Origin of the sequence: Algoriella xinjiangensis (genome assembly GCF_900115015.1) — a bacterium.
Classification (GTDB): domain Bacteria; phylum Bacteroidota; class Bacteroidia; order Flavobacteriales; family Weeksellaceae; genus Empedobacter; species Empedobacter xinjiangensis.
In genome coordinates this window covers 1-43,357 of the sequence record NZ_FOUZ01000017.1, presented here as the reverse complement: position 1 = coordinate 43,357, position 43,357 = coordinate 1, and the positions used below count along the sequence as shown (strand labels likewise).

Annotated in this window: 41 protein-coding genes and 2 pseudogenes; 22 read left to right on the top strand and 21 right to left on the bottom strand. The window is 30.8% G+C overall.

The features are described 5' to 3' along the window. Positions 1–107: 107 nt before the first annotated feature. Positions 108–845, bottom strand: coding sequence for a hypothetical protein (locus BM072_RS14315; protein ID WP_092910067.1), 738 nt, complete (start codon positions 843–845; stop codon positions 108–110). Between the two features lie 228 nt (positions 846–1,073). Here BM072_RS14315 and BM072_RS14310 point away from each other — a divergent pair, with 228 nt between their 5' ends. Continuing rightward, positions 1,074–1,772: a DUF1826 domain-containing protein gene (locus BM072_RS14310; protein WP_092910064.1), complete on the top strand. Its 699-nt coding sequence runs from the start codon at positions 1,074–1,076 to the stop codon at positions 1,770–1,772. A 10-nt stretch (positions 1,773–1,782) separates the two neighbouring features. On the opposite strand, the gene BM072_RS14305 is transcribed toward BM072_RS14310, so the two are convergent. From BM072_RS14305 to BM072_RS14290, 4 genes are all read right to left on the bottom strand, one after another. Next, positions 1,783–2,280, bottom strand: coding sequence for a GNAT family N-acetyltransferase (locus BM072_RS14305; protein WP_092910061.1), 498 nt, complete (start codon positions 2,278–2,280; stop codon positions 1,783–1,785). 27 nt (positions 2,281–2,307) lie between these two features. Next, positions 2,308–2,754 carry a DUF1572 family protein gene (locus BM072_RS14300; RefSeq protein ID WP_092910058.1) on the bottom strand — a complete coding sequence of 149 codons (447 nt, stop codon included), beginning with the start codon at positions 2,752–2,754 and terminating at the stop codon, positions 2,308–2,310. 34 nt (positions 2,755–2,788) lie between these two features. After that, positions 2,789–3,343, bottom strand: coding sequence for a hypothetical protein (locus BM072_RS14295; RefSeq protein ID WP_092910056.1), 555 nt, complete (start codon positions 3,341–3,343; stop codon positions 2,789–2,791). An 84-nt stretch (positions 3,344–3,427) separates the two neighbouring features. Then, the gene (locus BM072_RS14290) at positions 3,428–5,005 is read right to left on the bottom strand and encodes a GMC family oxidoreductase N-terminal domain-containing protein (protein ID WP_092910053.1); all 1,578 of its coding nucleotides are present in this window, start codon (positions 5,003–5,005) and stop codon (positions 3,428–3,430) included. A 177-nt stretch (positions 5,006–5,182) separates the two neighbouring features. Between BM072_RS14290 and BM072_RS14285 the strand changes: the two genes are divergently transcribed. The 8 genes and pseudogenes from BM072_RS14285 (at position 5,183) to BM072_RS14250 (ending at position 12,002) form a co-directional block, all read left to right on the top strand. After that, positions 5,183–6,034, top strand: coding sequence for an aldo/keto reductase (locus BM072_RS14285; protein WP_092910050.1), 852 nt, complete (start codon positions 5,183–5,185; stop codon positions 6,032–6,034). 34 nt (positions 6,035–6,068) lie between these two features. Beyond that, positions 6,069–7,052, top strand: a complete 984-nt coding sequence (locus BM072_RS14280; RefSeq protein ID WP_092910046.1) for an aldo/keto reductase — start codon at positions 6,069–6,071, stop codon at positions 7,050–7,052. A gap of 10 nt (positions 7,053–7,062) precedes the next feature. Continuing rightward, a pseudogene (locus BM072_RS14275) lies at positions 7,063–8,202 on the top strand (aldo/keto reductase). A 2-nt stretch (positions 8,203–8,204) separates the two neighbouring features. After that, complete coding sequence (locus tag BM072_RS14270; RefSeq protein ID WP_092910043.1) at positions 8,205–9,251, top strand: alpha/beta hydrolase; 1,047 nt, start codon at positions 8,205–8,207, stop codon at positions 9,249–9,251. 75 nt (positions 9,252–9,326) lie between these two features. Further along, entirely contained in the window at positions 9,327–9,773 is a 447-nt protein-coding gene (locus BM072_RS14265) for a (R)-mandelonitrile lyase (protein WP_245752214.1), read from the top strand. A 97-nt stretch (positions 9,774–9,870) separates the two neighbouring features. Next, positions 9,871–10,479, top strand: coding sequence for a flavodoxin (locus tag BM072_RS14260; protein ID WP_092910040.1), 609 nt, complete (start codon positions 9,871–9,873; stop codon positions 10,477–10,479). A gap of 93 nt (positions 10,480–10,572) precedes the next feature. Continuing rightward, the gene (locus BM072_RS14255; RefSeq protein ID WP_092910070.1) at positions 10,573–11,478 is read left to right on the top strand and encodes a helix-turn-helix domain-containing protein; all 906 of its coding nucleotides are present in this window, start codon (positions 10,573–10,575) and stop codon (positions 11,476–11,478) included. A 101-nt stretch (positions 11,479–11,579) separates the two neighbouring features. Next, complete coding sequence (locus BM072_RS14250; RefSeq protein WP_092910037.1) at positions 11,580–12,002, top strand: VOC family protein; 423 nt, start codon at positions 11,580–11,582, stop codon at positions 12,000–12,002. A gap of 117 nt (positions 12,003–12,119) precedes the next feature. Here the strand turns inward: BM072_RS14250 and BM072_RS14245 are convergent, their stop codons facing one another. The 3 genes from BM072_RS14245 to BM072_RS14235 all read right to left on the bottom strand — a co-directional run bounded on the left by BM072_RS14245 (position 12,120) and on the right by BM072_RS14235 (position 15,821). Further along, positions 12,120–12,770 carry a phosphoribosylanthranilate isomerase gene (locus BM072_RS14245; RefSeq protein WP_092910033.1) on the bottom strand — a complete coding sequence of 217 codons (651 nt, stop codon included), beginning with the start codon at positions 12,768–12,770 and terminating at the stop codon, positions 12,120–12,122. Positions 12,771–12,903: 133 nt separating this feature from the next. After that, the gene (locus tag BM072_RS14240) at positions 12,904–14,580 is read right to left on the bottom strand and encodes a PNGase F N-terminal domain-containing protein (RefSeq protein ID WP_092910030.1); all 1,677 of its coding nucleotides are present in this window, start codon (positions 14,578–14,580) and stop codon (positions 12,904–12,906) included. Positions 14,581–14,654: 74 nt separating this feature from the next. Further along, positions 14,655–15,821, bottom strand: coding sequence for an acyl-CoA dehydrogenase family protein (locus BM072_RS14235; RefSeq protein WP_092910027.1), 1,167 nt, complete (start codon positions 15,819–15,821; stop codon positions 14,655–14,657). Positions 15,822–15,961: 140 nt separating this feature from the next. On the opposite strand from BM072_RS14235, the gene amaB reads away from it, so the two are divergent. The 6 genes from amaB (at position 15,962) to BM072_RS14205 (ending at position 22,014) form a co-directional block, all read left to right on the top strand. Then, positions 15,962–17,491, top strand: a complete 1,530-nt coding sequence (gene amaB, locus BM072_RS14230) for an L-piperidine-6-carboxylate dehydrogenase (protein WP_092910024.1) — start codon at positions 15,962–15,964, stop codon at positions 17,489–17,491. 12 nt (positions 17,492–17,503) lie between these two features. After that, a complete protein-coding gene (gene lat, locus BM072_RS14225) occupies positions 17,504–18,793 on the top strand; it encodes an L-lysine 6-transaminase (protein ID WP_092910021.1) in 1,290 nt (429 codons plus the stop codon). A 59-nt stretch (positions 18,794–18,852) separates the two neighbouring features. Beyond that, positions 18,853–19,632, top strand: a complete 780-nt coding sequence (locus BM072_RS14220; RefSeq protein ID WP_092910018.1) for an HAD family hydrolase — start codon at positions 18,853–18,855, stop codon at positions 19,630–19,632. A 96-nt stretch (positions 19,633–19,728) separates the two neighbouring features. Next, entirely contained in the window at positions 19,729–20,466 is a 738-nt protein-coding gene (locus BM072_RS14215; protein WP_177190325.1) for a GLPGLI family protein, read from the top strand. A gap of 192 nt (positions 20,467–20,658) precedes the next feature. Then, complete coding sequence (locus tag BM072_RS14210) at positions 20,659–21,264, top strand: GLPGLI family protein (protein WP_092910012.1); 606 nt, start codon at positions 20,659–20,661, stop codon at positions 21,262–21,264. Positions 21,265–21,285: 21 nt separating this feature from the next. Beyond that, the gene (locus tag BM072_RS14205) at positions 21,286–22,014 is read left to right on the top strand and encodes a GLPGLI family protein (protein ID WP_092910009.1); all 729 of its coding nucleotides are present in this window, start codon (positions 21,286–21,288) and stop codon (positions 22,012–22,014) included. A 53-nt stretch (positions 22,015–22,067) separates the two neighbouring features. Here BM072_RS14205 and BM072_RS14200 read toward each other — a convergent pair whose 3' ends face one another. The 7 genes from BM072_RS14200 to BM072_RS14170 all read right to left on the bottom strand — a co-directional run bounded on the left by BM072_RS14200 (position 22,068) and on the right by BM072_RS14170 (position 27,939). Continuing rightward, positions 22,068–22,316 carry a DUF6952 family protein gene (locus BM072_RS14200; protein WP_092910006.1) on the bottom strand — a complete coding sequence of 83 codons (249 nt, stop codon included), beginning with the start codon at positions 22,314–22,316 and terminating at the stop codon, positions 22,068–22,070. Continuing rightward, complete coding sequence (locus BM072_RS14195; RefSeq protein ID WP_092910003.1) at positions 22,297–22,614, bottom strand: thioredoxin family protein; 318 nt, start codon at positions 22,612–22,614, stop codon at positions 22,297–22,299. Before BM072_RS14195 ends, BM072_RS14200 begins: the two co-directional genes overlap by 20 nt. A gap of 161 nt (positions 22,615–22,775) precedes the next feature. Beyond that, on the bottom strand, positions 22,776–23,402 hold the full coding sequence (locus BM072_RS14190; RefSeq protein ID WP_092910000.1) for a peroxiredoxin: 627 nt from the start codon (positions 23,400–23,402) through the stop codon (positions 22,776–22,778). A gap of 328 nt (positions 23,403–23,730) precedes the next feature. Continuing rightward, complete coding sequence (locus tag BM072_RS14185) at positions 23,731–24,084, bottom strand: hypothetical protein (RefSeq protein ID WP_092909994.1); 354 nt, start codon at positions 24,082–24,084, stop codon at positions 23,731–23,733. Then, positions 24,065–26,212, bottom strand: a complete 2,148-nt coding sequence (locus tag BM072_RS14180; protein WP_092909989.1) for an endonuclease MutS2 — start codon at positions 26,210–26,212, stop codon at positions 24,065–24,067. Before BM072_RS14180 ends, BM072_RS14185 begins: the two co-directional genes overlap by 20 nt. A 43-nt stretch (positions 26,213–26,255) precedes the next feature. Further along, positions 26,256–26,723 (bottom strand): hypothetical protein, encoded by a 468-nt coding sequence (locus BM072_RS14175; protein ID WP_092909986.1) that lies wholly within the window; start codon positions 26,721–26,723, stop codon positions 26,256–26,258. 145 nt (positions 26,724–26,868) lie between these two features. Continuing rightward, positions 26,869–27,939: a type I restriction endonuclease gene (locus BM072_RS14170; protein ID WP_092909981.1), complete on the bottom strand. Its 1,071-nt coding sequence runs from the start codon at positions 27,937–27,939 to the stop codon at positions 26,869–26,871. A gap of 162 nt (positions 27,940–28,101) precedes the next feature. Here BM072_RS14170 and BM072_RS14165 point away from each other — a divergent pair, with 162 nt between their 5' ends. Further along, a complete protein-coding gene (locus tag BM072_RS14165) occupies positions 28,102–28,770 on the top strand; it encodes a uracil-DNA glycosylase (RefSeq protein ID WP_092909974.1) in 669 nt (222 codons plus the stop codon). A 1-nt stretch (position 28,771) separates the two neighbouring features. On the opposite strand, the gene BM072_RS14160 is transcribed toward BM072_RS14165, so the two are convergent. Then, positions 28,772–29,674, bottom strand: a complete 903-nt coding sequence (locus tag BM072_RS14160; RefSeq protein ID WP_092909969.1) for a hypothetical protein — start codon at positions 29,672–29,674, stop codon at positions 28,772–28,774. A gap of 198 nt (positions 29,675–29,872) precedes the next feature. Here BM072_RS14160 and BM072_RS14155 point away from each other — a divergent pair, with 198 nt between their 5' ends. The 3 genes from BM072_RS14155 to BM072_RS14145 all read left to right on the top strand — a co-directional run bounded on the left by BM072_RS14155 (position 29,873) and on the right by BM072_RS14145 (position 35,454). Continuing rightward, positions 29,873–33,334, top strand: coding sequence for a methylmalonyl-CoA mutase family protein (locus tag BM072_RS14155; protein ID WP_092909964.1), 3,462 nt, complete (start codon positions 29,873–29,875; stop codon positions 33,332–33,334). 129 nt (positions 33,335–33,463) lie between these two features. Further along, on the top strand, positions 33,464–34,405 hold the full coding sequence (locus tag BM072_RS14150; protein WP_092909960.1) for a M20/M25/M40 family metallo-hydrolase: 942 nt from the start codon (positions 33,464–33,466) through the stop codon (positions 34,403–34,405). Between the two features lie 32 nt (positions 34,406–34,437). Next, entirely contained in the window at positions 34,438–35,454 is a 1,017-nt protein-coding gene (locus BM072_RS14145) for a PTS sugar transporter subunit IIC (protein ID WP_092909953.1), read from the top strand. A 126-nt stretch (positions 35,455–35,580) separates the two neighbouring features. Here BM072_RS14145 and BM072_RS14140 read toward each other — a convergent pair whose 3' ends face one another. Further along, entirely contained in the window at positions 35,581–36,666 is a 1,086-nt protein-coding gene (locus BM072_RS14140; protein WP_092909946.1) for a YbjQ family protein, read from the bottom strand. 90 nt (positions 36,667–36,756) lie between these two features. Next, positions 36,757–37,227, bottom strand: a complete 471-nt coding sequence (locus BM072_RS14135; RefSeq protein WP_092909942.1) for an OsmC family protein — start codon at positions 37,225–37,227, stop codon at positions 36,757–36,759. A gap of 320 nt (positions 37,228–37,547) precedes the next feature. On the opposite strand from BM072_RS14135, the gene BM072_RS14130 reads away from it, so the two are divergent. After that, the gene (locus tag BM072_RS14130; protein ID WP_092909937.1) at positions 37,548–38,513 is read left to right on the top strand and encodes a SphA family protein; all 966 of its coding nucleotides are present in this window, start codon (positions 37,548–37,550) and stop codon (positions 38,511–38,513) included. A gap of 67 nt (positions 38,514–38,580) precedes the next feature. On the opposite strand, the gene BM072_RS14125 is transcribed toward BM072_RS14130, so the two are convergent. Beyond that, on the bottom strand, positions 38,581–39,024 hold the full coding sequence (locus BM072_RS14125) for an SRPBCC domain-containing protein (protein ID WP_092909932.1): 444 nt from the start codon (positions 39,022–39,024) through the stop codon (positions 38,581–38,583). Positions 39,025–39,155: 131 nt separating this feature from the next. Between BM072_RS14125 and BM072_RS14120 the strand changes: the two genes are divergently transcribed. Further along, on the top strand, positions 39,156–40,073 hold the full coding sequence (locus BM072_RS14120; protein WP_092909929.1) for a helix-turn-helix domain-containing protein: 918 nt from the start codon (positions 39,156–39,158) through the stop codon (positions 40,071–40,073). A gap of 87 nt (positions 40,074–40,160) precedes the next feature. Continuing rightward, the gene (locus BM072_RS14115) at positions 40,161–41,351 is read left to right on the top strand and encodes an MFS transporter (protein WP_092909926.1); all 1,191 of its coding nucleotides are present in this window, start codon (positions 40,161–40,163) and stop codon (positions 41,349–41,351) included. A gap of 71 nt (positions 41,352–41,422) precedes the next feature. Here the strand turns inward: BM072_RS14115 and BM072_RS14110 are convergent, their stop codons facing one another. Beyond that, a complete protein-coding gene (locus BM072_RS14110; RefSeq protein WP_092909921.1) occupies positions 41,423–43,093 on the bottom strand; it encodes a 3-coathanger stack domain-containing protein in 1,671 nt (556 codons plus the stop codon). A gap of 3 nt (positions 43,094–43,096) precedes the next feature. Continuing rightward, a pseudogene (locus BM072_RS14105) lies at positions 43,097–43,357 on the bottom strand (hypothetical protein); the annotation flags it as partial.

The window sequence follows — 43,357 nt, the reverse complement described above, 5'->3', positions numbered from 1 at the left end:
TTGATAACTCCATAAGAATTAAAAGCTAACTTCGGTTCCGTTCAACAGGCTTTCATCTCATGCCCTCCGGGCTAGACGAAAGCTTAGTTATTAGCAGAAGTTTTTATTTATAAATCGTAAGGACTTATAAAACTACTTTCATTTTTTTCTTTTGGATAATAAAATATTGGAATAATAATTTTTTCCTGTTGTAGTATTGTCATTTCTCTATTTTTAGCATAAACTTTTGATTTTAATTTTAAGATTTCTAATAATTCAATATTTATGCTTTCCGAAGAAAACTCTTTTATTGCTCTTACAAAATTAACACTCAAATCTTTGTTTATTGTCACCTCATATAAAGCAAAATTATTTTGTAGTTCTTTTAAACCATTAAATTTTTTTAAGAATTCAGAATTAATTACATACGAAACGTTATTTTTTGTGTTCATATCTATTTTTTCTGTTTTCATATATTTTAATAATTCAATTTTTCTTTGAATTGAAGCTATATTATTTTCAATTTTTATTGAACCAGAGCAAAAACCAAATTTTAGAATTCCATCTTTGTCTTTTGAAGCAAAGATCAACCAAGTTGTATTTTGAGGAGTGAAAAATGCACAACTTGTCATTTGCTCACTATAAATTTTCATTCTTTTAGTTGAAACACCTTTGTATAAATCTATAATTTCAATTTCTATGTTATGAAGACTTTTATTTTTATCATCAAGCCAAATTTTCTTAATTTTTGCTTTCGCTATAAAGTCTGAAGTCGAAATTCTTTCATTAATATTCATTGGCATACAAGAACAAGCAAAAGATAAATTTGAAAAAAAAATCGAAAAAATAACTAGTAGTGTCTTCATAAAATTTCTGCTAACGTTATTATATGTGCAATATAATAAATTTCATCAAATTAACGAAAAATACTAAAAAGCTCATTTTTAAACGGTTTTAGAACTTTATTGAGTTACGTATTTTGTATTATTATAAAGTATTTATAGTTACATATTATACAAAATACGCATATGTTTAAATAATTTTTAATCCTTATTTTTACACAGAATAAAATTCCGAACGGTTTTCTCAAAAATATGAACAATACATTTTCTAAGCATCAGCAAATAGGTGAGGTTTCTACTTTTATGGAGCTTGTAAATACAAATTTTTATGGAGCAATGAATGCGATTTGTTGGCATAGAAATTTGGATGGAGATTTTAGCGAAATTGTATCTCAACTTCAGTTAAAAGATAATGTTACCGAAGTTTCTGTTGATGATATTTTGGCACTTCATTTATCAGAAAAAGGAGATATTGCAAGAAAAATAATTTTAAATGATTTGCAATTATTAACCGATTTTGGTGCATTACCATCTCTTAATTTGATTAAGAATTATGAACGAGATGACGAATTTGATTTCATTTCTACGGATGTATATTCGTTTCATGTGGATCGTTCGCCAATTAGTACCGATACTTTTTTATGTACTTATTACGGCGCTTCGAGTGATATTATAGCAAATGATGAGGTTGAAAAAAAGATTTTGATTCCAGAAATTCGAGAAAAATTGAAAGAATTACATGACGGAACAGAAGACGAATTTGAGGCTTTTTTGAAAGAATATTATTTTGATTTACACTATCAACCCAAACCAAATAGTAATCCAATTAATTTGGGATTAGGTCATTTGTGGCGATTAGCAGTCGATCATCCAGAGCAAAAAGTTTTGCCTTGTGTTCATCGCGCTCCGATGGAAAATGATGGTGAAGTTCGACTGCTTTTGATTTGTTAATTAATCATTTCTAAAACACTTTTTGATACACAGACAATGTCTCATTATCTTCATGTATTTCGTTTACATACGTCAAACCTAATTTTTTGATAAGTAAAATAGAAGGCGTATTTTCTGGTAATGTAATCGCAAAAACTTTCGTACAAATATTTTCAGTTTCGATTATTTCCATCAATTTTTTACTTGCTTCATACGCAAATCCTTTCTTTTCGAATTCAGGTAAAATGGCAAATCCAATGTCATAATCTTCCAAATAATCCCTTTTAATCAGTGTTACAAGTCCCAAAGGTTGTTGGTTTTCTTTCTGTTTAAAAACTAAATACGTGTAATTAGAATTGTTTACAATTTTTTTGATGTAAGCCGTTGCGTCTTCTTTAGTATTAACCTTTCGATCACCAATATTTTTCAGCCATCCTTCGGTATTCACCAATTGATAGATAAAATCAGTATCTTCCTTCGTCATCGGTTCTATAATTAACCGCTCAGTTTCAAATTTTAAATGATGCATTTTACTATTATTGTAATGTGTTGTTTTTTAGTTGTCTAATAAACGTCGGTGATAATTAATTTGACCCAAATGATAATTTAAATGCAAAGTCAAATGAACTAATAAATATTCGATTGTCGTGGTTTCATCAAACTTCAAAACGGGATAATCCTCTAATAAATCTTCATTTGTAAGGTGATTTAAAGCGTTTTTAATCATGATTTTAGTTTCATTTATCTTCTGAATCAATTCAATTCTTGGAACATTTTTTTGAGAAAACTCTAAATCTCTATCTCGAATATAAGCTGTTTTTTCGATTTCTTTTCCAATAAAAGTGTTCAGATTTCCGATTAAATGCAGCGTTAAATTTCCTGCAGAATTTGTAATATTATTTTCTACAATCCAAAGATTTTCTTCGTTTTTATAAAGTTCAACTTCAGTAATTAATTTGTTTAAATCTCTTTCAAAAAGCGATATCAAGGTAATTGCATTCATACTTTATCGTTTTAATTTAGAAGTAAAATTACACTTATTTTTTTTCAAATAATTCTATATTCTGTTGAATAGATTTTTCGATTTGAATAATATCCATAAGAATCATTTTTAACGTCTGTTTTTGATTTTTTTCAGTTTCATTTATGTTTGCGTATAAAAAAGTCCCCAAAAGTTCACTTTTATTATTCAATAGTTCTTTTAGTTCTTGAATATTAGAAAGTGTCGTTATTTGATTGTAATCTACCAAATCAATTTTAGTACTAGAAACAGATTTCCAAGCATTAATTTTAATTTGTGGAATGTATATACCTTTAGATTTCAGAATTATATCTGAAAGTGTAACGTTTTTATTGCTCGAATAAAACTCTAGCGAATCAATCAAAGCTTTTTGTCGAGGAATAGTTGCTTTAATATCTTCTTTAGAATCCTTTAATTCGCTATTTATAGTAGAAAAAACTTGGTTAATGTAAACTTTATCTTTTCGTTCGGAATTCCAATTATCAATAAAAAGAGCGATTAGAATACCTGCAATTACAGGCACAATTTCTTTAATAAATTGAATGGTATAATCTTTAATTTCTTTTTTCATTAATGTGGTTTTGGTATGATTTCAATAGTTTGAGCAAATTGCTTTTCTCACAAACTAAATTACATTATTGTTTTAAGATAAATACTAAACCTCGAAACTTTTTTCCATCAAAAGATTTTCCATGCAATATTCTGCTAAAGCAGTGATGGTTAAAAACGGATTAACACCCGTACTTGCTGGAATTAAAGATCCATCTATAACAAAAAGATTTTCATGGAGATTCAGTTTTCCGAAAGCGTTTGTGGCTTTTTTTAAAACAATTCCGCCCAAAGGATAATAACAAATGTCGTGTCCAAAACCATTATGAAAAAGCATATGAGAGCGCGTTCCTCCATTGGCGTTATTCATTGTTCGAAGGAAATATTTGGCGTTCTGTTTCATTTTTTCGGTGTTGGATAAATCCCAATTTAGATTCAAATAATTAGTTTCTGGATTGAAGGAAACTTCGCCAGGTTTATCAACTTTATTTATCATTAAATAAAGCGAAGTTGCAACATTCATTCCCATCGGAAGTGGCGCAATTTCAGCAAAAAATGAATGTTTTGGATCTTCCCAATTATCAATTCCACCAACGGGAATAGTTGATTGTTGAAAACCTGTACCACCAGAAAAAGCATTGACCCAATTTCGACCCGTCATAAAGTTACCGTTGTTACCCCAATTTTGTCCAATTTCCTTATCCAAAGGGAGTTTATTTATATGTTGCGAACGTAAAAGTAGCTCTAAACTTCCCATTGTACCAGCTGCTAAAATCAGTTTTTTACAATTAATTTTGAATTGTTTTTGAGGCACACCTTGTGTATCAATTTGGTTAACATTCAGAGTATAAGTATTGTCATTATTTAACACAAAATCTTTGACAACATGAAGATCTAGAATTTCTAGATCTCCTGTTGCTAAAGCCTTTTTGAGATAGGTTTTATCTAAACTTTTTTTACCAAAATTGTTTCCATAAATAACTTCGCCAGCAAGAGCCGATCTCGGAACTTTTTCCTCATATTCTTGCTCCATATAGTCGAAATCATAGACATTGGGAACGCGCATAGTTTTGAAACCAGCTTGATGAGCTTGTTCTTCGCCCACTTTATTGAATTTATAGAAAGAGCAAGTCTTTAGAAATTCCTCTCGTGGCGTGTTTACTTCCAATTCTTTTTGAGCCAAAGGAAAATATTTAGTATAAAAAATATCAGCATCCAACTGAGGAAATATTTCTTTAAAATAATCTTTTTTAGGCAAAACCGCCATTCCACCATTCACCAAAGAACCGCCACCAACACCACGACCGACCCAAATTTTGATGTGCTCAAAATCTAACCGATCCAAAGCTCCGGTATAAGGTTTTACAGGAAAAATATTCATAAAAGGAGCGATGGTCTGTTTTTTTAACCAAGCTGCACTTTTTCCGGGATTAATCATTGGAGAAAATTTTTCACCAGATTTCTCCCAATTTAATCCCATTTCTAAAAGACAAACTTTTTTTCCAGCTTCACACAATCGCAATGCTGCAACTGCGCCACCATAACCAGAACCAATGATAACGATTGGTTTGTCTACACTGTTTTCATCTTCGGAAAATGAATTGGCAAATACGGAAGTTGGGTTAAAAAAAAACAATGAGCCAACGCCAAGACTTGTCTTTTGAATGAATTCTTTTCTGTTCATAAAAAAGTAACTTTCAAAAACTGTGCGAAAGAATTATAAGAAGAGATTTATAGTACTAATTTAATTTCTACAAGAACTAATCATCAACGATTTTTTGGATACAACATTCCCAAATTTGGATACTTTGAAATAATAAACATTTTCGACATTTGTATTACTAATTTAAAACAAATTAAAATGCAAAAAGTAAAATTAAATAACGGTGTCGAAATGCCAATTTTAGGATTCGGGGTTTTCCAAATTACTGATGAAACTGAATGTGAAAAAGTAGTATTAGAAGCCATTGAAACGGGTTATAGATTAATTGATACCGCAGCTTCTTATCAAAATGAAAAAGCGGTTGGCAATGCCATTAAAAAATGTGGCGTTCCTAGAAATGAGCTTTTCATTACGACCAAACTTTGGGTAGAAGATATGGGTTATGAAAAAACCAAAATTGCTTTTCAAAAATCTTTAGATAAACTGCAATTAGAATATCTGGATTTATACTTAATTCATCAACCTTATGGAGATATTTTTGGCTCGTGGAAAGCGATGCAAGAATTATATGCCGAAGGAAAAATAAGAGCTATTGGCGTTGCAAATTTTCATCCTGATAGAATGATTGATCTGATTATCAATAGCGGTTTTACACCTGCCATTAATCAAATAGAAACGCATCCTTTTCATCAACAGATTGAAAATCAAGAATTTTTAGACGTGAATAAGGTACAAATTGAATCTTGGGGACCTTTTGCCGAAGGGAAAAACGATATTTTCAACAATGAAATATTGATGAATATTGGTAAAAACCACAACAAAAGTGTAGCACAAGTTATTCTTCGTTGGTTAACGCAAAGAGGTGTGATTGCCATTCCAAAATCGGCTCGTAAAGAAAGAATGGAAGAAAATTTCAATATTTTTGATTTTGAATTGTCTGAAAATGAAATGAAAACCATCCAAACTTTAGACAACAAAAGCAGTTTATTTTTTGACCACCGAGATCCAAATATGGTAAAATGGATTAGCGAACGCAAATTAAATAACTAGCCTAATTTACGCTATAATTTTAAAATTTTAAAAAATGAAAACAAGAAAATTAGGAAATAACGGATTAGAAGTTTCCGCATTAGGATTGGGTTGTATGGGATTAACATTTGGTTATGGTCCTGCAACTAACGAAAAAGATGCTGTTCATTTAATTCAAAAAGCATACGATTTGGGAATTACTTTTTTCGATACAGCCGAAGCTTATAGTCAAGGTGGAAACGAAGTTATGTTAGGAAAAGCAGTAAAATCTTTCCGTGATAAAGTAGTTATTGCGACCAAATTTGGATGCAAAGATGGTGATTCTTCAAAAGGTTTTGATAGTCGTCCAGAAAGAATTCGTCAGGTTGTAGAAAATTCTTTGAAATTCCTCGATACTGATTATATCGATTTATTTTACCAACACAGAGTTGACCCAAATGTACCAATGGAAGATGTTGCAGGAACGGTAAAAGATTTAATAACAGAAGGAAAAGTGAAGTATTTTGGACTGTCGGAAGCTAGTGTAGAAAGCATCAGAAAAGCACATTCTGTTCAGTCGGTTTCGGCGTTGCAAAGCGAATATTCTATGTTTTATCGTGAGCCAGAGAAAGAAATTATTCCGACTTTAGAAGAATTAGGAATTGGTTTTGTGCCTTTTAGTCCTTTAGGTAAAGGTTTTTTAACAGGTGCTATTGACGAAAATACGCAGTTTGATAAAACTGATTTTAGAAATATTGTTCCAAAATTTTCTGAAGAAAATAGAAAAGCAAATCAACAATTGGTTGAATTAGTAAAAGCGATTGCTTCCGACAAAAATGCGACACCCGCACAAATTGCATTGGCTTGGTTGTTGGCTCAAAAACCTTTCATCGCACCAATTCCGGGGACAACGAAAATCAATCGTTTAGAAGAAAATGTTGGGGCAATTAATGTAGAGTTATCAGTAAATGAATTATTAGAAATCGAAAAATCTTTGGCTCAAATTGAAATTGTTGGAGAACGTTATCCAGCACATTTGAATGCAAGAGTAGGAAAATAATAGATACAAAATGAATAGAAGAGATGTTTTAAAAACCGCAGGATTGGCTTTGGCAGGAAGTGCATTGCTTCCTCTGAATGCTTTTGCACAAGTTTCAAAATCTGGAAATAATGAAAAACCGAATGATGTAGAACCTATTTTATCGGGCAAAAGAAAATTGGGTCAGTTAGAAGTTTCTGCCATTGGTTTGGGCGTTCAAAATATGTGGCGAACTTACCAAACCACCATTCCCAACCGAAAAGAAATGCACAACATTATTCGAAAAGCATTCGATAATGGCGTTACTTTATTTGATACAGCAGAAGCCTATGGTCCGTTTGAAAGTGAGAAAATTTTAGGAGAAGCAACTTCGTCTTTTCGAGATAAAATTGTTATTGAAACTAAATTTGGTTTTGATATTGGACAAGATGGAAAACGTACAGGCGGACTGAATAGCCAGCCGAAACACATTAAAATGGTTATAGAAGCAATGCTGAAGAGGCTTCGCACCGATAGAATAGATTTATTGTACCAACACAGAGTTGATCCCAATGTTCCTATTGAAGACGTGGTTGGAGCAATATAAGATTTGATAAAAGAAGGAAAAGTGTTGCATTACGGGCTTTCTGAAGCTGGTTTACAAACCATCAGAAGAGCACACAAAGAGCATCCAATTACCGCAATTCAGAACGAATATTCATTGTTGTGGCGTGGCGCAGAAAAAGAAGTTATTCCGCTTTGTGAAGAATTGGGCATTGGTTTTGTGCCTTGGAGTCCGCTTGGTGTTGGATTCTTAACAGGTGCGATAGATGAAAATACACGTTTTGCTCAAGGCGATTTCAGAGGTTTAACCACCCGTTTTGCACCAGAAAATTTAGCTAAAAATATGGCTTTGGTACATCTTGTAAAAAAATGGAGCGACAGAAAAGAGGTTTCACTTGCACAAATTTCTTTAGCGTGGTTATTGGCTCAAAAACCTTGGATTGTTCCCATTCCGGGTACGACACAAATGGCTCATTTAATGGATAATATTGGTGGGAATAATGTGAAATTTTCGTCAACAGAATGGCAAGAATTTAATACCGAATTAAACACCATCCAAATTGCTGGCGAGAGATTTCCTGCAAGTGTACAAGCAATTTCGGGTGTTGAAGCACCATTAAAAAAATAAAGATGAAAAAATTTGCATTAATAATTTTAATAATAGCATTTACAAGTATGACAAACGCTCAATACTATAAAAAAGCAGAACAAAATCCATTCACATTAGTTTACGATGGCGCTATTACAGAAAACATAAAAGATAAAGTAAACATTCACCCAGTTTCTTATAAAATCAATGGAATTGAAGTTGTCGCCAATGTTTATACCCCTGCAAATTATGATGCTTCAAAAAAATATCCAGCAATTGTAGTTGCACACCCAAATGGCGGAATAAAAGAACAAACCGCAGGATTATATGCACAACACTTGGCAGAGTTGGGATATATCACAATCGCTTTTGATGCCGCTTTTCAAGGTGGAAGTGGCGGTGAACCTCGTCATACAGACAAACCTTTTTACAGAGTTGATGACATTCACGGAGCGGCGGATTTTATCCTTCAATTTTCAGGAGTTGATGAAAATCGTGTTGGCGTTTTAGGAATTTGTGGCGGTGGTGGTTATACTTTAAAAGCCGCACAATCCGACAAAAGATTGAAAGCGGTGGCAACTTTAAGTATGTTTAATTCTGGCGAAGTAAGGCGAAATGGTTTTCAAAATTCGCAATTAAATACCATTCAAGAACGTTTGAAACTGGCTTCGGACGCACGTTCGCAAGAAGCAGAAGGTAAAATAATATATGGTGGTGTGGAAAGCATTTCCGATGAAGAAATTGCCAAAATAACGACCGATTTGTATCGTGAAGGTTATGAATATTATTATCGAACGCACGCTCACAAAAATTCTACTTTTTTATATACAATGAGTAGTATGATGAATTTGATGACTTGGGATGCAAATACAAATATGGATTTAATTAATCAACCATTATTGATGATGGCAGGAAGCAAAGCCGATACAAAATATATGACCGATGAAGCATTTCCAAATACCATAAATGCAAAAACGAAAGAATTATTTTTGATTGATGGAGCAACACATATTCAAACGTATTGGAAACCTGAATATGTACAACAAGTGGTTGAAAAACTAAGAGATTTTTTTGGCAAAAATCTTTAACCCAAAACAGCAAAAAATATTATGAAAATTAAAAAAGAGTTTAGGCTGATTACATATTTATTCGCTGCATTTTTATTGTTTTCTTTCAGCAATATTCAGGCTCAAAAAATTGATGCAAAAATGAAACCATTTGAAAGTGTAGAACCCAAAGGCACACAAGCAGCCAATACAAATTTTACGGGAACTGTGTTTGTAAATATGATCGTAAAACCCGAAGACGGATTGCATAGCAATATCGGCAAAGTAACTTTTGAACCCAAAGCAAGAACCAATTGGCATAGCCATCCAACGGGGCAAACGCTGATTGTTACCGAAGGCATAGGTTATTATCAAGAGAAGGGCAAACCAATTCAGTTGATACAAAAAGGCGATGTAGTAAAAATTCCGCCGAATGTAGTGCATTGGCACGGAGCATCGCATCATAGTTCTATGACGCATATTGCCATTGTTTCACTTGGCGAAAAAGAAAGTGCTATTTGGCTACAACCTGTAACAGACGAAGAATACAACGCTTTTATATGACAAATGCACAATCTGCTCAAAATAATTATAAAGAAAGCCCAGAATATGTAAAACAAGGGTAAAAAACTAAAGGATTTTTACGCCAAAAATTTATAAAATGAAAATTGTAACCATATTTATCTTATTTCTAATGAGTATTTTCTCAAGTTGTTCGCACGCTCAAGAATCCAAAACACTTGATAAAAAGATTTTGATTGTCTATTTATCCAGAACGGGAAATACAAAAGCGGTTGCAGAGATTATCAAGAAAAATATTGGTGGAGATTTGGTCGCATTGGAACTGAAAAAACCTTATCCCGAAGATTATAAAACCACAGTTGCACAAGTTCAATCAGAAAACGAAAGCGGATATCTTCCGCCTTTAAAAACAAAAATTGAGAATATCGAAAAATATGACACCATTTTTATCGGTTTTCCAACTTGGGGAATGCAATTGCCACCACCAATGAAAAGTTTTTTGAATGAATATAATTTGAGTGGAAAAACAATCATTCCATTCAATACCAATGCGGGTTACGGGATAGGAAATAGTTTTGAAACCGTAAAAAAATTATGCCCGAAAAGTAAAATTATCGAAGGGTTTTCTATAAAAGGTGGCATTGAACGAGACGGAGTTTTATTTGTGATGGAAGGCGAAAAGGAAAAGCAAGCCGAAATTGAAATAAAAAAATGGTTGCGAAAAATAAAGTTGTTTCCACAGAAATAAGGAAGTAATAATAGTGTACAAGCAATTTCGGGTGTTGAAGCACCATTAAAAAAATAACTAAATTTGTAATAAATCTTTGCTAAAAAAATGAATATGGAAAGCAAAATAAATACAATCAATTCCGTAACGCAATATCATAAATTGTGCGTATTAACAATGCCTTTGCACCCTTTGGTAAGTGTTGTAAATATGGCTGAAATTGATTTTTTCTTACACGAAGAATTTTGGAAACATTATGTCAATAATTTGTACACTATTTCCATAAAAAGAGGTATGAATTCCAAATTAATTTACGGTCAAACCGATTTCGATTTTGACGAAGGCGTTTTGGTTGTAACTTCTCCAAAACAAGTCATCAGTATCGAGAAGTTGGAAGATATAAAATTGACTGGTTATAAATTTATTTTTCATCCCGATTTTATCAAAGGAAGTTCGCTTTCTAAAAGTATTCATCAGTACGGATTTTTCGCTTATAACAACAATAAAGCATTGTTTCTTTCCGAAAAAGAAGAGCAAATTATTTTGAATTTATTTAGCTCCATAGAGCAAGAATGTCAAAATAATATCGACCAATTCAGCCAAGATGTGATGATTGCCAATATCGAATTGCTTTTGGTACATATCGACCGATATTACAACCGACAATTTATCACGCGAAAAAATATAAGCAACGATACTTTGTCTAAAATGGAAGAAATATTGAATGAATATTTTAAATCTGAAATTAATCAATTGCCAACTGTACAGCACGTTGCCGACCAATTAAATTTAACGCCAACTTATTTAAGCGACTTGCTGAAAAATTTAACTGGACTTACAGCGCAGCAACATATTCACGAAAAAATGATAGCAAAAGCCAAAGAATTATTGTCCACAACAAACCTTTCTGTAAGTGAAATTGCGTTTCAGTTGGGATTTGAATATCCGCAATCTTTCAATAAATTATTTAAAAAGAAAACAGATTTGACACCTTTGGAGTTTAAGCAGACTTTTAATTGATTTTAAATAATTATCATTAAATTACATTTACTAAATAGAAGAAGTTGCTAGGTGAAATTTAATTACGAAAGAAATATAAAACCAACTTAAAAAAATAAATTATGGCACAAATTAACCCTTACATTAATTTCAACGGGAATACCGAAGAAGCATTCAATTTTTATAAATCAGTTTTTGGTGGAGAGTTCGAAAGAATTATTCGTTTTAAAGATATGGCAAATGCCGAAATTCCTATTTCGGAAAGTGAAGCAAATAAAATAATGCATATTGCCTTACCTATTGGGAAAAATGTTTTGATGGGTAACGATGTTCCAGAATTTATGGGAAAAGTAAATGAGAACGAAAATAGGTCAAAAATAGCAGTTAGTGCAGAAAGTAAAGAAGAAGCAGATAAGATATTTAATGGACTTTCGGCAGGTGGAAATATAGAAGTTCCGATTACTGATAGCCCTTGGGGATCGTATTTCGGAATGTTTAGAGATAAATATGGAATAGAGTGGACGGTAGATTTTGAACCAAAATAAAGCTAATATGTCCGAAGAATATTAAATTAGAAAAACTTATTATTTGAGAAAATAATATATAAAAGGCAGATTTATTATTTATACTAAATCTGCCTTTTGTAAATAAAATGAATTGTATTATTTGAATACATTCTCAAAGAATTTTTCAAGTTTGTAAGGATCAAGTTTCTTGTCTGTTCTCACGCCACTACAAAGATCAAGTCCAAATGGTTGAACTTCTTCAATCGCTTGTCTTACATTGTCAGCTGTAAGTCCACCAGCAAGAAAAACGGGAACTTTTGATTGTTCAACTATTTTTTTACTAAGTGCCCAATTATGTACTCTTCCTGTTCCGCCAAGTTCTTTAATTGCTAAGTTTGGGTTTCCACTGTCTAATAATAAAGCATCTACAAATGTTGATAGTTTTACAGCTTCATCAATTGTTTTTTCGTCGATTACATGAATTACTTGTACAATTTTTATTGCTGGTAATGCTTTTCTAATTGCTTCATAAGTTCCTTCTTTTAGTTCGTCTACTATTTGAATTGTATTTGTTAAAGTTCGTTTGTGATGCGTTATAATTTGCTCCGCCGAAGTTTCACTTGTTAACATAAATGTAGAAACGGATGGCGGTACAATTTTAGCAATTGATAAAATCATTTCGTCCGAAATTACGCCTGGTCCGCTTGGCATATTTGCCACAAGTCCTAATGCAGAAGCTCCATAGCTAATTGCCATTTTAGCCTCGTCTGTAGAACTTATACAACATATTTTTACTCTTGTAGTCATTTTTTATTTTTCTGATTTTTTAGTGTCAAAAAGGAATGTAAATATTTATAATCAATAGATTATTCATTCTGAACTAGTTTTCAGGATGATATTTTTATAATAATACAAGATAGATATTCTTTTAATTTAACAATTATTCACCCAAAATTGTTCCCGAAACGCCCCAATAACTAAAGCTTGTGCCTTCTGGTTTTCCTTGCGGAATTTTTACTTGTACGGTATGTTTTCCTGCTTTTAAATCACCTAAATTTATAAAATATGGATTTGTAATTGTGCCAGGACACCAATTAGAACGGCTGTAATCTGAAGAAGATAAACCATTGTCAAAATTACCTGAAGCAGGATTGAAAGAGCGATACGAGCCACAATCTTGTCGCCAAGGAATTAACGAAAATACTTTTTGACCATCTACAAATACCGTATTTTCTTTTGGTACAAATTCATCACCATTTTCCCAACCACCATGACCAGTTGTCGTAAAACGAAGTTTAGTATTTTTGAAATCTTCTTTTAAGGTAAACTCAACCGTAAAACCATTGGCATCATCAAATAAAGTCGGATATTCTTGTCCAGCCATTTCCATCACATTTACTGTATTAAAAATTGGTTGAACTTTATTCTTCGGAATTGTTGCTCCATCAGATGGATGAACCGTAATGTTTGCCGAAATAATATGTCCGCCTTGATCATAATTTCCGATAAAAAAGCCAATTAAAACTTCTTTATTCGACAATAAACTCTGAAATTCTGTAATTTCTTGGCGATAATTCGCTTTGTTTTGCCACGTTTGATTTTTTAATTGAATATGATTAAATTTATTCACTCCAAAAGGAGTAAAAAATCGCATTATTTCTACAGCAGGTGTGTATTTATCTGTTAAAAAATAACCTTGATATTTTTCCCCATTTCCATTGGTGTAAACAGGTAATTGATTAATTCCTTTTTGTAAACCATCCATTAATGAAATTTCAGAAGTTGTCGGAATTATAAAAACCGTTCCCGTTCTGTCGTAAGCATCTCCATTCGAAATTTGATTAACATTCAAAAATAATTGACTTCCTTTTTTAAATTCAGGAAGTTTTATTTTTCTCACTACAACAGTTCCATTTGCGAAACGATAAATAGAGTCATTTGAAGAGAAATTAGCACTGAAATTAATCTGTTGATCTTTAAGAAGTGAGATATTTACAAATTTACTTTTCCAAATAATATCTTTATACGTCAATAAATCAACGGGTTGTTGTGCCAATTCTTTTGTGATGTATTGATTTGGATTAATATCTTTTTGACGCTCAATTTTTGACGCTTTAATAGTCATATTATTGTTGCGCGTATATTCTAAAACAAAACCTAAATTCAATCCAACCGTTGTTGGCGCCGCATTTAAATTCATATTGTCAACATACCAAACATCAATTGTATTGGAATTGATAGAAGTTGTCCCTTTTTTACAACGCAAACCTAAAATACGTTTCGTTTCTTTTGTAAGCGTAAAAACGGCTTTGTTAAAAGAAACTGAATCATTGCTGATAATAGAATGAATCGAATCAAATTGTGTAACCGTAGAAATAATTGGTGATTGAGATTTTGTGTAATAAAATAACTCGTTTGGGTATTTTTTGTATTGATTAAAACTATTTTGCGTACCAATAATTGTTTCGTGTGTGTTTGCCAAAACTTGTATCGGATTAGTTTCTTCTACTTTTTTACCATTCGAAAATTTTTCGTAGGTAATTTGATAGGCTTCTTGCGCTTGAATATAAATTGCTTGAATGCAAAAAATGAATAAGATTATCGATTTCAATTTCATCTTTTAAAAATAAAAAAATAGGTTTACAAAAGAATTGTAAACCTATAAAATATTATGTTTTAATAAAAATTATATTAGATAAAAGCATTGATTCCCGTAACATCTGCGCCAGTAATCAATAAATGTACATCGTGCGTACCTTCGTAAGTAATCACAGATTCTAAATTTGCGGCATGTCGCATCATCGGGAAATCGCCCACAATACCCATTGCACCAATTATTTGACGAGATTCTCTTGCAATATCAATAGCCATTTTTACATTGTTGCGTTTTGCCATTGAGATTTGTTCTGGAGTTGCTTTGTTTTCGTTTTTCAAAGTTCCCAAACGCCAGCATAATAATTGTGCTTTTGTAATTTCAGTAATAAATTCAGCTAATTTTTTTTGTTGTAATTGAAAAGAAGCTATTGGTTTTCCAAATTGCGTACGCTCTAACGAATATTTTAAGGCAGAATCATAACAATCAATTGCAGCGCCAATTACGCCCCAAGAAATTCCGTATCGAGCAGAATTTAAACAAGATAATGGACCTTTTAAACTTTTAACATCAGGTAAAATATTATGTTCTTCAATTTTCACATTTTCAAAAACTAATTCACCTGTTTTAGAAGCGCGTAAAGACCATTTGTTGTGTGTTTCTGGTGTAGAAAATCCATCCATATTTCGTTCTACAATTACGCCACGAACTTTTCCTTCTTCATCTTTTGCCCAAACAACAGCAATATCGCAAATAGGTGAATTTGTAATCCACATTTTTGCGCCATTTAATAAATAATGATCTCCATTTTTTGTTAAACGAGTTTCCATTCCACCAGGATTAGAACCGTGATTTGGCTCTGTTAAACCAAAACTACCAATAAATTCGCCAGAAGCTAATTTTGGTAAAAATTTATGTTTTTGTTCTTCCGATCCATAGGTGTAAATTGGATACATAACCAATGAAGATTGTACTGATGCAGCCGAACGAACAGCAGAGTCACCACGCTCCAACTCTTGCATAATCAATCCGTACGACATTTGATCTAAACCTGCACCGCCATATTCTGCTGGTATGTATGGGCCTAAAGCACCAATTGCGCCAAGTTTTTTCATTAAATCAGGAATGTCTGTATGGTTTTGAGCAGCATCATCAATAACGGGTTTTATTTCTGTGTCAACAAAATCACGAACCGATTGACGGATTAATTTATGTTCATCAGTTAATAAATCATCAATCTTAAAATAATCTGTAGTTGAATTCATTTTATGCGGTTTATTTTATTTAAATCTAACGATTATTCAGTAAATTAAAAATAATTCTGAATATTATTTATTAAAAATTTTAATTATTGAAACTTTTGTTTAAATTGGTAATACATTAAGACCACAAAATAAACAAAAAAATGATAGAAAACGAATTAAAAGGACTAGGTATTTCGTCTGATAATTTCGGAACTTCAACAGGAAGTACTTGGTTTGGAAAAGGAGAAACATTAAACTCTTATTCGCCAGTTGATGGAAAATTGATAGGAAGTGTAAAAACTTCGACAAAAGAAGACTACGAAGAAGTTATTCAAAAAGCACAAAAAGCATTCAAAGAATGGCGTGTAATTCCTGCGCCAAAACGCGGAGAAGTAGTTCGTCAATTTGGAGATAAATTGCGCGAAAAGAAAGCTGATCTTGGAAAATTGGTTTCTTATGAAATGGGAAAATCTTACCAAGAAGGTTTAGGTGAAGTACAAGAAATGATTGATATCTGCGATTTTGCTGTTGGTTTATCGCGTCAATTATATGGTGCAACAATTCATTCAGAAAGACCATTGCATCGCATGTACGATCAATATCATCCGCTGGGAGTTGTTGGCGTTATTTCGGCTTTCAATTTTCCGGTTGCCGTTTGGGCTTGGAATACGTGTTTAGCATTAATTTGTGGTGATACAGTAATTTGGAAACCGAGTGAAAAAACACCTTTGTGCGCAGTTGCTTGTCAACATATTTTGGCAGAGGTTTTAGCAAAAAATAATGTGCCAGAAGGCGTTTCTTCTTTGGTAGTTGGAGATAAAGTAATTGGAGAATTAATTTCACATGATCGTCGTGTAGCGTTGGTTTCTGCAACGGGTTCTACGCGTATGGGAATTGAGGTAAATAAGGTTGTTGCAGCTCGTTTAGGTAAAACAATTTTAGAATTAGGTGGTAACAATGCAATTATTGTAACGCCAGATGCAGATCTTAAAATTATGTTGACTGCTGCTGTTTTTGGAGCTGTTGGTACGGCGGGACAACGTTGTACAACAACCCGTAGACTAATTGTGCACGAAACAATTTATGATAAAGTAAAAGAATCGTTGGTAAATGCTTATCAGCAAATAAAAATAGGAAATCCGTTGGATACAGCTAATCATGTTGGTCCGTTAATCGATACGCATGCTGTTAAAATGTATACAGATGCATTAGTAGAGATTGAGAAAGAAGGCGGTAAAATTATTGTTGAAGGTGGCGTGTTAAACGGCGCTGGTTTCGAAAGTGGTTGTTATGTAAAACCTGTGATTGCAGAAGTAGAGAATGAATTTAAAATTGTTCAGAAAGAAACATTTGCGCCAATTTTATATTTGATTAAATATTCGGGAGATGTCTTAAATGCAATCGACGTACAGAATAATGTTGCACAAGGTTTATCATCATCAATCATGACAAATAATCTTCGTGAAGCCGAATTATTTTTAAGTCAACAAGGTTCTGATTGTGGTATTGCCAACGTAAATATTGGAACATCAGGTGCAGAAATTGGTGGTGCTTTTGGTGGCGAAAAAGAAACGGGAGGAGGAAGAGAATCTGGTTCAGATGCTTGGAAAGCTTACATGCGACGCCAAACAAATACAATCAATTATTCTACAGAAGTTCCGTTGGCACAAGGAATTAAGTTTGATTTTTAAAATTTTAAAAAGATGAGTACAGTACACGAAAGATTAGCAAAACATATATTGGCAGACGGTTATCCAATTGTAATGGATATGGATAAATCGCATGGATCTTATGTGGTTGATGACAAAGGAAACGAGTATTTAGACATGTTTTCGATGTTTGCTTCAACTGCAATTGGTTATAATCATCCACATTTGATGGAAAAAATTGAGTTTTTAGGTCGAAATGCAGTTAATAAACCTGCAATGTCAGACATTTATACCAAAGATTATGCAGATTTAATTGATACGTTTGAGCGCGTTGCAATGCCAAAAGAATTACAATATTTATTCTTTATTTCGGGCGGAACATTGGCTGTAGAAAATGCTTTGAAAACTGCTTTTGATTGGAAAACAAGACTTAATTTATCCAAAGGAATTCAACAAGAAGCAGGCGAAGTTATTCATTTCAAGCAAGCTTTTCACGGGCGTTCTGGGTATACATTGTCGTTAACAAATACAAAAGATCCACGTAAATACGAGTATTTTCCTAAGTTTGATTGGCCTCGAATTGATAATCCAAAAATTCATTATCCCGTTACAGAAGATAATTTATCAAAGACAATTGATGATGAAAAAAGAGCGATAGAACAAATAGAAAATGTTTTAGCAACGCGAAAAAATAAAGTGGCTTGTATTATTATTGAGCCAATTCAAGGAGAAGGAGGAGATAATTATTTTAGAAAAGAATTCTTTAAAAAATTACGTGAAATTTGTGATAAAGAAGAAATTTTATTGATTTTTGATGAGGTACAAACTGGTATCGGAATGACTGGTAAAATGTGGGCTTTTCAGCATTTTGATGTAGTTCCTGATGTAGTTTCGTTTGGTAAAAAAACGCAAGTTTGTGGAATTTTAGCGAACAAAGAAAAGCTTGACCAAATTCCGAATAATGTGTTTAAAGAATCAAGCAGAATCAATTCTACATTTGGTGGAAATTACATTGATATGTTGCGTTTTAAATTGATTTTGGAAGTAATCGAAAAAGAAAATTTAGTACATAATGCCGAAGAAAAAGGAAAATATATAATAGATAGACTAAATGATATCGCGAAACACACGAGTAAAATACACAGTGTTCGTGGTTTAGGATTATTTATTGCCTTTGATTTTGACTCGGATATCAATCGTTCAGCGTTTATTAATAAGTGTTTTGATAACAAGATGATTATTCTGCCCTGTGGCGAAAAATCGGTTCGTTTGCGACCGCATCTCAATTTATCGTTCAAAGAAGTTAATCAAGCGTTAGAAATTATTAAATTAGCATTAAAATAAAGTAGAAAGGCAACCAATTAGAGGTTGCTTTTTTACTTTTGTAGACAGAAACAGAAATTATGATAGAATCTTTTTTCTTTGATTTTGATGGAACTTTACAAGGTTTTGAAAATCATCAAATCAGTGAATCGACGATAGAAGCGTTGAAAATTTTAAAACAAAAAAACAAAAAAATATACATTGCAACTGGGCGAAATTTAGTTGATATGCCTGAGCATGTTTTTGAATATGGATTTGATGGTTACATCAATAATAATGGAGGAATGTGTTCGGATGAAAATCGCGAAACTTTTTATGTAGAATATATCAATCCATCTGATATTGAGGCTTTATTGAAATATGATGAAACAAATCCGTTTGCTTTTTCGTACATGACAAATAATAAATTTAGCATAAATCGTATCAATGAACGTGTAGAAAAATCGTTTGCTTATTTTGGAATGGAAATTCCGAATGTAGTAGAACCACGAGATTTGCCAAAGGATAATATTATGCAAATGAATTTTTTTGTGGATGAGGAACAAGAAAAATATTTGATAGAAAATGTACTTAAAAATAGCATTGGTACACGTTGGATTGAATATTTTGCAGACATTAATCCAAAAGGAATCAATAAAATGAAAGGAATTGAGCGAATGGCAGATAAACATCAACTTGATTTGAGTAAAACAATGTCTTTTGGTGATGGTGGAAATGATATTACCATGATACAAGGTTGTAAAATTGGTGTAGCAATGGGCGATGCAAAAGATAATGTAAAAGAATTAGCAGACCACGTAACAACTTCTGCGGATGATAATGGAATTTGGAATGCTTTAAAGTTTTATGAATTAATTTAACAATAAGCGATTAAAAGATAAAGTTTTGATAAAAAAATGCATAAATCGTTTCGGTATATGCATTTTTTATTTAGGTTTATTACAAAATCACATTTTATGAAAAAACACGTACTCTTTATTATCTTGTTAACTGCAATTTCTGTTTTTGGACAAGAAAAATTATTGGTAAAATACGAGCAAGTTTCTTATCCGACAATGTATGATACAAATGGAAAAGAGATTGTTCAAAGTCCGGAAATGAAAAAATATTTTTCTAAGCCTGTCGAAAATTACCTAACAATTGATGGTAAAATTGGTCAATATTATAAAATAGAAAAATTAGATAATAGTCAATCCAGTTTTAAAATTAATATGATTGGTGGAATTTGGGATCAAAACAGAGAATTTGATTTTGATAAAAATGAAATTCATGTGGAATATATGGCAAATAATAAACCTTATATTTTGGTAGATACTATTGCGCGAAAAAATGATTATCAATTAACCCGAGAAACGAAAAAATTGTTAGGTTATGAAGTTAAAAAAGCAGAACATAAAACAGAAAAAGCAACTATTGTAGTTTGGTATGCGCCAAGTTTACCAGCTCGTTTTGGTCCGGATAGATACATTAATTTTCCTGGATTAGTTTTATCTGTTCAGTTTTATATGAATGGTAAAACAGAACCTGTAACCGAAATTTTGGCTACTTCTGTAGAGTTTAATGATAAATTGAAGCCTTATGAATTAAAAAAAGGAAAAATTATCAATAAAACGGAACTGAATAAAATGATACAAGATGATGAAATTCGTCAAAAAGAAGAATTGATTCAAAATCAAGGCGTAGATAAAGAATAATTTAATGTTATATTTAAAAATTAAACCCCGGATTATATGAAGAATAAATTATTATTTACTTTGTTATTTTCAAGTTCCCTTTTATTTGCGCAACAGAAATTTATAGTTGAATATGCTCAAAATAATCAAAATAATCCTGAGAAAGAGTGAGAACAAGAAATTGAAATTCAAAAAAAATATCCAGGAACATCAATGAAATTAGGAGGATTTGTTACTCAATATTATCAATTGGAATATAATAATGGAAAATCTAATTATTCTCAAATTGAAACAATTAACAATAGTCAAGAAAACGGAGGCTCTAATTTTGCAATTTCTATTTCTATAGGTGGTGAGTATAAGGCTTTAGTAGGAGATCAGACGTCGAAAGCATTTAAACAAGGGGTAAAATTAGATAATGAAAATTATATTGTAAATATACCTTTTCAAGATTATGAATGGAAAATTTCAAATGAAGAGAGTACCATTCTTGATTATAAAGTAATAAAAGCAATTTCGGAAAAAGAAAATATTATTGCTTGGTTTGCTCCAGATATTAAGGTTAATCTTGGTCCAAATCAAATAAATGGTTTACCAGGATTGATTTTAAAATCAGAAACACAATTAAAGAATAAGTTGGAAACGAAGTTGATTTTTGAAGCAACTAAAGCTAATCTAAATCCTAAAAAATTTACGAAAGAAAAACCAATGAAGGGAAAAGAAATAGCACAAGAAGAATTTAAAAAATTGCAAGAAGAATCAAATGAGAAAATGAAACAAAGTTTTTCTTCTGAAGGAGTCAAAACAAAAATTGATTAAATAATTAAAACCCCAAATTATATGAAGAATAAATTATTATTTACTTTGTTATTTTCGTGTTCACTTTTATTTGCGCAAGAGAAAGTTGTAGTAGAATATGAATTTAGAAATGAATTTGATTTATCAAATGTAACTGATCCAAAAAAAGTTGAAATATATAAGAATAGTAATGATAAAAAACAATATTATGAATTGATTACAACCAATGAGGAATCGATTTATAAAAAGATTGAACGTATAGATAATTCACAATCACAATCAAAGATGTCTATAAGTTTTGGTGGTGTAGGAAATGATTTTTATAAAAATTTTAAAGATAAAATTTCGTTAACTTTTATGGATTATAATGGGACTAAATTGATTATTAAAGACTCATTAAAAATTCAGCCTTGGATTATACAAAAAGATAAATCTACTATTTTAGGTTACGAAGTTAAAAAAGCAACATATAAAGAAAAAGATTCAACTTATGAAGCTTGGTTTGCACCAAAATTAAATATTAAAAATGGACCAATAGAATATGCAGGTTTACCAGGTTTAATTTTAAGGTTAGAGATTTTGAGTGGAGGTAAAATGTCAGTTAAACGAATTTATCAAGCTACAAATATTACACTTGATACAAAATCTAAAATTGAAAAACCTACCAAAGGTAAAATTGTTAGTCAAAAAGAATTCGAAGATATTATAGAGAAAGAAAATAAAAAATACGAAGAATTTGAAAATAATAAAGTCGAAACAAAAATTGATTAAACAATAAAAAAGCCAACTGAAAAGTTGGCTTTTTATATATAAAATTCTAATTTCTATTTGTCGATAGAACCCATTACACGCTGCATAAATGTATTTGCAGCAGTACGCTCGTCCATTCCTTCGTCCATCATTTGTTTCATCTCAATAGCGCCACAAATGTTAGAAATCATTTCGCCAATCACTTCTTGTTCTGGCTCTTTAACCGCAGGCGAATCAGCGTAAGCTTCTAAAACCTCTAATGCTGTTTCCATAGCTTCTACAGAAACAGTTTTTGCTAAATTCTTAAATATTGGCAACTTCATTGATCAATTCTTTTACAGCTTCAATTTTAGATGCAGTTACTTGCCCTACGTTTTGCCCACCTTTAAAAACAGCGAATGTTGGTAAATTAGGAACGTCAGCTAATTTTCTTGATTCTGGTAATTTCTCAGCATCAACGTATAAAAATTCTGCTTGACCTTCGTATTCAGCCGCTAATTTCTTAAACTTTGGTTTTACTAAACGACAGTTTCCACACCATCCTGCACCATATTGTACAATTACTATATTGTTATCAGCAACTACTTGTGCTAAGTTATCTTGTTCTAATTCTGCAAACATTTTATTTATTTTTTCAGTTAAAAATTGGGTATAAAAAAGGCTGTCTAAGGAATAAACTTCGTGATTTTGTGTTGAAAATGAATTCGTTAAAAATCGCCTGTCAATCATTTTAGACAGCCTCCATAAATTTTAGAAAATCAACGATTCTCTAAATTATTTTTTTAGTGAGAAGCTAAATAAGAAGCAACACCATCTTTAGTAGCGTTCATTGCATCTTTTCCTTCTTCCCAGTTTGCTGGACAAACTTCACCATATTTTTCAACGTGTAAAATAGCGTCTAATAAACGTACATACTCATCAATATTACGACCTAATGGTAAATCGTTGATTGTTTCGTGACGAACAACACCATTTTTATCAATAATAAAAGTTCCACGGTAAGCAACTGGAGCTCCTTCAAATTTTAAAGAATCGTTTTCTTCGTTGTAAACATATTCACCAGCCAATACACCATAATCCATAGCGATTGTTTTAGCAAAATCTGCAACAATTGGGTAAGTAACACCTTCGATACCTCCATTGTCTTTAGCTGTGTTTAACCACGCTAAGTGAGTTTCTTCAGAGTCACAAGAAGCTGCAACTACAATTGCATCTCTTTTTTCGAATTCAGCTAATTTAGCTTGGAAAGCGTGTAATTCTGTTGGGCAAACAAATGTAAAATCTTTTGGGTAAAAGAATAATACGATGTTTTTTTCTCCAATTGGTAATGAAAAGTTTTCAACGATTTCATCTCCATCAATTACTGCTGGCGCTGTAAATAAAGGCGCTTTTTTTCCTACTAATGACATAATATTTATTTTTTATATTTTAAAATTCTTAATAAGTGTTTTACTTCTTATTTCTTGTACAAAATTAGCCCGATTTATTCTGTTGTCAATAGATTTTCAATTTCTATTTTAGATAAAACTATAAATAATTTTTATAACTATACATTATTAAAACTTATTGAGTTTATATCGTATTGATTTATAATCAAAAGGGCATTGTTTTGTCTTATTTCTTTAGCTAAGGTAGCAAGGTTTTAGCCAATTCAGAATGATATTTGTTATGTTGATGATTATTTAAAACCAATAAAAAAGTCATTATAAAATTTACAATGACTTTTTTGAATATCTATTAATAAGAAATAAAGCAGACTTCAACAATATCGTCTGCACTATTGCAATTTTCTATTTGTACTTTTATCGAGTGTTCTCCAGTATCTATTCTAACTTCATTTGTAAATTTACTGTATCCATTTTTCGGATTTTTAAATCTAATTTGAAATACACCTTTATCTCCCAATAACGATGAACTATTGTAATCAATAATATAAGAACAATTATTGGTGCTTTTTGTCCAACTTTTTATCGTAACAGAAAGTGAACAACTATACGATTTTACGTCATCCTCAAATAAATTATCATACAATTCATCACAAGAAAACAGTGTGAAAAAAATAAGGATGTAACTAAATTTTATAAACTTCATTCACATTAATTTGAGTAGTAAATAAACCATAATTTACAAAAACGGTGTCTTTTTTTATCTTATCAATTGTCCCAACCGATGTAGATCCATGTATTTTTACACGATCACCAACTTTCAAAGCTTCAATTTTTTTCTTTGTTTCAGCTTTTTCTTTTTGTACAATTACTTCTTTTTGTTTAGAAATAGTTGCAGAATTTTCTTTCAATTCGCGCTGAACTTCTTTCTCTACAATTTTTTCTATTTTCTTAAGTTGCTGAACTTCCTTGGTTTTTTTTGAATTTTCCATTTCAATTATCTTCAAGAAATTAGCAATTAATTGCTTTTTATTTTTCGATTTCAAATATGAATCCGACATATCAACAATACGTTTTCCAATCATCATCGTTTTTTGTTCGCGATCATATAATTGCTGAAAATCGTATAGTTTTTGTTGAATTTTTTCGTTCGTTATTTCTAGCTTTTCGTTATTTTCAATATTTGTATCACGTAATTCTTCAACTTGATCTTTCGTTTTCTGAATTTCAAATTTTTCTTGTTGAAGCTTTAAAATTGTTTTATCTAAACTAACTTTTTCACTTTCAACTTTCTTTTTTGCACGATTAATTAAACGAAATGGAATCTTATTTTTTTCTGCAACTTCAAAAGTAAACGAACTTCCGGCTTGTCCAACTTCTAAGCGATAAAGCGGATCCAACGATTTTTTATCAAACAACATACACGCATTTATAGCTTCGGGTAAACTTTCGGCGCTCAGTTTTATGTTGGTATAATGCGTGGTAAAAACTCCAAAAGAATTTCTTTCGTAAAATTCTTCAAAAAAAACTTCAGCCAAAGCTCCACCTAATTCAGGATCAGAACCTGTCCCAAATTCATCCACTAACAACAATGTTTTATCGTCTGCTTGTTTCAGAAAATAAGACATTTGTTTTAGACGATAACTGTAGGTTGATAAATGGTTTTCGATGGATTGATTATCACCAATATCTGTAAAAATTTGATTAAAAAATCCAAATTGACTTTCTTCTTTAACCGGAACCAAAACACCACTTTGAAACATGATTTGCAATAAACCAATAGTTTTTAGCGTGATTGATTTTCCACCTGCATTTGGTCCAGAAATAATAATGATTCTACATTTTTCATTCAATTCTAAACTTTGCGGAATCGTTTTTTCTTCTCGTCTTTTGTTATTTAAAAACAAAACGGGATGATAAGCATCAATTAATTTGATGATTCTATTTTCTGAAATTTTAGGTAAAATTCCGTTGATTAGAAAGGCATAATTTGCTTTTGCTTGTGTAAAATCGATGTATTCTAAAAAGGTTTGATATTCTTCTAAATTTGGTTTGTAAATAGCAATTTGAGCAGTTAAATCTAAAAGAATTTGAATGATTAAATGTTTTTCTTCTTCTTTTAATTCTTCCCATTCTCGTCTTGGAGCTAAAACACTTTCTGGCTCAATAAATGTAATAGAACCCGTTTTAGAAGTTCCTAAAAATTGACCTTTTACACGTTTTCTTTGAAAAGATTTTACAGCTAAAACACGTCGATTTCCAAATACAGACTCTCTAATATCATCCAAATAATCTGCATGATAAGCCATAGATTTATTGAATAATTCGGTAATACGACCGTTTAAATGGCGCAAGCGATCGCGAACAATTTTAAGTTCTGGACTTGCATCATCCTTTATTTCTCCAAATTTATTAAAAACTTGATCGATTAATTTAACGATACTTTTTTCGTAAACAATTGATTCTCCTTTCTGAAACAAATTGGGCGAATATTCTTTAAAAGCAGTCAAATATTTCAAAACTTCTTTTACTTGCAAAGTGTTCGCTTTAATCTTGAAAAATTCTTCTGCAGGCAAATAGTAATTTTCAATTTCTAATCGTCCCAGATTTTCATCTAAAATATAATATTCTGAAAAAGGAATTTGATTTCCACCTTCAATACTTGATAAAATCTCGTTTGTAGTTTGTAAATCTTCAATCAAAAGTTGATGATCTTCGTATGGTTTTAGTTGAAAAATATAATTATCAACTTTTTCTGTATAGGCAAATGCTGCAATTTCTTTTTGTACAGCATTGAATTCTAGGTCTTTTAATGTTTGCTCTGATATTTGCATTATTGCAAAATTACGGATAAAATTTTTATATGAGAACAGTATCTTAACGAACTTCCAAAGCTATTTTATAACGTTGTTGTATAGTGTCTTTAATTACTTTTATTTCTAAATTATTGATGTCCGTTTCGTCTAAAATTGTAATAAAAAAACGTGCTTTATTTTTCTCTTTTTCATCTAAAAAAGCAATATCATAAGGCGTGATGAATGCAAATTGCCCAGAAATTTCTTTGCCATCAAAAAGATTCGTCCAATATTGGTTTTCGTTAAAAGAAATATTTTTTTCATCTGATTCTATTTCAATAAATTCGTGTAATTCATCATCAAAAATATGTGTAAAAATCCAAGCTCCTTGAATGTTGTCAACTTCATCACTTTGAGTAGTTTCATTAAGTAAAGGACTTTGATTAAGTTGTTTATTATAATTTTCAAGCCGTTTGCTTTCTTGTTTTTCCTGACAAGAATTCAGAAACAAGACAGAAAATAGAATAGCGGTAATTAGAGATTTTTTCATAAGATTTTATTTGTAGGTATACTAAAATAAGGATAATTATAGTCCAGAAATTAAAACAATTAATATTTTATCATGCTTGATTTTAGAGTGTTGTTGAAAATGACCTACAAATAAAAAATGTCTCTTTTTTAAGAGACTTTTTTTATTAATTTTCTAGTTCAATATAATATTTTACAATTTTCTTTAATTCTTCAGTTAATTTATAAAGATCATCTATTTTGGTAAGCTCTGTTTTCGTTTCTGTTTTTGTGTCATCAAAAATTCCGATTTGTAATTTTTTGTCTGTAAAATATAATCGACAAATTGGTTTCCTATTATTATCATCAAATAAGATGGCAAAATAAGATTGCGCATCTCTGTAAACAATTCTTTCTGGCGAACATTCTGCTGTACAAATCGCTTTTATAATTAAAAATGCATCTAATTCATCTTTCGTTGTAATAATTTTAGAATCTTCTAAATCAGTTTCAACATCATCTGTGTTAGTATTCTGAATTTTAGTTTCCTTTGTTAATGCAGTTTGCAAACGATCTGTCACAATATCACTAAAATGTTGATTGAACGAATTTTTGACTAAACCAGTAAATTGATCCAATACTTTTTGTGTGATGATTGATGGATAAATTTGTTTAGCAAAATGACGGACAAATTCTGCCGATGGATTATTAATTTCTTCATTAATAAGTGTTTTCAACTCATTTGTGTATTTTAAATCACTTGCTGTATTGACAATTTTTTCGAAATCAAATTGAGATTTGTGAAACTTTTTAAGCTCTTCAATTTGATTTTCTTTTATCTCAGTTATATCAAAATGAAAAAATGGTTTTTCGTCCATTTTATTCGTTTCTACTAAATCTGTGAAAAATTTATATTCAATTCCATTTGTCAATATTGCAAATTTTGCCTTTGTAGTATGAAAATATCGAAACAATTGTGAAGCATTATTTATAGACAAAGGTGCAGCATGATGTTTACACTCAATTAAAATGATAGGTTCATTTTCTTGAATAATTGCATAATCTATTTTTTCACCTTGTTTTATTCCCAAATCGGCAGTAAACTCTGGAACAACTTCAAAAGGATTAAAAACGTCATATCCAAGGTCTTTTATAAAAGGCATTATAAATGCATTTTTAGTAGCTTCTTCGGTTGTAACTTGAGCTTTTAAAGCATCAACTCTTTCTCCTAATTTTTTTACAATATCTTTAAAATCCATAATTAATTTGTGTTTTCTATAAAAATAAAGGATATGATATATATATATTTACGGTTTCACGTAATTGGATCATAATTGTGAGATTAAATTTTTCCCTAATATAATTTTAATTTGCAGTGCGACTAAATAAAACATAATTTTATCGTCGAAAATTAGATGATGATGGATGTAAAAATAGAAGCTTCTTGGAAGCAAGTTTTAAACAATGAATTTGAAAAAGATTATTTCATTAAATTAACAGAATTTGTTAAAAATGAATATGCTACGAAAACAATTTATCCGCCAAAATCTCAAATTTTCTCTACATTTGATTATACTTCTTTTGATGATGTAAAAGTTGTGATTATTGGTCAAGATCCTTATCACGGCGAAGGTCAAGCGAATGGTTTGTCTTTTTCAGTTGCGGATGGAGTTAAAATTCCACCAAGTTTGAGAAATATCTACAAAGAATTAAAAACTGATTTAGGAATTATTGAGTCAACTTCTGGTAATTTAGAAGCGTGGGCAAAACAAGGTGTTTTGTTGTTAAATGCAACGTTAACCGTGGAAGCTGCAAATGCTGGTTCGCACCAAAACAAAGGTTGGGAAGACTTTACAGATGCGGTTATTAAGCTGCTTTCGGAGGAAAAAGAAAATCTTGTTTTTGTACTTTGGGGAAGTTATGCGCAAAAGAAAGGGAAGAAAATAAATCGCGAAAAACATTTTGTGATAGAATCTGCTCATCCATCGCCATTGTCTGTTTACCGCGGTTTTTGGGACAGCAAACCTTTTTCTAAAACAAATGAATATCTTAAAAGTAAACATATGCAAGAAATTGACTGGAAAATTTAATTTACATCGCTATAATTTTGTCTAAATATTCTTTAAACATAATCGGATTATTTACATTAATGTAAGGAATTTCCTCGGTAATTGGTTCTTTTAATTTATTATATGTTGCCACAAAAATTGTAGAAGTTGGATAGATTTTTTTGATTGTTGATAGATAATCTTTCATTTTATCTTTGTCATAATCATCGTTAATATAGGTGAAAACATGTGTAATGTTTATTGTATTTAAACATTCATTAATCGATTCTTTCGTTTGATTATCACCTAAATAAATGCTTTTTTCGCCATCTAGTTTTAACAATAAATGAGCGTATAATAACTCGATATCATGAAATTCATTTTCTGGTAAAAATAAGAGCCAAGTTCGGTTATTGTCAACAGAATATGGTGTAGATTTTATTAAGAAATGCAATTGTTTTCGGATTAAATTTTTAGTAAAAGATTTAATAGCTGAATGAACCGAATTTGTGTCTATAAGAATAGCTAATTGACTAATTACTGGAAAAACAATTTTCACACAACATTCCTCAATACCAAGTTGTTTAAAACAAATTGATAAAATAGAATCAAATGATTTTGCGTCGTATGTAAAGCAAGAACAAACCAATAAATTAATCAAAGGTGAAAAAATTTTGTTCTTTTTTAAAAAGTTTTGAAGTTCAAATTCTGTTACAATAGACAATTCTGAAATAGATTGCGCGCAAAGTTTTTCTACTGTATAACGTACATTAGAGTTTGCTAAGAAAGAAACAATGATTAATTTTTTTAAATCATCTTGTGTAAAAAGTGATGATTTATCAATTTTTTCGTCATTAAAAATCTTATATTTCTTGTTCCATAAAACAATCATTTGTTCATTTAATTTCGAAAATTGTACCAAATGATTTAATGTATAACTATACATAGTAGATATTTTCTATAAATTTTACGATTATCTATATTTACTTTTAAAGTTAATCATATATTTTGATCAGATTCTGTTTATTTTTATAAGATTGGTAATGAAGTCTGTAATTTTCTCTCTAATTGATAATTAGAGCTTATATTTTAACTTCAAAAAAATCTTACCTTAGCGATAAGGATAAAATCAAAACACAAATAAATGTCACAAATAGCTCAAGAAGAGAAAAAAGAGAAGTTCGTACATCCTGTACAAGAAGCTTATCAGCCCAAAAATAAAGTGCGTATTGTAACTGCGGCGGCTTTATTTGACGGTCATGATGCGGCAATTAATATTATGCGTCGAATTATACAAGCAACTGGTTGCGAAGTTATTCATTTGGGGCACGATAAATCTGTAGAAGATGTTGTAAACACGGCGATACAAGAGGATGCAAATGCAATAGCAATGACTTCTTATCAAGGTGGACACAACGAATATTTTAAATATATGTATGATTTGCTTCAAGAAAAAGGAGCTGGTCATATTCGCATAGTTGGTGGAGGTGGAGGAGTAATTCTTCCAACTGAAATCAAAGAGTTGATGGATTACGGTATCACACGTTTATATTCGCCAGATGATGGTCGTGCACTTGGTTTACAAGGAATGATTAATGATATGGTAGAAAAAGCAGATTTCCCGACTGGTAATTTGGTTTTACCAGCTGGTAAAGATGTGTATCAATCCTTAAAAGATAAAGATGTAACAACGATTTCTCGTTTGATTTCGTTAGCAGAAAATAGAGAAGAAGACTTTTTACAAGAGTTTGATTATACGAAAGTTGAAGATAAATCTGCACCAGTTTTAGGAATTACAGGAACAGGTGGAGCAGGAAAATCATCAATGGTAGACGAGTTAGTTCGTCGTTTTTTGATAGATTTTCCAGAAAAAACAATTGCGTTAGTTTCAGTTGATCCTTCTAAGAAAAAAACGGGTGGAGCATTGTTAGGAGATCGTATTCGTATGAATTCGATTAACAATTCGCGCGTTTACATGCGTTCTTTGGCTACACGTCAATCAAATTTAGCTTTGTCTAAATATGTTGGTGAAGCGCTTCAGGTTTTAAAAGCGGCAAATTATGATTTGATTATTTTAGAAACTTCGGGTATTGGTCAATCTGATACAGAAATTTTAGATCATTCTGATGCTTCTTTGTATATCATGACACCAGAATTTGGTGCGGCTACGCAATTAGAAAAGATTGATATGTTAGATTTTGCTGACATTGTTGCTATTAATAAATTTGATAAACGTGGTGCATTAGATGCGTTGCGCGATGTAAAAAAACAATATCAACGCAATCATAATTTATGGGATATCGACCCAGATACAATGCCAGTTTTCGGGACAATTGCATCGCAATTTAATGATCCAGGAACTAATCAATTGTACAAATCGATTATTGATAAAGTGGTAGAAAAAACGGGTGCTGATTTGAAATCTAATTTTGAGATTACAAAAGAAATGTCAGAAAAAATCTACGTTATTCCACCAAGTCGTATTCGCTATTTATCTGAAATTGCAGAAAATAACCGTGCTTACGATGTAAAAGCGATTAATCAAAAAGATGTTGCACAGAAATTATATGGTATTTTTAAAACGATCGAAACTATTTCTGGTCAAATTCCTGCATTAACACAACATGGTATCGAAATTACGGGAACTAATAATCCAGATTTATCAAAAGTATTATTAGCCGAATTTGATAAACTTAAAAAAGACTTTGATCCACACAATTGGGAAGTAATTTTTACGTGGGATGAAAAGGTAAATAAATACAAAAATCCAGTGTATACATTTAAAGTGCGCGACAAGGAAATTAATATCCAAACGCACTCAGAATCGTTATCACACTTACAAATACCTAAAGTTGCTTTACCAAAATACGAAGCTTGGGGAGATATTTTGAAATGGGTTTTACAAGAAAATGTTCCAGGAGAATTTCCGTTTACATCAGGACTTTATCCGTTTAAACGCGAAGGAGAAGATCCAACTCGTATGTTTGCCGGAGAAGGTGGACCAGAACGTACAAATAGACGTTTTCATTATGTTTCGAAAGGAATGCCAGCAAAACGTTTATCAACTGCTTTTGATTCGGTAACACTTTATGGAAATGATCCAGGTCATCGTCCAGATATTTATGGTAAAATTGGGAATGCAGGAGTTTCAATTTGTTGTTTAGATGATGCGAAAAAGTTGTATTCGGGATTTGATTTATCGCATGCAATGACATCAGTTTCGATGACGATTAATGGTCCAGCACCAATGTTGTTAGGATTTTTTATGAATGCTGCAATTGATCAAAACTGTGAAAAATACATCAAAGAAAATGGTTTAGAGGCTGAAATTGAAGCTAAAATCGAAGCTATTTATAAAACAAAAGGAGTAGATAGACCACAATATAATGGCGAATTACCAGAAGGCAATGATGGTTTGGGATTGATGCTTTTAGGTGTTACAGGTGATTTAGTTTTACCTGCTGATGTGTATGCAGAAATCAAGAAAAATACATTGGCTCAGGTTCGTGGAACGGTTCAGGCAGATATTTTAAAAGAAGATCAAGCACAAAATACATGTATTTTCTCAACAGAATTTGCATTGCGTTTGATGGGAGATGTGCAAGAATATTTTATCAAAGAAAATGTTCGTAATTTCTATTCTGTGTCTATTTCTGGTTACCATATTGCCGAAGCGGGCGCAAATCCAATTACACAATTGGCGTTTACATTAGCAAACGGATTTACGTATGTTGAGTATTATTTATCTCGTGGAATGGATATCAACGCGTTTGGTCCAAACTTATCGTTTTTCTTCTCGAATGGTATCGATCCAGAATATTCGGTTATTGGTCGTGTAGCACGTAAAATTTGGTCAAAAGCACTTAAAAATAAATACGGTGCTAACGAAAGAGCTCAAATGTTAAAATATCATATTCAGACTTCTGGACGTTCTTTACATGCGCAAGAAATTGATTTTAATGATATTCGTACAACACTACAAGCGTTATACGCAATTTACGATAACTGTAATTCATTGCATACAAATGCGTATGATGAAGCAATTACAACGCCTACAGAAGAATCTGTGCGTCGTGCAATGGCAATTCAATTAATTATCAATAAGGAATTAGGTTTAGCGAAAAACGAAAATCCAATTCAAGGTTCTTTTATTATCGAAGAATTAACTGATTTAGTTGAAGATGCAGTTTTACAAGAATTTGATCGCATTACGGAGCGTGGAGGAGTGCTTGGTGCAATGGAAACAATGTATCAACGATCTAAAATACAAGAAGAATCGTTGTATTATGAAACATTAAAACACAATGGTGCATTTCCGATAATTGGTGTTAATACATTCTTAAGCTCTAAAGGTTCGCCAACAGTAGTTCCTGCGGAAGTAATTCGTGCGACAGAAGAGGAAAAACAATTCCAAATCAAAACTAAAGAAACGTTGCATAAAGCGGATTTTGAAGAAGAAAAAGTACAATTAGAAAAAATACAAGAGATTGCTGTACAAAATGAAAACATTTTTGAAGCTTTGATGGAAGCAACAAAGGTTTGTTCGTTAGGACAAATTACAGATGCTTTGTTTGAAGTTGGTGGTCAATACAGACGAAATATGTAGTTTTTAGAAGATTACAACATTCAAAAGCCTTCCAATTTGGGAGGCTTTTTTTATGCAAACTTATTACAGATTGTTGTCTGTGATAGCTGATGATTTCTTATTTTTGATTTTATAAAATTTAACAATTCCATGAAATACATTTTAGCCTTCTTTTTACTAGCATCTATTCAAGTTTTTTCTCAAGAAATCGATGAAAATCTTCTTAAAAAACACGTTTATCATTTGGCGGACGATAACATGAAAGGTCGTGGAACTGGAAGTAAACAGAATATAAAAGCAGCGAAATATATTGCGAAAGAATTTAAAAAACTAAACTTAAAACCTTTAGGAAACAATGGTTTTTACCAACATTTTACAGCAAAAGTTAAGAAAGTTGTGGTAAAAGATAGTTTACGCGATGCTAAAAATGTGATTGCTTTTTTAGATAATCATGCGGATAAAACAATAGTAATTGGTGCGCATTACGATCATTTAGGAGAAGGAAAACAAGGAAGTTCGTTGGCAGAAAATAGTGTTGGAATTATTCATAATGGAGCTGATGACAACGCTTCGGGTGTTGCAGGATTGTTAGAATTAGCACGATTTTATAGTCAGAATAACGTAACAGAACCTGTTAATTTTCTGTTTATCGCTTTTGGTGCAGAAGAATTAGGCTTGGTTGGATCGCGTTATTTTGTTGCAAATCCGACGTTAGATTTAAAAAATATTCAATGGATGTTGAATATGGATATGATTGGACGTTTTAATCCAGAAAACGGTGTTTCGATAATTGGTTACGGAACTTCAACTGCTTTTGAAACTATTTATCAAGCAATTGATCTAACTAAATACATTAAAAATTATACCGGTTACGAAGGTCGTGGCGGATCAGACCAAACATCTTTTTATGAGAAAAATATTCCCGTATTATTTTTCCATACCGGTGGTCATCCAGATTATCATCGACCAACAGACGATGCCGATAAAGTAGATTATACGTCTTTAAAAATAATTTTAGAACTAGAAATGGCCTTTATTGACGGTAGTTTTACTCATACAGATATGTTGTTTAGGAGTACAGACAAAAAATAAGCTGATTTAGATTAACAATTTAAAACGTCATCATGCAAGAATTTTTACTAAAAAAAGACATACAAATTTCTGCCAAAAGATATTTTATCGATGCAATGGGCGCAATGGCTTACGGCTTATTTGCAACATTATTAGTTGGTACAATTTTAAAGACAATTGGCGAAGAATTTGGAGTATCATTTCTAAGCGATGTCGTTTGGCCTTTTGCTAGTCAAGCCACAGGACCAGCAATCGCGTTGGCAATTGCATATAGTTTGCGCGCGCCACAATTGGTGTTATTTTCTTCGGCAGTTGTAGGACTTGCAGCTTATAAATTAGGCGGACCATTGGGCGTTTTTATTGCGACAATAATTGCCGTAGAAATAGGGAAAATGGTTGCAGGAGAAACACGTATCGATATTGTAATAACGCCAATTGTTACGGTTTTGGTTGGTGTTATTTTAGCGCAATTAATTGGACCTTCGGTACAGCAATTAATGAAATGGATTGGTGAAATTATTATGCTATCAACAGATACAAATCCGCTTATAATGGGAATTGTGATTGCTGTAATTGTCGGTATTGTTTTGACTTTACCAATTTCGTCCGCAGCATTATGTTTAATGTTAGATTTGGACGGATTAGCCGCTGGTGCAGCAACAATTGGTTGTTGTGCGCAAATGGTGGGTTTTGCAACAATCAGCTATAAAGACAATGGTTTTAAAGGTGTTTTGGCGCAAGGTTTAGGAACAAGTATGTTGCAAGTGCCTAATATTTTTAAAAATTGGAAAATTTGGATTCCTCCAACCTTGGCTTCTGCGATTATTGGTCCGATTGCAATTTTATTTTTTGGAATGCAAAATTCTGCTTTAGAATCGGGAATGGGAACGTGCGGTTTGGTTGGACAAATAGGAACTTACAACGCAATGAAAGATGCTTATAGTACAACGTATATTTTACTTTCAATAATCGGATTACAAGTAATTGCGCCGGCAATTTTATCTTACATCATTTATGCTTTTATGAGAAAGAAACAATGGATAAAAGATGGTGATTTGAAAATATTTTAATCATCTATTTTATATTGTTTTTCTGCTTTACGGTTTCCCGTAAGGTAATTTTAGTGCATCATTTTACTTTTGTAATTAATATACTTTGAAATATTATTTATGAAACACAAATTACTTTTTTGTATTTTAACTAAGATTCTCTTTTAAAATATTTAGTTTCAAGTTAAGATTGTATAGTGCAGATTGTTTGGTGAATGTGTTTTTAATAAAACCGTATTTATCAGAGTTGCAATCATTACAATATTCATCTTCTTTTTTATTTGTATTTCCACATTTACAAGTCCAAATTTCAACTTCTTCAGAAGAAAACATATTCTTCTTTTTTGTGGTATATACCACGTATTGTTTTAAGTTTTGATTGATTGTATTTATCAAAGATTCTATATGTGTTATATCATCCACATTATAAAAACATTTATCATATTTACATAGAAAAATAGCTGTTTTATGAAAGCTTAATTTATCAACGTGTAACAAACTTTCAATTACTTCAAAATCTATATAATTATTTTGTTCAATAATCACATATAACTGTTTATTAAATGTATAATTTTCGCTATTTGCAATAAAATGATAAAGTTTTTTAGATACAATTTGAAGATTATTTACTTCTAAATATCTCAGTAAATTATTTTCAAATTCTAATAATTCTTCAGATTTTTTATCAAATATAAACTCATACTTTTTCAATAAAATATCTATTGCTTCAACTATTTGATTGTTGATTAGTACGTTCCAACTTTCTGGAGTTATTTTTAATTGATTATTTTCTAAATCTGATAATACTTTTTTGTTGCTAATAATATTCTTTATTTCATTTACAGAAATCGTTTTACTTGTATTTATTTTAGTAGTAGCATTATTTTCTATTACAATTGCGGTTCCAATTGCCGTAATCATAAACATAGATTTTCCTTTTCCCGAAATTTCATTTATATCTACTTTTAGAGCAATAATACAATTACAACCTAACCTAAAAGCATTTTGTTTCAGTTTATCAATACTTTCTTCATATATACTTGACAATTGATTTTGAAATTCGTTAGAACGCCCACCAAAAGCATCAGAAAAACTACCTAAAAACTCACTAAACATATTGGTTCCAGTAACAACATGTGCAGAAATAGGTTTTTTATATTCAACAATATTATATCCTTCGATAGATGAAGTAGTAAGAACTAAAACATCTTTATAATTTGAAATTATTTTCATTAAAATTGATTGAATTACAAATATAATCTTCTCTTTTAAGATATATTACGGTTTCCCGTAAAGTAGAAACAGTAGTAAAAGCTAAACTTCTTAATTCGACTCACAAATCGGAGAATGAAACACAGGAAAATTACACGAATTGGCAATAAAACAAAGTTCGTTTGCTTTTTTATGTAACGAAATCGCTAATTCTATCTGAGTAGGATTTGAAATTATAACTTTAGGATGCAGCATAACTTCTACAATACGCCCGCTACCATCATCATTCACTTCAAGCGTAGCTTCTGCATCATCGGTGTACGAAATAACTTCAATATTATTTAGTTTGCAACAATATAAATACGACATCATGTGACAAGAAGTTAAACTACTTAACAACAAATCTTCGGGATTATACAAAGCAGGATCACCTTTAAAAGCCTTGGCTGCGGAGATATTTAAATCTGTTTTGCCTTGTATTGAGATTGTATGACTTTTACTATAAAATTTGGATGTTGATTGAGCTGTTTTTTCTTTTGAAATCCAATTTAATGCAACTTTAAATAGGTGTTTAAAAACCATATTTTATTTCAAAAATACCATTTAGATTTTAAACAATCATACGATAATAATTTCCTCGAACTATTTTTGAATGAAAAGACTCAATTTAGTTCGAAATTTAACCGATAGCACTATCTAATCCTAAAAATATTAATTGTATATTTAATTGATAAATAATTAGTTAAATGATTAAAAAAGTTTCATTGTTTTTTTAGATTATTTCTTGTTGTAATAAACGATTGAGTGGTGCCAATGCAAAGAAAACTCCATTTTTATAAGGCGAGTAGAATGAAGAAATAAAATAAAAAAGCAAAATAATTAATACAAAAATAGAAGATAGTATGAAAAAAATTGTTTCCTCATTCGTGTTATTACTGCTCAGTATAAGCGGTTATTCACAAGGTCATTATAGCGGATCATCTTTTAACCCAAACGATTATTTTGCACCTCACGAAGGTCTTATAATACCAGTTTGGTATGGATTTGCAAATATGAATTATTACAACGGTCAAGGTAAAAAAACGGATCAATTAATTAATAATTTTTCTGGAGAACCTAACTCATTAACAATAAAGCAAAATGTAAAAACACATTCGTTTATTTTGATGGGTATTTATGGCGGAAAAGGAAAAATATTAAACGCCAATTGGGGAATGATGTTAATTCCGACTTTAAACAGCCCAACTGCAAGTATTGCATTAGATTATTATACACAACAAACAGGTGCGGGCACGTATAATTTTACAAATAAAAATGTGGGATTTGGTGATATGTACATACAACCAGTTTGGTTATCGTGGAAAGCTGGGAATTTTCAGTACGCTTTAAACTACGGTGTTTGGGCGCCTACGGGAAAATATGAACCCAATAGTTTAGATAATGGCGGACATGGATATTGGTCGCAAAACATACGTGTGGCAGTAAAATATAAACCAGCGCCAAAAATTAATGTAAGTGCTGCGCATACATTAGAAATAAACCATTGGCAGAAAAAAACAGATTTTAAAGAAGGTACACATCTTACGTTTGATATGGGCGGTTCGTATCTTTTAAATTCGAGAGGTGATGAGATTGGTGTTTTCGGTCATTTTACCACACAAATTTCTGATGATAAAGGTACAGAAGGTAGTAAATTGTCTGATCAAGTAGGTGGTGTAGGCGGTTTTGTATCTTATTGGATTGTTCCTAAAAAAATAGGAGCGATGGCACGAATTACACAAAATTTTTCGGCAGAGAATCGTTTTGCTGGAACAGCTTTTCAAACAGGAATTAATATTCTGATTCCGACAAGTAAAGAAGAACATTAAAAAAACATATATAAATAGATTCTTCGTTTCGCTTTAATTTTTTTAGAGCGAAACGAAGAATTTTTGTTTATGAATTATTATTTTCTGCTAATTCTTTTAATTTTTTATTCATTTCTATAAAACCATTTTTAGTGCTATTATCGAGTTGTTTAGCGAATAATGGAACTAATATTCCGATAAAATTTTCACTTTGAATAAAGGTTGTTGTTCCATCTTGATTGTCAATAAGTTCAAATTTATGTTCACCATCAAAAAGTCCACGAAACAATAAAACTCCAAGCCAACTCATTAATTTATTGGTTTCGAAAGCGGTAACATGTGGTTTAAAAGTCATTGCTTTTGCTTCTGGCGGTTCTATTTTTACTTTAATTTTATTGCCAATATTCATTTGTCCTTCAATGTAAGTGATAAAAGGATTCCAAGTAGGATATTTTTGAAAATCGGTTAAAATCTCCCAAATTTTTTCTGGTTTTGCATGTATTAAGATTTCAGTTTTGATGAGTTTTGCCATTTTATAAAATTGTTGAGGTTATTTCTGGTTTTCAATTTTATACAAGTTACAATTGTTTGTAAAAGTATTTTATTTTTATTTGGGAAAAAGAATAAACATAAATTTATATATTTGATTTTTATAATTTAGAGATGAGCGAGAAATTAGAAACAATTGAAGATTATTATCAAAACGTAAAATTGACAAATTCTGACCTTTTTACTCCAAATGATTTTGAAGAAGGATATTCTCATTTCAATATTTCGATGCGAAAATATTGTAATTTCAGAACTCCTTATAACAGAAGAGATTATTATAAAGTAAGTCTTATTATAGGAAAGGGTATGTTTCAATATGGGACGCATCAACTTTATATTGATCGTCCGGCATTGTATTTTCCGACACCAAATGTGCCATATTCTTGGAAATGTGAAAGTAGCGAGCAAGAAGGATATTTTTGTCTTTTTAATCAAGAATTTCTGAATGAAGATCATAATTTTGAATTATTCAAACGTACTTCTCTTTTTAAAGAATGGAGTAAGCCATTTGTGTTTTTAGATGACGAACAAACAGCTACTGCATTGGTTTATTTTGAACAAATGTATAAAATGAATCAGTCTAATTATCCACATAAAACCAATAGTATTAAGAGTCATTTAGCAGCGATTTTGCACATGGCTTTGGAGTTGAGAGTGGATGACGTAGAGATTAATGAGAATCCTGCAAACGTAAGATTATACCGTTTATTTGATGAATTATTGAATAAACAATTTCCGTTAGACTCGCCTGCGTATCCATTGCAACTAAAACAAGCATCGGATTATGCAACACAGTTAAATGTACATGTTAATCATTTAAATTCATCTATAAAATCTGTTACTAATAAAACGACAACACAACTTATAAAGGATAAAATTTACAACGAAGCAAAGAATCTTTTAATTTTTACTGATTGGGATATTGCCGAAGTTGGTTATACATTAGGATTTGAACAACCGTCTCATTTCAATAATTTTTTTAAAAAATATGGAAATGTCTCACCTTTAAAGTTTAGACAATTAAAACTGTAATTCTTTGTTTTTTGTAAGAATTGCTTTGTCTTATTAAACACTAGATTTGGATGAAGTACTTAATTTTGCTTTTTCAAAAAGTATAACATGTTAAGAACTGCAACAGCAAAACAAAAAAAACTTGCAACGATATTGGCGTTTATCTCAATTCCATTATCTGGTTTTGTTACCGATATATATTTACCCTCTTTTCCTGCAATGGCAAAAGAAATGTTAGTTCCCGAAAAAGACATTCAATTAACGTTAACTTGTTATTTATTGAGTTACGGAATTTCGCAATTATTGATTGGAAGTTTATTGGACAATATTGGTCGTTATCGTCCAAAATTAATAGCATTGGTGCTACTCGTTTTATCTAATATTCTGATAACGCAGACCAATAGTATTTTATTTATCTGTTTATTACGCGTTTTACAAGGAATTTCAATTTCGATATTAGTAGTCGCAACTCGCGCATTTTTTGTTGATATGTACGAAGGCGAAAAGCTAAAACATTATCTTAGTTATTTCACGGTAACTTGGTCATTAGGACCAATTTTAGCACCTTTTTTAGGTGGATATTTAGAAAAACTGTTTAATTGGCATTCTAATTTTTACTTTTTAGCAATTTATGCTGCATTATTGTTTTTTTCTGAATTACTAATTGGAGGAGAAACGATAGCACAAAAAAAGAAATTGAATTTAGCTGATACAGTAGATTCGTATAAAAATATGCTTGTGAATAGAGTTTTTATGCTCGGTATTTTTATACTTGGTTTAAGTTATTCTATCGTGATGTTGTTTAATCTTACAGGACCATTTATTATAGAAAATACATTTGCTTTTGATTCTGTAACAATAGGTTATTGTACATTGATTCTTGGTTTTTCGTGGATGATTGGTGGTTTGATTGCGAAGCAAAGAATGCATTTAGCATTTAATAAACGTATTATTCTTCCAATTATAACTCAATTAGTGTTGATTGTTGCTTTGCTTATTTTGAGTAATTTTTATTCAAATTTATATGTATTGATTGGTTTTGCATTTTTTATACATATTTGTTCGGGAATTCTTTTCACTTCTTTTTTTACAACAAGTATGCTTTATTTTCCTAAAAATGCAGGCGCAGCAGGCGGATTAATGGGTGGTTTGGTTTATATCATCACATCATTGGTTAGTTTTGTAGTATCTGTTAGTGGTTTGGTTGTAACGCAAGGCGATTTAGCAATTCGTTATTTTATCTTTTCATTCATGTTGTTTTTAGTGATTATTTTCATGATGAAATTTCTGAAAAAATAAATGTAATAAAATAAAAAGCCAAGTAAATTTATTACTTGGCTTAGTTTATAGGTTAAGAAAAATTAGATAGGTTATTTTTTGATAATTGATTTTTCATGTAATGTACCCGAAGCATCTAAAAATTTGAAATAATAAATACCAGCATTTAAATTTTGTAGGTTTATTTTAAGTGCATTAGCATTTTTATTATTTCCTGTTAATACAATTTTTGCGTTAATATCATAAACAAACCATTCATTAATACCAATAGTACTGTTAATTTGTACTTGGTTTGATGTAGGGTTTGGTGAAACTATTGTTCTATTTTCAATTTTAGTTTCTGTTTTATAAACAGATGACATTTTACTTGTTTGATCATCAAGAATAAAATTAGACATACAAGGATTAACTTTTGCAATAAAATTAGTTTTTGAAGCTTTAAATCCTGGTTTTAAAATAACTTTCTTGGCATTGTAATTTACTGTTAGATTTTCATTGATTACAGAACTTGCTGTTATAGTATTACTTGCTGTGTAGTTATGACTACTTAGAATAGGCTGATTTATTGTTAAGTCTTGTTGACATACATTTTGAGTAGTTTGTACTAATTGAGGTAATCCACCTCTTATAAGATTAATAGTTATAGGATAATTATTAAGAATTCCCTTTACACCTTGGGCATTACTATAAATATCATTTGGGACTATTTTGTAATAATTACCTGCAGCATTATTTAAATTATTATTAACTAAATATAAATTATTGTCAGCACCTAATTGTATATCTGTATTTATACCAAAACTAATACCTTCTAAATAACTTGATATTACTTGGTCTTTTAAATTTAAAACTTTAGCATATATTCCATACGGGCTACTACACGTACATAAGAAACCATGTATAGTTTTATATGCAAAATATTTACTATCAAAAGAAAAATCATAAGAAATATTTTGATTATTATTAATCGTATAATCTATGATAAAATCCCAATCGTATTGAGTTTTATATTCAGCTAATTTTCCGCTCGAATTATTAAAATTTAATAATTGTATAGAGTAAATATTATAATGTTTTTCAGAATTAATAGTACTTGCAACATACTTTGAATCTGGAGAAATCTTTAATTTTTGTTTTCTACTATATTCATTTGAAGAAGATAAATTTGTTGTACTTATAACTGGATTTTGAATACCAAAAGAATTTAATTTGTATGAATAATACTCTTTATCTTTTCTTACAATTATCCAGAAATAAGATTTATCATGTCCGTAAGTTGAAGCTAATTTCTCATTATCAATACTTTCTAATAATAAATTATTCTTACTAATAACTTTTCCTGCACCTGAATTCAAACTCATGTCTACAATAGAATAATAAAGGTTATTATTACTCAGATTTATAGCTTTAAGTGTAAAAATATAATATTGGTTTTGATTTGATGGATTTGGGACAATAATAGCAGCTTGGGCTAATGTTGAAGTTCCGTTTATTTCAGAACCATTATCCATAGTAGCTTTTGTATGGTTCCAAATTGTTTCTCCATCGGTATAAAAGAGTAATTCTCCAGTTGTTTTGTCACTTACAATTGCAGGAGATTGATCAAAATTTTTAGATAAATAAGGTAGAATAATTTCAAAATCGGATGTAGAATTATATTTAAACTTCACAAGTTTATTACCTATAATCCAATGATCATTTTGCTTCTGTGCATAACAAAAAGTAAAGAATATACTTAATATTAAAAATAATAATTTTTTCATCTATTATTTCTTATTTATAGTTTCTTTTAACTCTTTAATTTCTTTTTGTTGTTCAATCAACAATAATGTAATTTCCTCAATTTTTTGTAAAAGTAAGTTGTTCATTTCTCCCACTTTTAATCCGTTTTCTTGAATTTCTTTTGCAGAAGGAACACCTGGTAAATGATTGTTTTCTTTTACAAATTTTTCTATTTCTTCTAATTTAGGAAACTCGTAATCAGCTTTTAAATCTGATTTTCCTGTAAAGTATTTCTGAAAAACATA

What these genes read in the sequence shown, in the direction of transcription:
- amaB (WP_092910024.1), top strand. Translation starts at nt 15,962, where the DNA reads ATGATAGAAAACGAATTAAAAGGACTAGGTATTTCGTCTGATAATTTC.
- BM072_RS14125 (WP_092909932.1), bottom strand. Translation starts at nt 39,024, where the DNA reads ATGGCAAAACTCATCAAAACTGAAATCTTAATACATGCAAAACCAGAA.
- BM072_RS14115 (WP_092909926.1), top strand. Translation starts at nt 40,161, where the DNA reads ATGTTAAGAACTGCAACAGCAAAACAAAAAAAACTTGCAACGATATTG.
- BM072_RS14155 (WP_092909964.1), top strand. Translation starts at nt 29,873, where the DNA reads ATGTCACAAATAGCTCAAGAAGAGAAAAAAGAGAAGTTCGTACATCCT.
- BM072_RS14165 (WP_092909974.1), top strand. Translation starts at nt 28,102, where the DNA reads ATGGATGTAAAAATAGAAGCTTCTTGGAAGCAAGTTTTAAACAATGAA.
- BM072_RS14110 (WP_092909921.1), bottom strand. Translation starts at nt 43,093, where the DNA reads ATGAAAAAATTATTATTTTTAATATTAAGTATATTCTTTACTTTTTGT.
- BM072_RS14200 (WP_092910006.1), bottom strand. Translation starts at nt 22,316, where the DNA reads ATGAAGTTGCCAATATTTAAGAATTTAGCAAAAACTGTTTCTGTAGAA.
- BM072_RS14250 (WP_092910037.1), top strand. Translation starts at nt 11,580, where the DNA reads ATGGCACAAATTAACCCTTACATTAATTTCAACGGGAATACCGAAGAA.
- BM072_RS14150 (WP_092909960.1), top strand. Translation starts at nt 33,464, where the DNA reads ATGAAATACATTTTAGCCTTCTTTTTACTAGCATCTATTCAAGTTTTT.
- BM072_RS14185 (WP_092909994.1), bottom strand. Translation starts at nt 24,084, where the DNA reads ATGAAGTTTATAAAATTTAGTTACATCCTTATTTTTTTCACACTGTTT.
- BM072_RS14270 (WP_092910043.1), top strand. Translation starts at nt 8,205, where the DNA reads ATGAAAAAATTTGCATTAATAATTTTAATAATAGCATTTACAAGTATG.
- lat (WP_092910021.1), top strand. Translation starts at nt 17,504, where the DNA reads ATGAGTACAGTACACGAAAGATTAGCAAAACATATATTGGCAGACGGT.
- BM072_RS14310 (WP_092910064.1), top strand. Translation starts at nt 1,074, where the DNA reads ATGAACAATACATTTTCTAAGCATCAGCAAATAGGTGAGGTTTCTACT.
- BM072_RS14215 (WP_177190325.1), top strand. Translation starts at nt 19,729, where the DNA reads ATGAAAAAACACGTACTCTTTATTATCTTGTTAACTGCAATTTCTGTT.
- BM072_RS14175 (WP_092909986.1), bottom strand. Translation starts at nt 26,723, where the DNA reads ATGAAAAAATCTCTAATTACCGCTATTCTATTTTCTGTCTTGTTTCTG.
- BM072_RS14195 (WP_092910003.1), bottom strand. Translation starts at nt 22,614, where the DNA reads ATGTTTGCAGAATTAGAACAAGATAACTTAGCACAAGTAGTTGCTGAT.
- BM072_RS14160 (WP_092909969.1), bottom strand. Translation starts at nt 29,674, where the DNA reads ATGTATAGTTATACATTAAATCATTTGGTACAATTTTCGAAATTAAAT.
- BM072_RS14305 (WP_092910061.1), bottom strand. Translation starts at nt 2,280, where the DNA reads ATGCATCATTTAAAATTTGAAACTGAGCGGTTAATTATAGAACCGATG.
- BM072_RS14135 (WP_092909942.1), bottom strand. Translation starts at nt 37,227, where the DNA reads ATGGTTTTTAAACACCTATTTAAAGTTGCATTAAATTGGATTTCAAAA.
- BM072_RS14260 (WP_092910040.1), top strand. Translation starts at nt 9,871, where the DNA reads ATGAAAATTGTAACCATATTTATCTTATTTCTAATGAGTATTTTCTCA.
- BM072_RS14315 (WP_092910067.1), bottom strand. Translation starts at nt 845, where the DNA reads ATGAAGACACTACTAGTTATTTTTTCGATTTTTTTTTCAAATTTATCT.
- BM072_RS14205 (WP_092910009.1), top strand. Translation starts at nt 21,286, where the DNA reads ATGAAGAATAAATTATTATTTACTTTGTTATTTTCGTGTTCACTTTTA.
- BM072_RS14180 (WP_092909989.1), bottom strand. Translation starts at nt 26,212, where the DNA reads ATGCAAATATCAGAGCAAACATTAAAAGACCTAGAATTCAATGCTGTA.
- BM072_RS14140 (WP_092909946.1), bottom strand. Translation starts at nt 36,666, where the DNA reads ATGAAAATAATTTCAAATTATAAAGATGTTTTAGTTCTTACTACTTCA.
- BM072_RS14120 (WP_092909929.1), top strand. Translation starts at nt 39,156, where the DNA reads ATGAGCGAGAAATTAGAAACAATTGAAGATTATTATCAAAACGTAAAA.
- BM072_RS14170 (WP_092909981.1), bottom strand. Translation starts at nt 27,939, where the DNA reads ATGGATTTTAAAGATATTGTAAAAAAATTAGGAGAAAGAGTTGATGCT.
- BM072_RS14130 (WP_092909937.1), top strand. Translation starts at nt 37,548, where the DNA reads ATGAAAAAAATTGTTTCCTCATTCGTGTTATTACTGCTCAGTATAAGC.
- BM072_RS14145 (WP_092909953.1), top strand. Translation starts at nt 34,438, where the DNA reads ATGCAAGAATTTTTACTAAAAAAAGACATACAAATTTCTGCCAAAAGA.
- BM072_RS14285 (WP_092910050.1), top strand. Translation starts at nt 5,183, where the DNA reads ATGCAAAAAGTAAAATTAAATAACGGTGTCGAAATGCCAATTTTAGGA.
- BM072_RS14290 (WP_092910053.1), bottom strand. Translation starts at nt 5,005, where the DNA reads ATGAACAGAAAAGAATTCATTCAAAAGACAAGTCTTGGCGTTGGCTCA.
- BM072_RS14210 (WP_092910012.1), top strand. Translation starts at nt 20,659, where the DNA reads ATGAAATTAGGAGGATTTGTTACTCAATATTATCAATTGGAATATAAT.
- BM072_RS14190 (WP_092910000.1), bottom strand. Translation starts at nt 23,402, where the DNA reads ATGTCATTAGTAGGAAAAAAAGCGCCTTTATTTACAGCGCCAGCAGTA.
- BM072_RS14300 (WP_092910058.1), bottom strand. Translation starts at nt 2,754, where the DNA reads ATGAATGCAATTACCTTGATATCGCTTTTTGAAAGAGATTTAAACAAA.
- BM072_RS14295 (WP_092910056.1), bottom strand. Translation starts at nt 3,343, where the DNA reads ATGAAAAAAGAAATTAAAGATTATACCATTCAATTTATTAAAGAAATT.
- BM072_RS14240 (WP_092910030.1), bottom strand. Translation starts at nt 14,580, where the DNA reads ATGAAATTGAAATCGATAATCTTATTCATTTTTTGCATTCAAGCAATT.
- BM072_RS14220 (WP_092910018.1), top strand. Translation starts at nt 18,853, where the DNA reads ATGATAGAATCTTTTTTCTTTGATTTTGATGGAACTTTACAAGGTTTT.
- BM072_RS14235 (WP_092910027.1), bottom strand. Translation starts at nt 15,821, where the DNA reads ATGAATTCAACTACAGATTATTTTAAGATTGATGATTTATTAACTGAT.
- BM072_RS14245 (WP_092910033.1), bottom strand. Translation starts at nt 12,770, where the DNA reads ATGACTACAAGAGTAAAAATATGTTGTATAAGTTCTACAGACGAGGCT.
- BM072_RS14255 (WP_092910070.1), top strand. Translation starts at nt 10,573, where the DNA reads ATGGAAAGCAAAATAAATACAATCAATTCCGTAACGCAATATCATAAA.
- BM072_RS14280 (WP_092910046.1), top strand. Translation starts at nt 6,069, where the DNA reads ATGAAAACAAGAAAATTAGGAAATAACGGATTAGAAGTTTCCGCATTA.